This window comes from Novosphingobium aquae (assembly GCF_037572715.1).
In the GTDB taxonomy this organism is placed as follows: Bacteria; Pseudomonadota; Alphaproteobacteria; order Sphingomonadales; family Sphingomonadaceae; genus Novosphingobium; species Novosphingobium aquae.
The window spans coordinates 111206-168876 of sequence record NZ_JBBHJY010000006.1 but is presented as its reverse complement, the minus strand read 5'-3'; the positions used below and the strand labels follow the sequence as shown (position 1 = coordinate 168876).

The 57671-nt window shown below is 60.8% G+C and carries 52 protein-coding genes and 1 pseudogene (2 of these 53 running past the window's edge); 24 read left to right on the top strand and 29 right to left on the bottom strand.

Annotated elements, in window-relative coordinates:
* From WG900_RS12925 to WG900_RS12850, 16 genes are all read right to left on the bottom strand, one after another.
* Nucleotides 1-1333 carry the 5' portion of a sulfatase-like hydrolase/transferase gene (locus WG900_RS12925; protein ID WP_339967640.1) on the bottom strand. It extends 272 nt beyond the left edge of the window, so 1333 of the gene's 1605 nt are visible here — the first part of the coding sequence; the start codon lies at nucleotides 1331-1333; its stop codon lies off the left edge, out of view.
* Between the two features lie 119 nt (nucleotides 1334-1452).
* Nucleotides 1453-2535 carry a phosphotransferase family protein gene (locus WG900_RS12920; protein ID WP_339967639.1) on the bottom strand — a complete coding sequence of 361 codons (1083 nt, stop codon included), beginning with the start codon at nucleotides 2533-2535 and terminating at the stop codon, nucleotides 1453-1455.
* Nucleotides 2532-3692, bottom strand: a complete 1161-nt coding sequence (locus tag WG900_RS12915; RefSeq protein WP_339967638.1) for an acyl-CoA dehydrogenase family protein — start codon at nucleotides 3690-3692, stop codon at nucleotides 2532-2534. The genes WG900_RS12920 and WG900_RS12915 overlap by 4 nt, the downstream gene beginning before the upstream one ends.
* Entirely contained in the window at nucleotides 3689-4438 is a 750-nt protein-coding gene (locus tag WG900_RS12910; RefSeq protein WP_339967637.1) for an SDR family NAD(P)-dependent oxidoreductase, read from the bottom strand. Before WG900_RS12910 ends, WG900_RS12915 begins: the two co-directional genes overlap by 4 nt.
* A gap of 8 nt (nucleotides 4439-4446) precedes the next feature.
* Entirely contained in the window at nucleotides 4447-5214 is a 768-nt protein-coding gene (locus WG900_RS12905) for an SDR family NAD(P)-dependent oxidoreductase (RefSeq protein ID WP_339967635.1), read from the bottom strand.
* Nucleotides 5211-5966, bottom strand: coding sequence for an SDR family NAD(P)-dependent oxidoreductase (locus WG900_RS12900; protein ID WP_339967634.1), 756 nt, complete (start codon nucleotides 5964-5966; stop codon nucleotides 5211-5213). Before WG900_RS12900 ends, WG900_RS12905 begins: the two co-directional genes overlap by 4 nt.
* Nucleotides 5963-7366, bottom strand: coding sequence for an aldehyde dehydrogenase family protein (locus WG900_RS12895; protein WP_339967632.1), 1404 nt, complete (start codon nucleotides 7364-7366; stop codon nucleotides 5963-5965). The genes WG900_RS12900 and WG900_RS12895 overlap by 4 nt, the downstream gene beginning before the upstream one ends.
* A gap of 11 nt (nucleotides 7367-7377) precedes the next feature.
* On the bottom strand, nucleotides 7378-8598 hold the full coding sequence (locus WG900_RS12890) for an acyl-CoA dehydrogenase family protein (protein ID WP_339967630.1): 1221 nt from the start codon (nucleotides 8596-8598) through the stop codon (nucleotides 7378-7380).
* 12 nt (nucleotides 8599-8610) lie between these two features.
* The gene (locus WG900_RS12885) at nucleotides 8611-9717 is read right to left on the bottom strand and encodes an acyl-CoA dehydrogenase family protein (protein WP_339967628.1); all 1107 of its coding nucleotides are present in this window, start codon (nucleotides 9715-9717) and stop codon (nucleotides 8611-8613) included.
* 62 nt (nucleotides 9718-9779) lie between these two features.
* Nucleotides 9780-10091: an SCP2 sterol-binding domain-containing protein gene (locus WG900_RS12880; protein WP_339967626.1), complete on the bottom strand. Its 312-nt coding sequence runs from the start codon at nucleotides 10089-10091 to the stop codon at nucleotides 9780-9782.
* 76 nt (nucleotides 10092-10167) lie between these two features.
* Entirely contained in the window at nucleotides 10168-11721 is a 1554-nt protein-coding gene (locus tag WG900_RS12875) for a long-chain-fatty-acid--CoA ligase (protein WP_339967624.1), read from the bottom strand.
* Nucleotides 11722-11781: 60 nt separating this feature from the next.
* On the bottom strand, nucleotides 11782-12609 hold the full coding sequence (locus WG900_RS12870) for an SDR family NAD(P)-dependent oxidoreductase (protein ID WP_339967622.1): 828 nt from the start codon (nucleotides 12607-12609) through the stop codon (nucleotides 11782-11784).
* A gap of 35 nt (nucleotides 12610-12644) precedes the next feature.
* Complete coding sequence (locus WG900_RS12865) at nucleotides 12645-13067, bottom strand: MaoC/PaaZ C-terminal domain-containing protein (RefSeq protein WP_339967620.1); 423 nt, start codon at nucleotides 13065-13067, stop codon at nucleotides 12645-12647.
* A gap of 17 nt (nucleotides 13068-13084) precedes the next feature.
* On the bottom strand, nucleotides 13085-13528 hold the full coding sequence (locus tag WG900_RS12860; RefSeq protein ID WP_339967619.1) for a MaoC family dehydratase N-terminal domain-containing protein: 444 nt from the start codon (nucleotides 13526-13528) through the stop codon (nucleotides 13085-13087).
* A gap of 13 nt (nucleotides 13529-13541) precedes the next feature.
* Nucleotides 13542-14729 carry a lipid-transfer protein gene (locus tag WG900_RS12855; RefSeq protein WP_339967617.1) on the bottom strand — a complete coding sequence of 396 codons (1188 nt, stop codon included), beginning with the start codon at nucleotides 14727-14729 and terminating at the stop codon, nucleotides 13542-13544.
* Nucleotides 14730-14810: 81 nt separating this feature from the next.
* On the bottom strand, nucleotides 14811-16118 hold the full coding sequence (locus WG900_RS12850) for a GH1 family beta-glucosidase (RefSeq protein WP_339967615.1): 1308 nt from the start codon (nucleotides 16116-16118) through the stop codon (nucleotides 14811-14813).
* A 139-nt stretch (nucleotides 16119-16257) separates the two neighbouring features.
* Here WG900_RS12850 and WG900_RS12845 point away from each other — a divergent pair, with 139 nt between their 5' ends.
* The 4 genes from WG900_RS12845 (at nucleotide 16258) to WG900_RS12830 (ending at nucleotide 20587) form a co-directional block, all read left to right on the top strand.
* A complete protein-coding gene (locus WG900_RS12845; protein WP_339967613.1) occupies nucleotides 16258-17529 on the top strand; it encodes a cytochrome P450 in 1272 nt (423 codons plus the stop codon).
* A gap of 65 nt (nucleotides 17530-17594) precedes the next feature.
* Nucleotides 17595-18317: a DUF2889 domain-containing protein gene (locus WG900_RS12840; RefSeq protein ID WP_339967612.1), complete on the top strand. Its 723-nt coding sequence runs from the start codon at nucleotides 17595-17597 to the stop codon at nucleotides 18315-18317.
* Nucleotides 18293-19195, top strand: coding sequence for an enoyl-CoA hydratase (locus WG900_RS12835; RefSeq protein ID WP_339967610.1), 903 nt, complete (start codon nucleotides 18293-18295; stop codon nucleotides 19193-19195). Before WG900_RS12840 ends, WG900_RS12835 begins: the two co-directional genes overlap by 25 nt.
* A gap of 42 nt (nucleotides 19196-19237) precedes the next feature.
* On the top strand, nucleotides 19238-20587 hold the full coding sequence (locus tag WG900_RS12830) for an MFS transporter (protein WP_339967608.1): 1350 nt from the start codon (nucleotides 19238-19240) through the stop codon (nucleotides 20585-20587).
* A 3-nt stretch (nucleotides 20588-20590) separates the two neighbouring features.
* Here the strand turns inward: WG900_RS12830 and WG900_RS12825 are convergent, their stop codons facing one another.
* A complete protein-coding gene (locus WG900_RS12825) occupies nucleotides 20591-22165 on the bottom strand; it encodes a GMC family oxidoreductase (protein ID WP_339967606.1) in 1575 nt (524 codons plus the stop codon).
* 103 nt (nucleotides 22166-22268) lie between these two features.
* Here WG900_RS12825 and WG900_RS12820 point away from each other — a divergent pair, with 103 nt between their 5' ends.
* Entirely contained in the window at nucleotides 22269-22907 is a 639-nt protein-coding gene (locus WG900_RS12820) for a TetR/AcrR family transcriptional regulator (protein WP_339967604.1), read from the top strand.
* 37 nt (nucleotides 22908-22944) lie between these two features.
* On the opposite strand, the gene WG900_RS12815 is transcribed toward WG900_RS12820, so the two are convergent.
* Nucleotides 22945-23601 (bottom strand): TetR/AcrR family transcriptional regulator, encoded by a 657-nt coding sequence (locus tag WG900_RS12815; protein ID WP_339967603.1) that lies wholly within the window; start codon nucleotides 23599-23601, stop codon nucleotides 22945-22947.
* A gap of 192 nt (nucleotides 23602-23793) precedes the next feature.
* On the opposite strand from WG900_RS12815, the gene WG900_RS12810 reads away from it, so the two are divergent.
* The 4 genes from WG900_RS12810 to WG900_RS12795 all read left to right on the top strand — a co-directional run bounded on the left by WG900_RS12810 (nucleotide 23794) and on the right by WG900_RS12795 (nucleotide 28404).
* Nucleotides 23794-24219 carry a DUF2147 domain-containing protein gene (locus WG900_RS12810; RefSeq protein WP_339967601.1) on the top strand — a complete coding sequence of 142 codons (426 nt, stop codon included), beginning with the start codon at nucleotides 23794-23796 and terminating at the stop codon, nucleotides 24217-24219.
* A gap of 206 nt (nucleotides 24220-24425) precedes the next feature.
* Entirely contained in the window at nucleotides 24426-25565 is a 1140-nt protein-coding gene (locus WG900_RS12805) for an aldose epimerase family protein (protein WP_339967600.1), read from the top strand.
* 38 nt (nucleotides 25566-25603) lie between these two features.
* Nucleotides 25604-26881 carry an alpha-galactosidase gene (locus tag WG900_RS12800; RefSeq protein ID WP_339967598.1) on the top strand — a complete coding sequence of 426 codons (1278 nt, stop codon included), beginning with the start codon at nucleotides 25604-25606 and terminating at the stop codon, nucleotides 26879-26881.
* A 32-nt stretch (nucleotides 26882-26913) separates the two neighbouring features.
* On the top strand, nucleotides 26914-28404 hold the full coding sequence (locus tag WG900_RS12795) for an arylsulfatase (RefSeq protein WP_339967597.1): 1491 nt from the start codon (nucleotides 26914-26916) through the stop codon (nucleotides 28402-28404).
* Nucleotides 28405-28448: 44 nt separating this feature from the next.
* Here WG900_RS12795 and WG900_RS12790 read toward each other — a convergent pair whose 3' ends face one another.
* The 4 genes from WG900_RS12790 to WG900_RS12775 all read right to left on the bottom strand — a co-directional run bounded on the left by WG900_RS12790 (nucleotide 28449) and on the right by WG900_RS12775 (nucleotide 35206).
* Nucleotides 28449-30536, bottom strand: coding sequence for an alkaline phosphatase D family protein (locus WG900_RS12790; RefSeq protein WP_339967596.1), 2088 nt, complete (start codon nucleotides 30534-30536; stop codon nucleotides 28449-28451).
* Between the two features lie 284 nt (nucleotides 30537-30820).
* Nucleotides 30821-32281: a sulfatase family protein gene (locus tag WG900_RS12785; RefSeq protein WP_339967594.1), complete on the bottom strand. Its 1461-nt coding sequence runs from the start codon at nucleotides 32279-32281 to the stop codon at nucleotides 30821-30823.
* Nucleotides 32282-32309: 28 nt separating this feature from the next.
* Complete coding sequence (locus WG900_RS12780) at nucleotides 32310-33836, bottom strand: sulfatase-like hydrolase/transferase (RefSeq protein WP_339967768.1); 1527 nt, start codon at nucleotides 33834-33836, stop codon at nucleotides 32310-32312.
* Nucleotides 33837-34282: 446 nt separating this feature from the next.
* On the bottom strand, nucleotides 34283-35206 hold the full coding sequence (locus tag WG900_RS12775) for a Gfo/Idh/MocA family protein (protein WP_339967593.1): 924 nt from the start codon (nucleotides 35204-35206) through the stop codon (nucleotides 34283-34285).
* A 117-nt stretch (nucleotides 35207-35323) separates the two neighbouring features.
* Between WG900_RS12775 and WG900_RS12770 the strand changes: the two genes are divergently transcribed.
* Both WG900_RS12770 and WG900_RS12765 read left to right on the top strand, forming a co-directional pair.
* The gene (locus WG900_RS12770) at nucleotides 35324-37123 is read left to right on the top strand and encodes an IlvD/Edd family dehydratase (protein ID WP_339967592.1); all 1800 of its coding nucleotides are present in this window, start codon (nucleotides 35324-35326) and stop codon (nucleotides 37121-37123) included.
* Between the two features lie 38 nt (nucleotides 37124-37161).
* Entirely contained in the window at nucleotides 37162-37977 is an 816-nt protein-coding gene (locus WG900_RS12765) for an SMP-30/gluconolactonase/LRE family protein (protein WP_339967591.1), read from the top strand.
* Between the two features lie 13 nt (nucleotides 37978-37990).
* Here WG900_RS12765 and WG900_RS12760 read toward each other — a convergent pair whose 3' ends face one another.
* Nucleotides 37991-38725 carry a FadR/GntR family transcriptional regulator gene (locus tag WG900_RS12760; protein WP_339967590.1) on the bottom strand — a complete coding sequence of 245 codons (735 nt, stop codon included), beginning with the start codon at nucleotides 38723-38725 and terminating at the stop codon, nucleotides 37991-37993.
* A gap of 117 nt (nucleotides 38726-38842) precedes the next feature.
* Here WG900_RS12760 and WG900_RS12755 point away from each other — a divergent pair, with 117 nt between their 5' ends.
* The 11 genes from WG900_RS12755 to WG900_RS12705 all read left to right on the top strand — a co-directional run bounded on the left by WG900_RS12755 (nucleotide 38843) and on the right by WG900_RS12705 (nucleotide 51241).
* Entirely contained in the window at nucleotides 38843-40441 is a 1599-nt protein-coding gene (locus WG900_RS12755; RefSeq protein WP_339967589.1) for a sodium/sugar symporter, read from the top strand.
* 2 nt (nucleotides 40442-40443) lie between these two features.
* Nucleotides 40444-41310, top strand: coding sequence for a 2-dehydro-3-deoxygalactonokinase (locus WG900_RS12750; protein ID WP_339967587.1), 867 nt, complete (start codon nucleotides 40444-40446; stop codon nucleotides 41308-41310).
* Complete coding sequence (locus WG900_RS12745; protein WP_339967586.1) at nucleotides 41307-41948, top strand: 2-dehydro-3-deoxy-6-phosphogalactonate aldolase; 642 nt, start codon at nucleotides 41307-41309, stop codon at nucleotides 41946-41948. Before WG900_RS12750 ends, WG900_RS12745 begins: the two co-directional genes overlap by 4 nt.
* Nucleotides 41949-42002: 54 nt before the next feature.
* Nucleotides 42003-42449 (top strand): DNA -binding domain-containing protein, encoded by a 447-nt coding sequence (locus WG900_RS12740; protein ID WP_339967585.1) that lies wholly within the window; start codon nucleotides 42003-42005, stop codon nucleotides 42447-42449.
* A 373-nt stretch (nucleotides 42450-42822) separates the two neighbouring features.
* Entirely contained in the window at nucleotides 42823-43578 is a 756-nt protein-coding gene (locus tag WG900_RS12735; RefSeq protein WP_339967584.1) for a LuxR family transcriptional regulator, read from the top strand.
* A gap of 141 nt (nucleotides 43579-43719) precedes the next feature.
* Nucleotides 43720-44340 carry an acyl-homoserine-lactone synthase gene (locus WG900_RS12730; RefSeq protein WP_339967582.1) on the top strand — a complete coding sequence of 207 codons (621 nt, stop codon included), beginning with the start codon at nucleotides 43720-43722 and terminating at the stop codon, nucleotides 44338-44340.
* The gene (locus WG900_RS12725; RefSeq protein WP_339967580.1) at nucleotides 44337-45206 is read left to right on the top strand and encodes a phytanoyl-CoA dioxygenase family protein; all 870 of its coding nucleotides are present in this window, start codon (nucleotides 44337-44339) and stop codon (nucleotides 45204-45206) included. The genes WG900_RS12730 and WG900_RS12725 overlap by 4 nt, the downstream gene beginning before the upstream one ends.
* Nucleotides 45207-45217: 11 nt before the next feature.
* Complete coding sequence (locus tag WG900_RS12720; RefSeq protein ID WP_339967579.1) at nucleotides 45218-45805, top strand: GntR family transcriptional regulator; 588 nt, start codon at nucleotides 45218-45220, stop codon at nucleotides 45803-45805.
* Between the two features lie 298 nt (nucleotides 45806-46103).
* Nucleotides 46104-46661: an RNA polymerase sigma factor gene (locus tag WG900_RS12715; RefSeq protein WP_339967578.1), complete on the top strand. Its 558-nt coding sequence runs from the start codon at nucleotides 46104-46106 to the stop codon at nucleotides 46659-46661.
* A 165-nt stretch (nucleotides 46662-46826) separates the two neighbouring features.
* On the top strand, nucleotides 46827-49106 hold the full coding sequence (locus tag WG900_RS12710) for a TonB-dependent receptor domain-containing protein (protein ID WP_339967577.1): 2280 nt from the start codon (nucleotides 46827-46829) through the stop codon (nucleotides 49104-49106).
* Nucleotides 49106-51241: an Atxe2 family lasso peptide isopeptidase gene (locus WG900_RS12705; protein ID WP_339967575.1), complete on the top strand. Its 2136-nt coding sequence runs from the start codon at nucleotides 49106-49108 to the stop codon at nucleotides 51239-51241. The genes WG900_RS12710 and WG900_RS12705 overlap by 1 nt, the downstream gene beginning before the upstream one ends.
* Here WG900_RS12705 and WG900_RS12700 read toward each other — a convergent pair.
* From WG900_RS12700 to WG900_RS12690, 3 genes are all read right to left on the bottom strand, one after another.
* A complete protein-coding gene (locus WG900_RS12700; protein WP_339967573.1) occupies nucleotides 51227-52810 on the bottom strand; it encodes an asparagine synthase-related protein in 1584 nt (527 codons plus the stop codon). The genes WG900_RS12705 and WG900_RS12700 overlap by 15 nt on opposite strands.
* A 137-nt stretch (nucleotides 52811-52947) precedes the next feature.
* The gene (locus tag WG900_RS12695; RefSeq protein ID WP_339967572.1) at nucleotides 52948-53550 is read right to left on the bottom strand and encodes a lasso peptide biosynthesis B2 protein; all 603 of its coding nucleotides are present in this window, start codon (nucleotides 53548-53550) and stop codon (nucleotides 52948-52950) included.
* 62 nt (nucleotides 53551-53612) lie between these two features.
* Nucleotides 53613-53750: a benenodin family lasso peptide gene (locus WG900_RS12690; protein ID WP_339967571.1), complete on the bottom strand. Its 138-nt coding sequence runs from the start codon at nucleotides 53748-53750 to the stop codon at nucleotides 53613-53615.
* A 501-nt stretch (nucleotides 53751-54251) separates the two neighbouring features.
* Between WG900_RS12690 and WG900_RS12685 the strand changes: the two are divergent.
* Together WG900_RS12685 and WG900_RS12680 are read left to right on the top strand one after the other, a co-directional pair.
* Nucleotides 54252-54626, top strand: a pseudogene (locus WG900_RS12685) (nucleotidyltransferase domain-containing protein); the annotation flags it as partial.
* A 114-nt stretch (nucleotides 54627-54740) separates the two neighbouring features.
* Entirely contained in the window at nucleotides 54741-55574 is an 834-nt protein-coding gene (locus tag WG900_RS12680; RefSeq protein WP_339967766.1) for a 3-keto-disaccharide hydrolase, read from the top strand.
* Between the two features lie 126 nt (nucleotides 55575-55700).
* Here the strand turns inward: WG900_RS12680 and WG900_RS12675 are convergent, their stop codons facing one another.
* The 3 genes from WG900_RS12675 to WG900_RS12665 all read right to left on the bottom strand — a co-directional run.
* The gene (locus WG900_RS12675; protein ID WP_339967570.1) at nucleotides 55701-56078 is read right to left on the bottom strand and encodes a hypothetical protein; all 378 of its coding nucleotides are present in this window, start codon (nucleotides 56076-56078) and stop codon (nucleotides 55701-55703) included.
* Between the two features lie 613 nt (nucleotides 56079-56691).
* Nucleotides 56692-57261, bottom strand: coding sequence for an LptA/OstA family protein (locus tag WG900_RS12670; RefSeq protein WP_339967568.1), 570 nt, complete (start codon nucleotides 57259-57261; stop codon nucleotides 56692-56694).
* 68 nt (nucleotides 57262-57329) lie between these two features.
* Nucleotides 57330-57671: the 3' portion of an LPS export ABC transporter periplasmic protein LptC gene (locus WG900_RS12665; protein ID WP_339967567.1), read on the bottom strand. Its footprint extends 309 nt past the window's final position; only the last 342 of its 651 coding nucleotides appear in the window; its start codon lies off the right edge, out of view; the stop codon is at nucleotides 57330-57332.

Here is a 57671-nt window from a genome sequence, read left to right as displayed (position 1 = left end):
GGCGGATTCGGGCCAGGGGGTTGTCGCCGGAACTGTCCTTGGCCTTTGGGTCTGCCCGTTCGGCGATGTGCAATTTGTACTTGCCATGGAGCGATGCAACACTCTGTCCGCTGCGCCAGAACAGCCGGCGGTTAGCGGCTTCCGGGCGGAGCGACGCCTGAAGGTCAACCCCTTCGAGACTGGCAGGAACTGCAGCGCCTGCAAGACGAAGCACAGTGGGCGTGATATCGAGCGAGCTTACAGGATTGTTATTGACCGCCGTTGCGAAACCCGGCCCTGAAACGATCATGGGGACACGCAGCCCACCTTCAAAGAGCGATGCCTTTGTTCCGGCAAGCGGCGCGTTCGAACAGACAAGGCGTCCATCCTGGATTGGATAGTTGGGGCAGCCATTGTCACTCATGAAAATGACGAGAGTATTCCGGTCGAGACCGCGAGCTCGCAGCTCTGCCATGAGGGCCCCAACACCGTCGTCAAGGCCGGCCATCATACCCGCAAATGTCCGCTCGACACCTTTGAGTTTGGGGAACCGGTCAAGGTATTTCCTGGGCGCCTCGAAGGGAGAGTGCGGCGCGTTATAGGCCATGTAGAGGAAGAAAGGCCGGTTCGCCTGACGCCGGATGAAGGACCTGCCTTCATAGGTGAAGCGATCGGTAGCGTATTCATCGACCCGAACCTTGGCATTGCCACGCAGGAAGGGCGTAACACGGCGGTCGGGGCCGTTGATAAGACGGAATATTCCGCTCGCGTCCGCGCCCTCGGGTGCGACGCTGAAATAATTGAAGGCCCCTTCGAGCACCCCGAAAAACTCGTCGAAGCCCCGCTCCGTCGGGCGCATTCCGGGAGCTCCGCCGAGGTGCCATTTGCCGATGGCTGCCGTTGCATAGCCCTGCTGCCGCAAGCGTTCGGCTAGAGTTGGAACGTTGAGAGGAAGGCCCCAGGCCTTGCTGGCCTCATCCTGCTGGTCGCCCGGATTGAATTCGAAGCCGAAGGAGACACCATTCCGCCCTGTCAGGAGACCGGCGCGCGACGGCGAACAGACTGAAGCCGTGACATGGGCATTGGTATAGCGCACGCCGCTCGAGGCCAGGGCATCGATCTGCGGCGTCGTGAACCGGTTGCCGCCATAGGAAGAGACGCCGCCATAACCCAGATCATCGGCGACAATCAGGACAATGTTTGGCGGCCCTTCCGTCCGGCTAGGGGCGGCTGAGGGCAAGGGTCCTTGCCGGTCGACAGGAAGTGAGGACCAGTTTGCCGCCCACAGGGCCCAGCCACTGGCGGCCACCACCGACAGGGCAAGGGACAGCAAGGCTATTCGACTCTTCCGCATCCTCGACTCACAAATTTGATTGAATGATTATTAGATTTTTTTAATCCGTCAAGTGAGCAATCTCTGCAATGCATTTCGGCCAGTCGAACTGAAGCGATCATTGTTCTGCACCAAGACTATCACAGTTCGCAGCCTTCGATCACCCGCTTCGCCTGACTCCAGGCAAGACCCGACAGCTCCGGCACAAGCGCCGCACGGGCGCGCGCATGGGGCGATACAGCGGTCCCGCGAACAAGGCGCGCCTTGATCCCGTGATAAGCTGCGGCAAAACGAAAGAGGCAGAACGCCATGTAAAATTCATAGTGTTCGAGCCCGGACAGGCCCATCTTCCGGCAGTAGGCTCCAAGATATTCTTTCTCGCTTGGCAGACCCGAGGCGGACAGGTCTTCTCCTGCGAGACCGGCGGCAATATGGGGGGGCATCCGGTACATCATGGCGTGATTTGCAAAGTCGACGAGCGGATCGCCCAGTGTCGAAAGCTCCCAGTCGAGTACAGCGATGACGCGCGGCCTGCCCGGATGGAAGATCATGTTGTCACAGCGGAAATCGCCGTGAACCAGTGACGTTGCTCCAGGAGCGGGCAATGCCCCGGGAAGCCATTCCACCAGCCGGTCAAGATCGGGATCGCGTCCGGCCTCGGCACAATCGTCTTCATACTGCCGGATCCAGCGAAGGACCTGTCGTTCAAGATAGCGGTCAGGCCGGCCGAAATCGCCGAGCCCCACGCTAGGCGGATCAATCCGGTGAAGCTGCGTGAGAACATTGAGCATCGCGCTGAAACAGGCGGGCCGGTCTTCGCGCCGAACCCCGCGAAATGCCGCGTCCCAGAATATCCGGCCCTCCACTCGTTCCATGACAAAGAAAGGCGTACCGATGACCTGGGGATCATCGCACTGTGCAACGATGCGAGGTACGGGCACGGCAGTAGGAGCGAGCGCCTGCATGATGCGCGCCTCCCTTTCGACTGCGTGTGCGCCGGGCACGAGGCGGCCGGGTGGTTTTCGCCGCAGCACGAACGATCCCGCCGGACAGGCTAGCGCATAGGTTGGATTTGATTGCCCTCCGCGAAACTGCTCAACCTTGACCGGTCCGCGAAATCCTTCGATTTCGCCAGAAAGCCACTGCGTCAGCGCCTTTTCATCAAAGCGCAGTTCAGGCCGGACCGGGACAGTGCCGACATTGTCGCGAGGGTCCGCGCTCACCCGTCCGCGCCCAGATGCGAACGCCGAATGCGGCGCGCGAGCGCGAACTTGTGGACTTCGGTTGGTCCATCGTAAATTCGGAAGGCACGGATTTCCCGGAAGATACGGGCAACGACCGTGTCATCACTGATCCCTGTCGCGCCCATGACCTGAACACAGCGATCAGCAATCCTGAACAGCGCCTCCGATACGGCAACCTTGGTGACCGAACTTTCGGCGGACCCGCGTTTGCCGCTGTCCAGTTCGTCGGCACACCAGGCAATCATTTGTTCGCAGGTGCGCAGGTCAATCACATTGTCGGCGAGCTGGAAGCCAACACCTTCATGATCAATCAGCAACCGCCCGAAAGCCCTGCGGCGGCAGGCATAGTCGCTGGCAATCGCGTGGGCCCGCTTCGCGGCGCCCAGCCAGCGCATGCAATGCGAGAGACGTGCGGGCGCGAGGCGGACCTGCGCATATTCGAAGCCGCGACCGATTTCGCCAAGCACATCTGCATCGGTAAGGCGCAGGTCCTCAATCGTCACCACGGCATGGCCGCCGGGCATGGTGGAGTCGATGGTATCGATGATCCGCTCTATCCGGACTGCAGGGTTCGGCAGAGGCGCCAGGAACATGGTCGCCTCCTCTCCGGTGCGCGCCATGATAATCCCACAGGAGGCGCCATCGATGCCGGTCACGAAGGTCTTGCGCCCATCGATCACCCATTCGTCTCCCTGACGCCTCGCGGCCGTGCGCAGGAGCGAGGGGTCCGATCCCGCACCGTTCTCCGAGGCGGGCTCGGTCATGAGAAAGGATGAGCGGGTTTCTCCGGCGACAAGCGGAGCCAGGTAACGTGCGCGCTGCGCGATCGTTGCAACGCGGCCCAGCAGCAGCATGTTTCCTTCATCCGGTGCGGCCGTATTGACCGCAACCGGCCCGAGCGGCGACAAACCCGAGGCCTGCAGGACAAGCGCAGTCTCGCGCTGGCTCAGATGCTTGCCGCCAGGGAGGATATGCGGGGTCAGGACTCCGGCGGCCTTGGCAGCGGCGCGCATCTCGGCGACCAGTTCCGCGGAAGGACCATGCGTTTCCCATCGCGGGTCCTGCTCGTAGCCGAAGACAGTGCCGCGAACGAAAGCCTCGACACGCGAAGCGATATCCAGCGCAAGGTCCGTCATCGCGGAGTCATCCTGAGAGCGGCATCAAGGCGAATGGTCTCGCCGTTGAGCATTGGGTTTGAGATGATTGCGAGCACGAGCTCCGCGAATTCCTCCGGGCGGCCAAACCGCGAAGGGAACGGGACCTGCGCTTCAATGGCTGCCGTCTCTTCCTGCGCAAACCCCATGGCCATTGGCGTCTTGAACAGTCCGGGGGCTATTGATGTTACGCGGATCGCGTGACGGGCAAGGTCGCGGGCCATGGGGAGAGTCATGCCCGCGACCCCGGCCTTGGACGCTGCATAGGCGACCTGGCCGATTTGCCCTTCGAATGCCGCCACGCTGGCGGTATTGACGATCACGCCGCGCTCCTCCTCGACCAGGGGCTGGCTCGACAGCCGGCTGGCGAACACAGAGGAGACGAGAAAGGTCCCTGCCAGATTGACATCGAGCACCCGCCGAAACTGCTCGAAGTCATGCGCAGAGCCATCGCGGTTGATCATCCGCCCGGCAGGAAAGATCCCCGCGCAATTTACCAGGATGCGCACCGGTCCATCGCGCCATTCGACGCTGTCAAAGCCGGCAGTGACCGATTCGGTCGAAGTCACGTCGACCCGCTCGAGGGAAACCGAAGGATTGCTGGTCACACAGGCGCCGCAGTCAAATGCAGTGACCCTTGCACCATGATCGGCCAGCAGGGCAGCGGTCGCTGCGCCAAGTCCGGAAGCACCGCCGGTCACGACCGCAACGGCTCCTGATACGTTCATTTTTCCCCCTAAAGTGTCTGGCCGTCATCGACGACAAAGTTCCTGCCGGTAATTGTCCGGGCAGCATCCGAAAGGAGCAGCTGTGCGAGCGGCAATATGTCTGTGGGCTGCAGCAGGCGCTGGCGCGGAAAGCCGGCAACGAACCGTTCGCCTGCCCGGCTGTCCATGAAAGCCTGGTTGATGTCGGTCCGGATGTAACCAGGAGAAATGGCATTCACAGAGATACCCCGTGCCGCCCATTCGAGCGCCAGGGCACGCACCAGCTGGACAACGGCAGCCTTCGACGCCGCATATGGCGCAATGCCGGGTACGACCTTGTCTGCAAGGACCGAGGCAATGGCGATCATCCTGCCTTCTGCGCGGCGGCCCACCATACGGCGCGCGCCTTCACGCAGGGTCAGGAACACGCCGGTCAGATTGGTATCGATAACCGTCCTGAAACTGGCCGGTGACAAGTCCAGCGCGAGCCCGTCAATGGTAATTCCGGCATTGGCAATAACCCCGCTGACGGGCCCGAGCTCCCGTTCAGCAACGTCCCAGGCCGCTGCAACCGATTGTTCGTCTGTCACGTCCATCGGGCAGGCACATGCCTGTCCTCCCCGGGCATGGATGCGCGCGACCAGCTCTTCGACCTTGTCCGCCCGGCGCGCTCCGGCCGCAACCAGAGCGCCATTCGCCGCCAGCATCTCGCAGAGAGCCTCTCCCAGTCCACCTGAGGCGCCGGTGACCAGGACGGTGCTGCCTGCAATGCCGGAAATTTCCGCCGGGCGGTTCATGGCCCGACCAGCCCCAGCCCACCATCGACCACCAGCTCGGCCCCGGTTATGTAGCGCGCGGCATCGGAACACAGAAAGCCAACTGCCTCGGCAATGTCATGCGGATCACCGGGCCCGCCGAGCGGGACCCTGTCTCCCTCGAAGGCTTCACCGCGCTCCGCGAGCGCGGCCATGGTGGCTTCCAGTGCACGGGTCCGTATCATCCCGGGCGTCACAATGTTGACCCGGATCTTGCGATCAGAGAGGCCGAGTGCAACCGAGCGGCTGAGATTCACCACCGCTGCCTTCGCGGCTGAATAACCGATGTTCTGCGGCGATGCGGAGTGAGCTGCCACGCTCGCAATGTTGACGATCGAACCGCCGCACACCATTCGCGGCACCGCGACGTGCATGCCAAGAAAAACACCTGCAGCAGTCGCCCGGAAACAGGTTTCCCAGCCCTCCAGGGAAAGGTCTTCAACGCTTCCGGCAAATCCGGAAAAAAAGCTGGTCACCAGATAGTCGAGCTCACCGCCGATCGCATCGAGGGCCGAGCGCCAAGACGCCTCGGTTCCGGCATCGAGATGCGTCGCCGTGGCGTCCCCGCCGCATTCAGCGATGGACGCTGCAAGCAAATTTGCCCTGCGCTCACTGAGGTCGGCGATAATGACGCGGGCGCCGCGATCGGCAAAATGGCGACAGATTGCTCCGCCGATCCCGCCGGCACCGCCCGCGACAAGGGCAACGCGGCCTTCCATGTCCCGCAAGGTCATCTGCCGTGCACCAGGAATCGAGCGGCCCGTGATGCCAGTTTTCCGTAAGGCGGGCGAAGCAGCTTTCCAGCATCCAGCCATCCGCGGCGGAACACCGGCCTGAGATGCGAAAAGGTGTCAAAACCCCATTTCCCCCGGTAGACTCCCATGCCTGATTCCCCAATGCCGCCGAGTGGCAGCCCCTCAGATGAGGCATGGAGCAGGATATCGTTTATCGTGACGCCGCCGCTGACGGTGTTGTCGAGGATATGGCGTATCGTCCGATTGTCGTGACCGAATATGTACAGCGCGAGTGGATGCGGCTGGCACGAAATATCGGAAAGGACAGCGCCGAGGTCATCATAAGCGATGATCGGCAATAGGGGACCGAAAATCTCTTCCTGGAGTATGGCCATTCCGGGCCGCGCACCAACCACAAGGCAGGGCGAAATCTGGTTCTCTCCGTGGGCGAATCCCAGCTCAAAGATCCTGGCACCACGCGATTGTGCATCAGAAACAAGTCCGCGCAAGTGCCTCGCATTATCCGACGAAATTATGCTGTTAAGCGCATCCGCACCTGTCTTTCCCAACATCTCCCGGGAGGCCGCGAAGAGGCTCGCAACAAGCGCCTCGACCATGTCTTCGGGGACAAACACGTGATCGGGTGCAAGGCAGATCTGTCCGGCATTCAGCAACTTACCGGAAAGAATACTTCGGGCCGTGTGTCGAAGGTCCGCATCGGGCAAAATAATGACCGGCGACCGTCCGCCCAGTTCGAGCGTGACCGGCGTCAGGTTGGCAGAGGCTGCAGCCATCACCTTGCGTCCGACGGCAGCGCCTCCGGTAAACAGGATATGATCAAAAGGCAGTGACACAAATTTGGCGCCCACACCGCTATCGCCGTTGATCACGGCCACTTCATCGGGAGCAAAGTGTCTGTCGATGAGCTCGGCGATCAGTGCCGATGTCAGGGGTGTTGCTTCCGGCAACTTGATCATTACCCGGTTGCCTGCAGCAAGGGCCGCGGCAAGCGGAGAGAAAGTCAGCTGAACGGGAAAGTTCCAGGGAGCAACAATGCCGACGAGACCCTTGGGAACGGGTTCGAGTTGCGCACGCGCGCCGCCAAGCCACAATGCGAAGCCGGCCGACGCGCGCCTCGGCCGCGCCCACCGCCGCAAATGCGCCTTGGCATGACGCAGTGCTGCAATGGCGCCGCCGATCTCCACCAGCTGGGTTACGATTGCCGGTCTGGAACCATAATCCGCCGAGAGCGCAGCACAGATATCGTCCTCCGCCTTCCGCAGCAGAAAGATGCAGCGTTCGAGCCTGTCTCGCCGGATCGCCAGCGACGGGACAGGCTCTGCGGTGCAGGCTTGCCGCATCGCCGCGAATATCTCTTCAAGGGCAATGGCTCCAGCCATCAGCCAGGTCCCTAGCTGGTCAGCTGGTTGAAAGGCACACCCTTGTCGACACGGACATCACCGGGCAGGCCAAGCACACGTTCTGCAATAATGTTTCGCAGGACCTCGTCCGTACCGCCACCAAGTCTCATCCCCGGCGCCCATAGCCAGCTGCGATCGACGTGAACCCAGTCTTCATCAATCTCCTCGCCGTCCATGCTGCCCGCCTGTCCGCGAAGCTGCCTGGCAAAATAGGCAATTTCCTGTGCCTGCGGCGCTTCGATTGCCTTGTTTACTGACTGCTCCGGCCCGGGCAGCTCGCCTTTCGAAAGAGCCGTCTGGGCCCTGTAGGAGAGGAGCTTGAGGCCCTGCTCGTTGATCCACCAATCGGCGACGCGTTCGCGAACGCGCGCATCGCTTGAGGCGGGACGTCCGCCGATTTCCGTCTTCCGGGCCAGTTCAAGGACTTCGGTTGCTCCGAAGAATCCGAAACCCTGGCCTGCGGACATGCGTTCCATCATGAGCGTGCCGAGTGCTACGTTCCAGCCATCGCCTTCGGCGCCCAGGCGGTCGCTGTCAGGTATGCGAACATCGGCGAAAAATACTTCGTTGAATTCAGCGCCGCCTGACATTTGCTCGATGGGACGGACATCGACGCCCGGGGCCTTCATGTCGACGATGAACATCGTGAGACCCTTGTGTTTTGCAACGGTGGGATCGGTCCGGGCCAGAAGGATCCCGAAATCGGCAAAATGCGCGCCCGAGGTCCAGACCTTCTGACCGTTAATCACCCAGTCGTCACCGTCACGTACGGCGCGGGTCCGCAAGGCAGCAATGTCCGATCCGCCTGCCGGCTCTGAAAAGAGCTGGCACCAGATTTCGTCGCCACGGTAGGCAGGCACCAGAAAGCGATCGCGGTGAGCATCGCTGCCCTGCATCATGACCGTGGGCACGCACATGCCCAGTCCGATTTCATAGACCCCGGTGGGGACAGCAAACGCGCTTTCCTCCTGGCGATAGATCAGGGCCTGGATAGGCGTCCCACCCCTGCCACCATAAACTTCGGGCACGGTAATCGCTGCATAACCGGCCTCGTATTTGCTCGCCTGCCATGCCTTGGCAGCGCCAATGTCGTCCGTGCCGGTTCCGGTAAACCTGCCCGAGGTCCCGCGAGCGCGCTGTGCGTTGGCCTCCAGCCATTTGCGCACGCTTGCCCGGAATTCGGCCTCTTCCGGAGTATCACTGAAATCCATGAAATTGCCTCCTCAGGCAGCGTTGCTGAGCTCGATGCTCGTGACGATCCGCTCTTTCCAATCGAGCTCGGGGCCAAGCAGACCAGCGTAAAGCCGGGCGCGGCGGTAAAACAGCTGACAGTCGGATTCCCAGGTGAAGCCGATGCCGCCATGCGTCTGGATGTTTTCCTGCGCGGCCAAGGTGAACGCGCGGTTCGCTGAAACCCTTGCGCTTGCAGCTGCGAGCGGCAAATCCGAGGCGTCGGTAGAGGTCGCCCATGCCCCCCAGAGCGCGTGAACGCGGGCGATTTCGTTCGCCATATAAATGTTGGCCAGCTTGTGCTTGATTCCCTGGTAGCTGCCAATCGGCCGCCCGAAGGCGTGCCGTTCGAGGGCATAGTCCCGCGCCATCTCGAGGGCGCGATCGGCTGCACCGACCTGTTCAAAAGCGAGCAGGACCGAAGCCCGGTTCATCAACTGCGTGTAAGCAGTCCAGCCCTCGCCCGCCTTGCCGAGCAATTCGGCCGGGGCTCCGTCAAAGTGCAGCTCGGCTTGCGGCCGCGACTTGTCGAGGGTCTTTAGTGCCCGGCGCGAAACGCCCTTTTCGAGATCGACAAGGACCAGGGCCGGGCCATCGTCCGTCCGGGCCAGCACGACCGCGAGGCCGGCAATATTTCCGTCAAGAACGGGAAGCTTCTTTCCAGTCAGTCGGCCTGACTTGAATTCGACCTGGAGATTGTCTGCGCGGAGTTCACGAGGGCCTTCGGCGTCCGCCCAGGTGCCAATGATCTGGCCACCGGCAATGCGGGGCAACCACATGTTTTTCTGCGCGGCCGAACCGAAGGCAAGCAGCGCCTCCGCCAGCACAATCGTTGAAAGGTATGGCACAGGTGCCAGGGTCCGTCCGATTTCCTCGGAGGTTACGCACCATTCGAGCCGGCCAAGGCCAAGACCGCCGTACTCCTCGGGAATGCCTGCGCCAAGAATTCCGGCCTCGGCAATCGCATTCCAGGCGCGCTCTGAATATTCGAAGCCCCCTGTCAGGGCCGTGCGCGCCTCGGTCAGGGGCGCTGCCTCTGTTAACGCGCGCGAGACCTGCTCGCGCAGCATTTTCTGTTCATCTGAAAAATCGAAGTTCACTGTGCAGCGCTCCTGGCAGGCAGACGGGGGATCGGCCGGAAGGTCGATCCCCGACCGATCGGTTACTGAAGCTTCTTGAGGATCGGGGTCAGCTTCTGGGCGACGGTCATGTCACCCTGGACCCGCATCTTGCCCTGCATGAAGGCCATCATGGCATCGAGCTTGCCTTCCGACATGGCAATGAAGTCGCTGAACTTCACCGCGACCGTGCAGTCTGCGGGAAGATCTTCATTGCTGACGGTGTTGGGCACGGCCACGCCATCAATGTAGATCTTGCCATCGGCTCCGAAGTCGAATTTCAGCGTCTTCTTGAGACCGCTGTCTTCGCCAACGCCTTCACGGATCTTTCCAGTCAATTCTTCAAGGGTCGCCATAATGTAACTCCTGTTAGGGACCTCCGGGTCAAGGCAGCACGGTGGAGGTCGTTGTATCCGTGCCGCCGAGGGTAATTCAGCTGACGGACCGCTCGAGTCCGTCCCAGTAAAGCTTGCGCAGCTCGGTCTTCAGGACCTTGCCCGTCCCGGACAGAGGCAGCGGCTCGTTACTGAAATCGAAGCTACGCGGACATTTGTAGCCAGCAATAAGCCCCTGGCAGTGCGCTCGCAGTTCCTCACCGGAGGCAGACATGCCGTCGCGCAGGACGACGATGGCGTGTACGCGTTCCCCCCAGTGGCCGTCCGGCACACCGATAACGGCGCACTCCAGGACCGCACTGTGCGACGAAAGGGCATTCTCGACTTCCGCCGAGAACACGTTCTCCCCTCCGGAAATGATCATGTCCTTGACGCGGTCGACGACGAAGACGAATCCTTCGCCGTCCATGTAACCGGCATCGCCGGTCCGCAGCCAGCCATCGACGATGGTCTGGGCCGTGAGCTCGGGCTGGTTCCAGTAGCCGACCATGCAGCCTGGCGACTGCACCGCAATCTCACCCACCTGGCCTCGCGGCAGTTCGTTCAGGTCTGCATCGATGATTCGGACATCAATCCCTGGCGCGGCACGTCCCGCCGATCTTAAGCGGCCCGAATCCGGCCCGGTCAGTGCATGGAAACGAGGTTCCAATACAGTGGCGACAGGTGAGAGTTCGGTCTGGCCATAAGCCTGCGAGAACTGTGCATTCGGGAAGATCTCAATGGCCCGGCGAAGCAGGGACTCCGAGATGGGAGATGCGCCGTAGGTAATGTGCGTAACGCCTGACAGGTCCGCCGGCTCCTCGCGCAGATGCTGATCGATCATGGAGAACATCGTCGGCACCAGCACCAGTGAGTTGGCCCCCAGGCGGGTCACTGCATCGATCACGCCAGCCGTGCTAAAGAGGGGCAGGATGACGTGGGAGCCTCCGGTCATGGTTACGCCAAAAACACAGCTGGCATCGGCGAGATGGAACATCGGTGCCGAGTGAAGGAAGACCGGGGCTTCACCCCGGTAGGTAAGCGCAGCCGAACACAGGAAGCTCGAGATGATCGAGCGGTGACTCAGCATGACGCCTTTGGGGAAACCCGTCGTGCCTCCGGTATAGAAAATGCCAACCAGGTCATCGTCGCGGGTACACTGGTCAGGTGCCGGGTCGAACGCCGCGATCAGCTCCTCATAGCCAATTGCCCCTGCCGGCGGCTCGCCGTCGTCCATGTAGATGACCGCATCGAACTTCAGGTCTTCGAACGCAGGGAGCAGCGAGGAGAAGAGACGATCAACCAGCAGGACTTTGACGCCGGCATCCCGGAACGCGAAATGGTGTTCCGCTTCGCTCCAGCGGATGTTGCCCGGCACAATGACCGCGCCAGACCAGGCGACCGCGTAGTAGGCTTCCAGATACCGGTCGCTGTTGACCGCAAGAATGCCAACGCGGTCGCCCGTGGCCACACCCAGAGATGCCAGTCCGGCGGCAAGCCGCCCGACGCGATCTGCAGTCTCGTTCCAGGTGCGGCGACGGTCGCCGAACTGGGTCGAGAGCATGTTGCCGCTGATCTGAACCGATCTATGCAGGCCCTGGGTGATGTACATCGTCTCTCTCTCCTTCGCTTCCCGTGTCATCCGGGGTTCGCGATTTCGCGACTGGGCAGATCAGGTGTTGATGCCGCCTCCGCAGAGAAGGACCTGGCCCGACACGTAATCGGACTCGGGAATGCAGAAGAGGTAGATAGCACCAGCTGCTTCTTCGGGCGTGCCTGCACGGCCAAGCGGTACCATCATCGGCAGCATGTTGATTGCCATGTCGGGCACACCGGCCTGGATCTCCTGGTCACCGATCTTCAGCTTCGACGCAGGATCGTCCATCGACTTGGTGAGGCGGGTCTCGATGAAACCAAAGGCAACGCAATTGACTGCGACCTTGTAGCGGCCCCACTCCTTGGACATCGTCTTGGTCATGCCGACCAGCGCCGACTTGGCCGACGAATAGTTGATCTGTCCGGCATTCCCGTTGGTGCCCGACATCGACGAGATATTGACGACCTTGCGCACGATCTCGCGCCCGGCAGCCTGATCGCCCTTGTAGAGTTCCTTGATGGTGTCGGCAGCGGCACGGAAGATCCGGAACGGTGCCTTGACGTGCACTTCCATCATCGCGTCGAATTGCTCGTCGCTCATCTTCTGCACCACACCGTCCCAGGTGTAGCCGGCGTTGTTGACGATGATTTCGATGCCACCGAAGTTATCGACGGCGGTCTTGACGAACCGGTCGGCAAACGCGGGATCGGTAACGCTGCCGACGCATGCGACGGCCTTGCCGCCGGCAGCAAGGATCGCATTGACCGTTTCTGCAGCAGGTTCCTCATCAAGGTCATTGACGACGACGCTCGCGCCTTCGCTTGCCAGTTTGAGTGCCAAAGCGCGGCCTATGCCGCGGCCGGAACCCGTGATAATTGCGGTCTTGCCTTCAAGCTTCTTCATGGAAATCCCCATTCTTCTATTCTTTTGCGGAGTGATCAGGCGCAGGCCACGACGGCTTCGCCGGTCAGGGTGACTGCGCCGTCATCGACGGTCGCAACCAGTTCGAGGCGGAGACGCTGCTCGCCGTCTTCCTCGAATTTTTCGATGATCTTGCCCTTGCACCTCACCGATGTGTTGACCGGTGTGATCGAGGCAAAGCGGACGCTGAAGCTGCGGATCCGGTCCTGCGGGACCCAGTTCGTCAGCAGCTGCGCGAGATAGGCCATCGACAGCATACCGTGAGCAAAGACGTCTTCTCGCCCAACCATTCGGGCGAAGTCGGAATCGATGTGCATCGGATTGGGATCGCCCGATCCGCCAGCAAACATGGCGAGCACCCAGCGCGTGATCGGACCGGCGTCGTGTTCCGGAATTTCGTCACCGACTGCCAGAGTGTTGAGTTCGGCTACCTGACTCATGATGAAAGCCCCTCTATTCAGTTTCGAACGACGATCACGGTCCGCGCGGTGACGCAGAGTTCGTCGTTCTGATTGTGGGCAGTCGTGTCCTGGACGATGAAGTCGAGCGCGCCGCCCTTCTTGTCGTAAATGTCGACGACCTTGGATTTCAGGCGAACGCGGTCGCCTGCATATATCGGCTTGTGGTAAGTGAAGGTCTGCTCACCGTGCAGGACGGCAGGCAAATTGATCCCCATTTCGGCGATCGAAAATTCCTTCGACTCTGCAAGATTGCCCAGCGAGAAGACGAAGGTGGGAGGAAGCGGAATGCCTGGCAGGCCCGCGGCCTTGGCAGCGTCGTTGTCGCAATAGATCGGATCGGTTTGCCCGGTTGCCATTGCGAACAGCTTGAGCTGTCCCGCTTCGACGTCGATGTACCGATCCTCGGTCTCGACGCCGATATATTTCTTGTCGATTGCCATCTCTGTCCTCCGTTCAGGCGCGGCCGTAAAGGGTGACGACGCAGGCGCCGCCAAGGCCAAGATTGTGTTGCAGGGCGTTTTCGAGGCCTTCGACCTGCCGCTTGTCGGCAGTGCCGCGCAGCTGGTGAGTCAGCTCGTAGCACTGGGCAAGGCCAGTCGCGCCAAGCGGGTGCCCCTTGGACAGGAGGCCGCCCGACGGATTTGTCACGTGCTTGCCGCCATAGGTGTTCTGCTCATCGCGAATGTACTGTTCGGCACCGCCTTCAGGGCAGAGCCCAAGCGCCTCGTAGGTCAGCAGCTCGTTGGCAGTGAAGCAGTCGTGAAGTTCGACAGCCTGGCAATCCTCGGGTCCGATGCCGCTCTGTTCGTAAACCTGGCGGGCTGCTTCACGGGCCATGTCATAGCCGATCAGCTTCATCATGCTCGGCTCGCCTTCAAACGTCGAAGCAAAGTCGGTGGTCATGGCCTGAGCCTTGATCGCCACGCCGGCATCAAGGCCGTGCTTTGCGGCAAAGGCAGGTGATACGAGAACCGCCGCTGCGGCGCCGCAGGTCGGCGGGCACGCCTGGAGGCGGGTGATCGGTCCATACAGGTGCTTGGACTCGAGCACTTCCTCGACGGTGACCGGGTCACGGAAGATCGCCAGCGGATTGTTCGCAGCATGTTTGCGCGCCTTCACCGAAATCATGGCAAAGACCTCGTCCGCCGTACCGTACCGCTTCTGGTACTCCGCGCCGCCGCCGCCGAACTGCTGGGCGGCCGGCGGAGCAGCGGGGTCGAAGCCCTGGGCCTCGAACTGCTTCGTCATGATCTGCTCCATCGGCGGCTTGCGGTCCTTGAAGACAAGGCCAAGCGCGCCCGGAACCATCTGTTCGAAGCCAAGGGCGAGGACGCAGTCCGCGGCGCCGCTCGCAACCATCTGACGCGCCAGATAGAGCGCGGTCGAGCCGGTCGAACAGTTGTTGTTCACATTGACGATCGGGATACCGGTGATGCCGACACGATAGAGCGCCGACTGTCCCGCAGTGCTGTCGCCATAGACGTACCCGACATAGGCCTGCTGAATTTTCCCGTAGTCGATCCCGGCATCCTGCAGCGCCATGCGCGCCGCCTTCTCTGCCATCACGTCCCAGTCTTCGCTCGCACCAGGCTTGGTGAAGGGGATCATCCCCACACCAGCAACGCGTACCTCGTTCGCCATGAATCAAACTCCTCTCTGAATGATTCGTTTTTTATTAAACGTTCATTCAAAATCAAGCCGTTTTTTGAATGGCGTTGATTCTTAGGTATTTCTTTTCGGGATTCCGCCCTTGATCAGGTCGCGGTAGGCGAAAAAGGACTGCTTCGGGCGCCTTGCGAGGTTGTCCGGCTCGACCCGAACAAGGCCGAATCGCTTCGCGAATCCCTCGGCCCATTCGAAGTTGTCGAGCAGGGACCAAGCGAAATAGCCTTGCACTCCGACGCCGGCAGCGCGGGCGTCGGCAAGGGCGGCAAGGTAGTCATGCAGATATTGCACCCGGGCAATGTCATTCAGCGCGTCCGGTTCGTCACCCTCATCGAGCCCAATGCCGTTTTCGGTCACGTAGAGCGGGACATCCGGGTATCGCTCGGCCACGGTTTGCAGCATGGCCGTGAAGGCCGGCGGGTCGATGTGCCAACCCATTCCGGTCAGGGGGACATCGGCAGGCGGAGCCCCTATTTCCTGTTCGCCTGCCTCGTTGGTGCGGATGTACATAGGCGCGTAATGGTTGACTCCGATAAAGTCGGTCCATGTGCCGACAGACGGCAAGTCGCCGGCCTGGATGACATCACCCAGCAGCATTTCCATCGGCGGCGGATAGGAGCCCGCAACCATGGCATCCGGGCAAGCCCAGTTGAACATCATGTCCATCATCATCGCACCACCCTCATCCTCGGGACGCTCAGGCCGCATCGGCCAGAAGGCGCCAACGATGCCGGTGGGAACGCCGGTGCTGCGAAGGGCCGGCAGGGCAGCGTGATGAGCGCGGCAGACATTGTGAATCGCCGCGAGCATGGCTGACGATTCCTTGACTCCGGGTGCATGGAGCCCGCCCCCGTAGCCGGACAGGGTGAATACACTTGGCTCGTTGAACGTGATGAACGCCTTGGCGCGGTCACCGAAACGGTCGGCCACGAATCGGGCGTAGTCTGCATACCAGTTGGCGACGTCCCGGTTGGCCCAGCCGCCGCGATCCTGCAGAGCCTGGGGAAGATCCCAGTGGTAAAGGCAGATCCAGGGATCGATTCCGCGTTCAAGCAATGCGTCGATCAAGCGGTCGTAGAACTCGGCTCCGCGCTCATTGGGCTGGCCAACGCCTTCCGGAAACAATCGCGGCCACGAAAGCGAGAACCGGTAAGCGCCAATTCCCAACTGCTCCATCAAGCCGATATCTTCAGGCCACCGGTTGTAGTGGTCGCAGGCCACCGCGCCGGTATCCCCGTTCGCGACTACGCCGGGCAACGCCGTGAACTCGTCCCAGATCGACTGGCCCCGCCCGTCTGCCTCGCTTGCACCCTCGATTTGATATGCCGAGGTCGAGACACCCCAGAGAAAATTGCTTCCAGTCATCCGATCATCCCTCACGTTTGTGTGAGCAAATTGACCACTTGGAAATTTATTGTCAACAACGACACCTCTCGAAAGTGGTTGCAGTTTTCTAATGAACGTTTAATCAAACACCGAGCATGCTTGATAGAGGAGCAAGATCGTGAGTATCTCGAAGGGACCGGCGCATGCGCCCATTTTCCAGCGTCCCGAATGTCTGGATCTGACGCGGCCGATCAGCTACCAGAACGGGCATCAGTGGGACGCCTATGCGCGCATGCGCACGGATGCTCCGATCTTCTGGCACGAACAGCCCGAACCCTATGAACCTGGCTTCTGGGTGATTTCACGTCATGCCGAGATATCTGCGGTTTCGAAGAACCCCGGCCTGTGGTCGTCAGCCAATGGCAGCCATCTGATGAGCCTTGGCGATCCAGAAACCATGGACACGGCGATTATCTCGGCCGTTGTCGGGAACATGGTCTCGATGGATCCGCCAGAGCACACGGCCTACCGCCGTATTGCAACATCCGAGTTCACTCCGCGAAAGATCAGTGAGTACGAACAGCGCATTCGCACCCATTGCCGCGAGACGATCGACCGGATTGCCGCCAAGGGCAGCTGCGATTTCGTTCTCGACGTTGCGCAGCAACTGCCGCTCTATACCCTGTCCGAGATCATGGGTGTGCCGGAAGAAGACCGCGCCCAGCTGATTGACTGGGCGAACATGCTTACCGGCTATGAGGATCCCGAATTCAAGCTGCCCGACGAGGAATTCATCGGGGCCATGATGCAAATCTTCGATTATGGCCGCTGGGCCATGCGTGGCCGGCGCGACAATCCGAAGAATGACCTGCTGTCGGTGATTGCCAATTCCCGCATCGAAGACGTCGAACTGCCCGATTACGTGCTCGATGGCTTTTTCCTGATCATGATCGTCGGCGGTAACGAGACAACACGAAACACGATTTCGGGCGGCCTGCTGGCTCTCGACCAGTATCCGGAGCAGCGCGAGGCGCTGATCATGGATCCATCGCTGATCCCCAACGCCGCCGAAGAGATGCTGCGATGGGTTTCCCCGGTTGTCTATTTCGCGCGCCGGGCAAAGGAAGACACCGTGCTTTCTGGTCAAAAAATCGCCGCCGGCGAAAAGGTCGTCATGCTTTACGGCTCGGCCAATCGTGATGAGTCGGTCTTTGACGATGCTGAGCGTTTCGACGTGCGCAGGCGTAACGCAAAAGAGCATCTGTCTTTCGGTGTCGGCCAGCACTTTTGTCTCGGTTCGGGCTTTGCCCGCCTCCAGATAAGGGTGATGTACGAGGAATTGCTTCGCCGCCTGCCCGATATCCGGGCTGCCGAAGCGCCCAGGCGCATGCAGTCGAACTTCATCATGGGCATCAAGAACCTGCCCGCAGTCTTTACTCCGGAGCGGTGATGCGGGTCAGTCGCAGCTCCCTTCCGATTACCGAGCCGGACTTTCCTCCGGTGCGGCGTCGCATCATGATTACAGCTGATGAACGCAGTGCGCGGACGGAGCTGGAGGATGACTACCACCGGATGGGAGTGAGGATCGAACATGACGGTTCGGTCGTGACGGCGATCCTGGGCGATTCCTCACGCCATCCCTGGCAGCTGTGCGCACGCGCCGTCGAAGAGTTGCCGGCCCTCGTGGGTGCCCCGCTGACGCCGGACTTTGTGATTGCCTCGCGCATGGCAAATGCACGCGACCACTGCACGCACCTGTTCGATCTGGCCGCGCTCGCAATCACGGCCGTCGCCCGGCAGACGCATCGCAGGATCTATGACAGCGTATGCAGTTATGACGGGGCCATCGCTCATCTTCGTCTTTACCGCGACGAAGTATTGTTGCTCGACTGGCGGGTCGATGGGAGCATTGTCCATAGCACCGACGAGGCCAATGAACGCGACTTGCGGCAGGGATTTGCCGAGTTCTGCAGGATCAGAATGGACCGGGAAAAAGCTGAGGCCTCACTGGCCCTTCGCCGCACGGCCATGATTGCGCAGGGCCGGGGCGTCGATCTTGACCAGCTCGAGGACGCGACCATTGTCGCCGATGCACTCGACGGGGCCTGTTACGCCCTACGCAAGGAGAAGGGTCCGCAGGCTCTGCGACTCAAGGGCGCAACCCGCAGCTTTGACGGCCCTCCCCCGCTCACTCCTCATTCGGAGACACGCAAATGGTTTTCGACCCCAAAAACCTGACCCAGGTTCGCTACGAATTGCCCGCGCCCGGCGTCGCGCGGATTGTTATGGCCCGGCCAGAACGGAAGAACGCCCAGGGCGTCACCATGACCTACGAGATCGACAGCGCCCTCGCCGAAGCCTGCCGCGATCCCGAGATCAAGGTCATCATCCTTGCGGGCGACGGGGATCATTTCAGTGCCGGGCATGATCTTTCCGGAACAGAGAGCACCATGCCGGACAGCGATCAGGCCACCGGCTTGTGGAACCATTTCGAGGGTCCCGGATGGGAAGGCTTCTACGCCCGTGAGCACGAGCTCTATCTCGATATTACCGAGCGCTGGCGCAATGCATCCAAGCCCACCATTGCCGAGGTCCAGGGCGCAGTCGTGTCAGGCGGCAACATGCTCGTCTGGGCCTGTGACCTGATCATTGCGGCCGACGATGCCCGTTTTCGCGACAACACGCCGGACATGGCCATGCCGGGTGCCGAATTCTTTGCCCACCCGTGGGAACTGGGCGTGCGCAAGGCGAAGGAGTGGCTGTTCACCTCCGACTGGCTGACCGCGCAGGAGGCGGAACGGCACGGGATGGTCAACCATGTCGTCGCGCGCGATGATCTGGCCGACTTCACCCTCGCGCTGGCGGGCCGGATCGCGGAGAAGGACCGCTTCACGCTGAAGCTGATCAAGGAAAGCGTGAATGCCGCGCAGGACGCGATGGGACGGCGGCAGGCGATGGCCGTGGCTTTCGCCAACCATCAGATCGGGCATCTTCAGAACCTGCTGGTGCGCGGCTTTCCGATCGACGCGTCCCGCCTTGCGCCATCGGTGCGCACGATGCTGGACCGGATGAAGGCGGAAGGAACCGGGTTCGGGCGCGACCCGCAGGACAGATAACAGACAGGGCCGGTCACGGCCCGCGAGCGAGAGGAGAGGCGAATGAGCACGCGGCGCATGCGGGCGGGATATGGCGTGGGCGATTTCGCCCTGAACCTCCACTGGAATGCGATCGGGATGTTCCTGATCTTCTTCTACACCGATCATCTGGGCCTCGCCCCGGCGGCGGCAGGGGCGACTTTTCTGGTGGCGAGCGTGTGGGACGCACTGCTCGATCCGCTGGCCGGGACGCTGGCGGACCGCACGCGGTCGCGGTGGGGGCGATTCCGCCCTTATATCCTGGTCGGTGGGCCGGTGCTGGCGCTCGCCCTGCCCCTCGCCTTCACCGACCCGGGCCTTACCGGCGCGGCGCTGACCGCATTCGTGCTGGCGAGCCACATGCTGCTGCGCACCGCCTATGCCTTTGTCTCCATCCCCTATGCGGCGCTGTCCGCGCGGATCGCCCGCGATCCCGACGAGCGCAGCCGCCTGGCGGGCGTGCGGATGCTGTTCGGCACGGCGGCAACGATCGTGTCGGCGGTTGCCATCCCGACCATCGCGGCGCAGACGCCGGGGGCCGACGGGTGGACGATCGCGGCAGGGATGATGGGGATGCTGTCGATCCTGGGGTTCGCCGCCTGCGTTGTCTGGACCCGCGAGCCGGTGGAGGTGGATACGCCACCGGTCAGCCGTGGCTGGCGGACGGAACTCGTCCGTGAGCTGTCCGCCTATGCCGCGATGGTACGAGCCAGCCCCTCACTGCGGCGGGTGATCGCGATCATCATGCTCACCTCCGTCGCGCTGACGATGTTCAGCAAGATGATCCTCTATTTCTTCAAATATGTGTTGATGGCGGAGGCGTCCGCCCCGCTCGCCCTGTTCCTGCTGACCGGCGGCGCGGCGCTGGCCATTCCTTTATGGGTGTGGCTGTCGATCCGGCGAGGGAAGCGGAAGGCATGGATGATCGCATCCTGGGCGGCGGCGGCGAACTTTGCCGGTTTCTATCTGCTCGGCAGCGCGTCGTTTACGCTAGCCTGCATCTTCCTGTTCCTGGTTGGGGCGACGACCAGCGCCTTTGCCGTGCTGTTCTGGTCGATGCTGCCCGACACGGTGGAGGAAAGCGAATTGGCGAGCGGCAGCCGGGGGGAGGCCAAGACATTCGGCCTCGCCATCTTTGCGCAAAAGACGGCGCTGGGCATCAACGGCCTGCTCGTCGGCCTGTTGCTGCCCGCGATCGGTTTCGTCGCCAACCGGCCGCAATCGGCGGAGAGCGTTCACGGCATCGTCGCGATTATGACGCTGATACCGCTGGCGGGTGTCGTGCTGGGGATGGCGGTGATGCGCGGCTACGGCCTGTCGGCGGACGCCCATGCGGCGATCCGGGCGCGGATCGGGGGAACCACCGCACCCTGATCCCTACCCCCGTGCGTCCTCCAGGATCATCGCCGCCGCCTTTTCCCCGATCATGATCGCGGGCGCGTTGGTGTTTCCGGAGATAAGGCGCGGCATGATCGACGCGTCGGCGACGCGCAGGCCGGCCACGCCGCGCACGCGCAGGCGCGGATCAACCACCGATGCGGGATCACCGCCCATCCGGCAGGTGCCTACCGGGTGATAGACCGACTCGGACAGCATCGCCGCGCTGGCCAGCAGGCTGGCGCTCGCTTCGACGTCCGCGCCGGGCATCACCTCCCGCTCCACGATGTCTGCCAGCGCTGGCTGGGCGAGAATGCGGCGGCTGATGCGGATGCCCGCGACCAGCGCCTCCTGATCGGCGGGGGCGGAGAGGTAGTTGGGGCGGATCACCGGCGGCGCGGCGGGATCGGCGGAGCGGAGCGTGACCTCTCCCCGGCTTTCCGGCCGCAACTGGCAGGGCGCGCAGGTCAGGCCCGGAAACCGGTCGAGATCGCCGCCCGCATAATCGCTTGTCGAAGCAGGCAGCATGTGAAGCTGGATGTCCGGCGAGGCGAGGCGCGTGTCGGATCGGCAGAAGACGACGACATGCGCCGCCGCCGAGGCGAACATGCCGCCGCGCGCCGTGGCATAGCGCCACATCTGGCCGAGGATCGCGGGACTGCGCACCACTTCGTTGAAGGTGGCCGAGGGGGTCAGGCTGGCGATCACCATGCTGGCGAGGTGATCCTGGAGATTGCGGCCGACATCGGGGGACTGCACCCGCGCCTCCACGCCCACCGCCGCCAATGCATCGCCATCGCCGATCCCCGACAGCATCAGGAGCTGGGGCGACCCGATCGCGCCCGCCGACAATATGATCTCCTCCAGCGCGACCGCGCGATGCGCTACGCCGCCGACCCGGTATCGCACCGCCGTCGCCCGCCCGTCCGCGATGTCCACTCCCTCGACCAGCGCGCCGGTGACGATGTGGAGATTGCCGCGCGTGCGCACCGGATCGAGGAACGCGGTCGCTGCCGAACAGCGCACGCCCCGGCGCATCGTCACCGGGGCATAGGCGACCCCTTCCTGCACCGCGCCGTTGGGGTCGTCATTATAGGGAATGCCCGCCTGGACACAGGCATCGACGAAGCGGCTCGAGACCGGATGCTGGCCCTGGGGATGCTCTACCCGCAGCGGGCCGCCGGAGCCGTGAAGCGGATCGTCGGCCCGGTCGCTGTCCTGCGATCGGCGGTAATAGGGGAGCACATCGTCATAGCTCCATCCGGTGCAGCCAAGCTGACGCCAGCCGTCGTAATCCTCCCTCTGGCCGCGGATGTAGAGCAGACCGTTGATCGTGCTCGATCCGCCCAGCACCTTGCCGCGCGGCCATTTGCGCCGCCGTCCGCCCAGATCCGGTTCGGTCTCGAAATTCCAGGAATAATGCGGGCTGTGCATCGTCTTGCCGAACCCGATCGGGATATGGAGCAGCGGATTGCGTGCCTTGCCTCCCGCCTCCAGCAGCAGCACGCGGTGACGTGGGTCGGCGCTCAGGCGATTGGCCAGCACGCAGCCCGCACTCCCCGCTCCCACTATCACGAAATCGAATTCCATCGGCCGCTCCCGCCATTTTATTTTCCAATTGGATGTTTAATCTCTTGCGCGAGCGGAATCCAGAGTGGCCATGCAATAATTTTGTCTTATGATCATTAGAATCTTAAAACAGGCGGGGCTGAATAACATGGCAAAGGCTGATATTGGCCCGAAACTGACAAAGCAGGAGCGCTTTGATAAGCGCCGGGTTGAGATCCTGAGGGGTGCGGCACGCGTCTTTGGCCGATTGGGCTACCACGGGACGTCCCTCAACAATCTCGGCACCGAGACAGAGATGACGCCCGCCGCGCTATATTATTATGTAAAATCCAAAGACGAGATGCTGCATGAATGTGGCAAGTTCGCTCTCGACCTGATCCAGACTGCGCTCGATGAGAGCAAGAACGGAGAGCGCAATGGTGCAACGCGCCTTCGCACCTTTTTTCGCAGTTATGCGCAGATCATGGGTGATGACTTCGGCCGCTGTTTTGTTCTGACGACACCGGAAGACCTGCCTTCGGACATGGAAGCGCTCAACCGCGAAGGCCGGCGCAATCTCGACCGGGCCATCCGCGAGATGATTGAAGAGGGGCGTGCCGACGGTTCGATAAAGGATGTTTCCGGCAGGCTTCTGGCCGACATCCTCTTTGCAACATTCAATGCAATCGCCCGGCGACCTCTCGGCTATCGCGGCATGGTGCCGGACGATCTTGCCGACAGCTATCTGGACATCATCCTGGGCGCTTGAACATCTCTCCGGCAGTCACTCCATTTGGCGACACATATTACTGCTCCGGAATGAACATTGCGATCATGGCCTCGATGTGTGCCTCTACCCGTTCCTGCGACGATGGGTCATCATTCCAGATCAGCTTGAGCTCAGGCGAGAGCGCGTAGGGGAGCTGCGCGGCACCGATCGCCATGTAGATCAGCGAAAGCGTATCGACCGGCGGCAGAACGCCCTTGTCCTGAAGCATCTTGATCGCGGCGAACCCTGCCATGTGCTGTTTGCGGGTAAATTTCTCGGTCACCCAGGCAAGACGTTTGCTTCCCCGGGCGGCTTCCTGGATCATCAGTCGATGATGTTCCGGGTGCTGCGCGGAGTATCGCACATATTTGCGCAGACCTACCCGGGCGTATTCGATCAATTGCGCATCGGTGATCTCTGCCGGAACCGCCGGCATGGCAAGCTCGCGTTCCATACGCTCAAACAGGAATTCGACCGCTGCTGCCCACAAGTCTTCCTTCGTGGAATAATAGTAGGTCACCATGGTATGCGTGACGCCTGCCCGCCCGGCGATTGTCCGGACAGATGCGGCATCGAAACCGCGTTCGGCGAAAACGATCAGCGAACTGGCCAGAATACGGTCGCGCACATCGACGGCTTCCAGTTCATCGAGCCGCGGCCTGCCCCGGCGCCGCTTCGGCAATTTTTCGCTCAATTCAGCCCCCTTTGCAGTCCCGTCTGTCGCACAGCCATATAAATTAACTTTCCGAACGGAAAATAATATGTAAGCAAGCATAAGCGCTTTCTGTGGAGTCGCCTACGAGCGATGACGCCCGGTAGTCAAATGGCTGCATTTCTGCCTGCTGCCTCACGGGATGCGAGTGAAGTCTGATTGTGGAGAGTTACTATGAAATCACTGGTGATTGCAGGCATTGCCGCAGCGCTGCTGGGATCGTCTGCCTCAGCGCAGGACAAGAATCCTGTTTATGGCGTATGGTCGGCAAAGGCCATGGGCGGCGTTGAAATCGAAATCTCGCCATGCGGCGAAGCGCTGTGCGGAACATTCACGAAGTTCTTCCGTGAAAAGCCCGACGCGCCAATGCTGGACGAGCAGAACGAAGACGCTGCGCTCCGCAGCCGGCCGCTGATTGGTGTGAAATTCATCGAAGGCATGCGCGGCGGGCCGTCGGAGTGGACCGGCGGGAAGATCTATTATCCCAACACCGGTTCGTCCTATGACGCGTCACTGGCCCTCGTTTCGCAAGACCAACTCAAGCTCAAGGTCTGTCTGGGTACGACCTGCCGCGAGCAAGTCTGGACCCGGAAAAGCTAGACGCGCTTCGCCCTCTTCTCCCAGGGACGGTCGGATGCGCTTCGCGTCCGGCCGTTTTTTGCGTGCTTGCTATGGACAGCTCCTGACAAGAGCCACACGAAAAATATCCTTGGGCTCTCGTTTCTCATATAAATCTGTTTTATATGATCACAGATCGGATTCAGATTCGGCTAAGCTGAGAGGAACTTTCGTGAACCAGTCGCGCGATGCATTTCTTTGTCGAAGGAAAAGCTGACGTGGCTATTGACGGATCGTCCCTATCTGCCCCGGCAAGTTTCGGCAATTTGCCTGACGGCAGGACCGTAAAGGTTGTCCGGATCGCAAACTGCAATGGCGTCGAGGCCCGCATTCTGACCTGGGGCGCGACACTTCAATCCTTGATAGTGCCAGAGGCGTTCACCAGGCCCGTCGATGTCGTGCTGGGATATCCTGACATGGGCGGTTACCTGAAGGATTCCGCCTACCTCGGTTCGACGATAGGCCGGGTTTCCAACCGGATTGCGAACGGCCGAATTTACCTCGATGGCGTATGGTACGAACTGATCCGCAACTGCGGGAACTACACTCTGCATGGAGGGGCATCGGGCTTCAATTCTGAAATATGGGATATCGTTTCGATCGATTCCCGTTCGGTCCGCCTGGCGATGGTAAGTCCGGATGGAGACCAGGGGTTTCCGGGAACCCTGCGAGTTGAGGCAGAGTTCAGAATTGACGATCGCAATCGGCTGCACATATCCTATTTCGCGAGGACGGACCGACCCACTGTCGTCAATTTGACCAATCACACCTATTGGAATGTGTTCGGCGTCGACCAGCCCGGCAGGGCCATTGACCAGACCCTTCAGGTCAACGCTGACCATTTTCTGCCGACAGGGACGGACGCGATCCCGACCGGTGAAGTGCGCGCCGTTGACGCAAGTCCATTCGATCTGCGCGAGCCGGTGCCCATATCGGATGCCATTTCATCACAGGACCCGCAGATTAATGCCTCGAATGGGCTGGACCACAGTTGGGTCCTGAACGGGGGAGACTTGGGCAGGATTTCCGATGAGCTACCGTTTGCTGCAGCCTTGCGTGACCCGGCATCGGGGCGTGGTCTGGAATTTCACACCAATCAGCCAGCCATGCAGATCTACTCGGGAAATCACCTTAATTCGGCACGAAAGGGCAAGTACGGCCAGCACTATCGAGCTCGGCACGGCATAGCTCTGGAACCTCACGGATATCCGGACAGCCCAAACCAGCCTGGCTTCCCATCTATCCGGCTGAACCCAGGCGAAGTTTACAAGAACCTGACCTGCGTCGCTTTGACTGGCGTCTCAGGCGCTATTGCCGCGCGGAGATAGGCGACGTTGGGCAACCCAATTCGAATGGGAGAGTACGTATGAAAAAGATTGCTACAATCCTGGCCTGCGTGGCGTTTGCCGGCATGGCCCAGGCGCAGCAGACCTTGCCTGATCCCGCACGTGACTATGGCTCCAATACGGCAGGCTATATGTTTGCTGACGTGCTTGCGGCGCGGGACAATCCGGCGTTCAACCGGGCCATCGCTGCGACTCCGCCAATGGGCTGGAACAGCTGGAACGCTTTTCGCTGCGACGTGGATGAGACCAAGATCCGGGCCATGGCCGACAGTATGGTTTCATCGGGTCTAGCCAAGGCGGGCTACCGCTATCTTGTCATCGATGACTGCTGGCAATCCAGTCGCAACAAGGACGGCGTGCTGGTGCCGGATGCAAAGCGCTTCCCGTCAGGGATGAAAGCCTTGTCCGACTATGTTCATGGCAAGGGGCTCAAGTTCGGCCTCTATTCGGCCGCGGGCTACAAGACATGCCAGGGCCGGCCAGGCAGCCGGGGCTACGAATGGACGGACGCACGCACATTCGCCGATTGGGGCGTTGATTATCTCAAGTACGACTGGTGCTACATGCCCGCCTGGCAGGAGCCATTCGATGCCTATGCCCGAATGCGTGACGCGCTTGTTGCGACCGGTCGACCAATTTACTTCAGTGCCTCGGCAGGTCTGCGACCCGATGTCCTTGAATGGGCACCCCAAGCCGCGCACAGCTGGAGATTCAACAAGGACATACGCCCCTGTTGGGATTGCACGGGAGACAGAGCGGCAAATGGCATCATGTCCGTGCTCGACCGGGCATCCCAGCTTCAGGTAGCCCTTCGCGTCCGCCCCGGAAGCTGGTCGGACGCCGACATGCTGGAAGTCGGCAATCACGGCCTGAGCATGGCTGAGCAGCGCGCGCATTTTGCCTTGTGGGTGCTGCTGGCCTCGCCGCTGATGATCGGCACAGATCTTCGCACTCTGGATCCTGAGGCACTCGACCTTCTGCGAAATCCCGCTCTCGTCTCCGCCCACCAGGATCCGCTCGGCATGGCCGGATTCCGGTATCGCGATTTCGGCGATACCGAGATCTGGCGCCGCTGGCTCAAGGATGGAGCCGACGGGAAGCGCCGCGACATGTTTGTCCTCCTGAACAGGGGCAACCAGGCCCGGGAAATTGAACTCGAAGTCGATCCGGACACCGTCGTCAGCGACATGATGGCCAGCATGGTCGCCGTGCCGGTGATCGGCCAAAGCGTCAAACTGACCGTCCAGCCACATTCGGCGACTGTGCTGCATGTTGCCGGAATGCGTTTCAAGAATTGAGGGGGAAAACCGTGAAACGACTCTCTACCCCCGTGCTGATCGTGGCAGGCCTTTCGACCCTGTCCGGGCCCGCCTTGGCCAAGCCTGCAGAAAGCCTTGCCGGCTCCAGGCCAAATGTCCTGTTCATCCTGGCCGATGACCTGGGCTATGGAGATATTGGGGCATTCGGGCAGCGGATAGTGCCCACACCCAATCTCGACCGCCTTGCCAAACAGGGCCTTCTGCTGACTCAGCATTATGCAGGGTCAACAGTCTGCGCACCGTCGCGCGCTTCACTGATGCTTGGGAGGGACACGGGCCACACACCGGTCCGGGGCAATATGGAAATACGCGGTGATGATGAGGCATCAAGCGGTCAGGCACCACTTCCTGCCGGCAGCTTCACTCTTGGCACACTGTTCAAGAACGCGGGCTACCAGACAGCAGCGATCGGCAAGTGGGGCCTCGGCGCAACAGCGAGCAGTGGCGCACCGAACCGGCAGGGCTTTGACTTCTTTTTCGGATATACCGACCAACGTGCGGCGCACAGCTATTTCCCGCAGATCTTGTGGCGCAACGACCAGATCGTCAAACTGGCCAATCCCAAAATTCCGAGGGCGGACAAATTGCAGGGCGATCCTGCCGATCCGGCAAGCTATGCACGGTACGTCGGCCCCGACTATGCCCAGGAACGAATGACAAAGGAAGCAGAGGCCTATCTGGCGTCAAGGAAGGGCGGGCAACCCTTCTTCCTGTACATGGCCTACACCTTGCCGCATGCGGCGATGCAAGTGCCCTTTGCCGAACGCGACCGCTTTCGTTCAATCCCGGAAACCGGCCCATACCTGGGCCGGCCCTATACACCCCAACAATATCCTCGCGCAGCCCGGGCGGCGATGGTTGCACGACTGGATGCCGACGTCGGGCGGCTGATGGCTTCGCTGCGCTCGAATGGACTGGATCGCAATACGCTGGTTGTTTTCACCAGCGATAACGGACCCACGGTCGAGGGCGGACAGGACCTCGATTTCTTCAAATCATCAGGTCCGCTACGCGGCCGCAAGCGCGATCTCTACGAAGGAGGCGTCAGGGTACCGACAATAGCCTGGTGGCCCAGACACATTGCGGCAGGCGCACGTAGTGAGGCCGTCACAGCATTCTGGGATTACATGCCTACCTTCGCGGCTTTGACGGGGACACGTGCACCCCGTTATCCGGAAGGCACATCATTCCTCTCTGTTCTGGCTGGCCGCGGCCTGACAAATCGTCCTCCACTCTATTGGGAGTTCCACGGAACGGGCGCGGTACCGCACCTGCAGGCTGTGCGCTTCGGAGACTGGAAGGCCGTTCGCAAATGGCCATCCAGTACGCCCGGGAAAGCTGCGCCCATTGAACTGTACAACCTGAAAGCCGATCCGGCCGAGGAACGCGATGTTGCGCCGCGCAATCCGGCACGGGTCGCACAGGCGGCGCGCCTGCTGAACAAGCGGACGCAGTCACCGGAAGGAGGCTGGAACTTCGACAAGGCCGCCGAAGACGAATAACGGGAAAAGGGCCGGGAAATCCATTTTCCCGGCCCCCTACCTAATCAGAGTTCGGACAGGGAAACTTTGTAAGGCCAGCCGGGATACTGGCTGCCAGCTTCTGTATCCGCGCTGTTCCATGGCCAGCACTCGAGTTGCACCGTGCCTTCGTTCGTGTCCACGATCGCCATACCGAAGCCTTCGCGCTTTAGGGCCCGGTCCATGATCCGCTGTGTGCGTCCCTGCTTGTACTTACGGTATTCGGCAAGACTGATGCGGGGCTGAGCAACTGCGAGCATACGCAGCTTGTTGCCAAAGCCATCGACGAAGTCGCCAGTATTGGGAACGCCCGGACGTGCATTGGGGAGGGCTTGGGCGGGTTCGAACCAGCGTTGCCATCCTACGCCTCCAGCTGGCCCGGTGAACTGCAGGGGGCCATCGTCGTAGGTATCTATCCCGTGGCGGACCAAAGATGCCATGTGCTGATCGCCGGAAAGCATCAGGGCCTTGCATTCCTTCACGAGCTGGACGGCGACCCGGCGTGCATATGTCGGAAAACCATTGGAGTCGAAGTCAATCAGCGGATGACCTTCCGGCGTGGTCTGCGAGCAGGCCCAGACCGTCTGGGTCAGCACCACCTTGGGCAGGCCTGGTGCCATCGATTTCCATTCCCTCAGGAAGCGCTCCTGTCGCTCTCCGAGCAGCTGACCCTCATAGACGTCGAAGTCGTCGCCTTGCATCACGCCGGTTTTGAACTTGCGATCCTCGAGGATGGCAAAGCTGACGCCGCCATAGACGAATGCTCCGTAGTAGACCGATATGCCCTGATCTACCGGACTTGGGTCGAAGGGATCCGGATTGTGTCCGGTCTCAACCCGCTCCAGAGTACGAATATACTCAACCGGCTTGGTATAGCCGCCCCGGTTGCGATCGCGCTCAGGAGCGGCACGACCGCCATTACCCCAGTAGTTGGGCTGATAATAATCGTGATCATCCATGAGTACGATCGTAGGCCGCCCTGCAGTCAGGTCACGAAACGCCCAGCACCACAGCAGCCATTTATAAAGGCCGTCGAGGCAGACCTCCTCTGCCGCAGAAGCACTCTCATCGTCACTCAGCCCGCGAGTGGGGAACTGTTCGTAGAACTGGTCTCCACAGATGACCAGGAGATCTGGCTTCTGACGCGCGGCTCCGCGCGTCAATGGACTGTGCGGAAAGATGATGGAGTTAGGGTCAAACCGGCCCGTAGCTGTGGCGGTGGGGAGCTCCAGCGGCTCGGGCGGGCCGTCCAGGGCTCGCAGCGTTGCAGCAACGCAACTAAAGAGACCAATGCGTAACGGACGGCCCCTAGGCTCCGCTGCAATGTTGCCCTCGCGCAGGAATGTGTTGCCTGCAACTTCCAGACGCACGCGAAAATCAGCAGCCCGGGACATGTCCCACTGCTCGACCCTGAACTGGGCGCAGGCACCCTGACCCACAGGCGCTTTCGCAACAGTCTGCCATGCGCCTTTGCCCCGACGCACCTGCAGCTCCGCGAGAGCCTGATCGCCCTCGCCCAGCGGAATGCATTGGGCGCTCATTTTCAGGATCCTGTCCGAAAGCGAGTAGAGCGTCGAAACGACCGGCCCCAAGCCTCGCTCTGGCCGGACTGAGAGCATGTCCCCGCCTGCAAGGGGGATGCCGAAGCGCCATCCGCCTGCATCGCTGCACTGGACAGCGGCAAGCATAAGGCCGCCAGCAATCCTCTCGGCCGAGAGCCCGTTAAGCAGTTCTTCTGCCAGCAGCGTGCCGTCTTTGCCGCGCAGAAAGAGGCGGGCTTCAAACGCATCGCCTGCAACCTTATTCACTGAGAGGTGAAGAGTCACATCCTCGGGTAATGTGCGTCCGGAGAATGCGAGGTTGGTGCGAGAAAGCAGGGGCGCGAATCGTGCCGATCCTTTCTCATCGGAATGTTCACGAAATGACAGTTTGCCGGCACGATCCACGACGGCGAGGAAGCCTCCACCCCGTCCGGAATAGGCCTGGACGAGAGCAGCGCCGCGATAGTCAAGCTTGCCGCCCCCCGCTCCGACCAGAAATCCGGCTCCGGAATCTGCCGGACCCTTCGCGTCAGCGCTGATCGGTACCGCGAGATGAGCCACGCTTCCCGTCATTGAGAGCTCAAGTGTGAGCAGGGACGCTGTAGACAAAGGCCTGACACCTCGCATTGGCCGGCAGACGAGGGAGCCGTCTGACGTTGCCCAATCCTGGAGCCTGTTTCCCCATAACGCTGGACCGAGCCACCGCCGCCGACCGGGCATCCGGTTAGCGATTGGCTTGAGCGGTGGCTCTGCCGCAACGGCTGTTCCTGCCCCCGCTGGCAAGGTTGCGGCAGCGATGCAGCCTGCAAGGACAGCGCGCCTGCTGACGCCGGCTTCTGGTTCACTTTCCACGTTGCTCATTCTCCGCGTCCCATCCAGTTGGGAGACCAGGGATCGCCGGTTTCATCGAGAAACTTCACGAGTTTCGCCTTCATTTCCTCGAGGCGCTTTCGCATGGCGGGGTCCTTCGCGAGATTCCGCGTTTCGTTGGGATCGTTCTGGAGATCATACAGTTCATATTCCGGCCGCTTGAGCAGCGAGGCCACGGGTCGCTCACCATACCGGGCGTTCGGCTTGTCACCGATTGCAAGCCATGTTGCGGAGTTCTTGAGGTCCACCGCCTGACGGACGGGAAGCGGGGAAGCAATGTTCCAGATCAGCTTGTAGCGCTGTTCGTGCAGAACGCGCATGGGATAGTACATCTGGATCTCGTGAAACGTCTGCGAAGCGTAGATAGCCTGACGGGGCTTATAGGCAGTCATGTCCAGCAGACCGCGGAACGAACGACCTTCTGTGTCCTTGTCCGAAACGGAACCGGGAACACGCACACCGGCATAATCAAGCACGGTCGGCATCAGGTCGACCCAGGAGACCATGGCCTTTTCCGTGTCGCCAGCGCGCCCGCCTCCGGGCAGCTTCACAATAAGCGGCAGGCGCATGCCAGGCTCGTAAAGAGTGGTTTTGGCGCCAGGGAAAGCAACACCGTTGTCCGACAGATAGAGAATCAAGGTATTGTCGTATTTTCCGGCTGCCTTGAGATGAGCGATCAGCCGTGCAACGCCGGCGTCTACCCGCGAAACGGACTGGTAATACTGTGCAAGTTCAGCACGGACCGCAGGGATATCGGGAAGGAAGGCCGGCACTACGACGTCTTCCGGCCTATAGGTCACGGTCGGTGTGTCGGCAAAGCCGTCATCCCGGTTTCCGAAACGGTTCACCTTACCGTGCGGTGCCGAACGGTGCGGATCCATCGTTGCAAAATAGAGGAAGAAAGGCCCGTCGGCGGAGATGAATCCGTTCGACAGGTCAGCCATCTCGACAGGACTGCGCCCGAGTTCACCTCGCTGTGCCTTCTTGCCGGCTCCAAGATTCTTCCCGAAACGGAAGACTGAATCCGGGGCAACGTGATACTTGCCGATCCGCGCAGTACGGTAGCCTGCATTCTCAAGCGCGACGGGAAGCGACAGCTCGTCGTCGAACGACTGGAAGTGGTGAACAACCTGCTGAAGTCCATACATTCCGTTCGTGTGCGTCTGACGACCGGTTAGGATCGTGGCACGACTGGGGCTGCAGCTCGAAACGGTGCTGAATGCCCGGTCGAACCGCACACCGTCCCTAGCCAGTGCATCGATGGCCGGCGTCCGGACGATGCGGTTGCCGTATGCGCCGATGGCATCCGTGCCGTGATCGTCAGCTACGATCACCACGACATTGGGGCGCCCAGAAGCTTCAGGCTTTGCCGGAACATTGGCGCCGGCTGCTACCGAGCAAATGCAGGTGACGAGCCCAACGATAAGCGACACGAACTTGCGTTGCATTGTGATGTTCCTCAGCCTCTTGATCGTTTCAGTACATGTCTACGGTGACACCATCGTAGGTGCGCCGTTTGGGATTGGGCGGAACCCAGCGAGGAGCAGAAAGTCCGCTTTCCCATTTGCGCATGGCGGCACGCATCCGCGCTACCCGGGCCGGGTCCTCGTCCGCCTTGTTCATTTTCTCGCCCTGGTCGGCAGAGAGATTGAACAGAAACGGAACCCGGCGGCCTTCGACGCTCGCATAATCGATCAGCTTCCAGGGCCCTTCGATCATCGCGCTATGGACCTGGTGTCGCCAGAACAATGCCCGGGCAGGATCTGCTGACCTGGCTTGAGGAAGGAAGATTCCGTCCAGGTTCCGATCAGGCCCAGCCTTGGCAGCTTTGAGGAACGTCGGTGCGAGATCGAGCAGGCTTACCCGGCCATCTTCAATGCTGTTGTCAGCGAGGCGTCCGGGCCAGCTGGCGATGAGCGGAACGCGAAGACCACCTTCGTAAAGGGACTGCTTGCCCTCACGCAATGCGCCGTTTGAGCAGAAGATGCCCGGCCTCGGGCAGCCATTGTCACTTGTAAAAATCACAATGGTGTTGCGATCCAGACCCTTTTCACGAAGCGCAGCACGTACGGCCCCGACACTCTCATCGAGTGACAGGATCATCGCATAGTAGATGCGCTTTCGCCGGTCGGTAATCTGGGGAAGGCGGTCAAAGTTGCGCTGCAGAGCAGTCAGCGGCTGATGCGGCGCAAGGTGCGCGAGGTATAGGAAAAAAGGGTTCCGAGCGTCCTGCCGCTTAATGAAGGAAACCGCACGATCAGAGAGCACATCCGTGAGGTAGCCCCCCTGGTCTGCAGCGATACCGTCACCATCGCGCAACGCATAATAGGGACTGCGCTGATCGGGCAGGGAGGATCCCATACCTTCGTCATCTTCGCCTTCGCGATTGCCTACGCGGCTCTGGGAGACGATGTCGGGGGTATTCGAAAGGGCGTAGGACGTTGATCCCGCCAGGAAGCCAAAGAATTCGTCGAAGCCGCGATCTCGAGGGCGCATTCCCGGATCAAATCCGAGGTGCCACTTGCCGAACATAGCAGTGTGGTAGCCCGCTTCCTTCAAACGCTCGGACACCATTGGCACCCCGCGCGGCGTGCCCATCCCCGTCGGCCCCAGCGCTCCCTCCTCGAATGCCTTCATGCCCGCCGCAAGACCGATCCCCCCGACCCCGTCGCCAGGCCCGCGGAAATTGGATTCGTGTCCGAACCGTTCCTGGTATCTGCCCGTCATCAGTCCCGCACGCGACGGACTGCATTGATATGCACTCGCGTATGCCTGTGTGTAACGGACGCCGTCCCGAGCCAGTTGGTCGAGGTTCGGGGTGGTTACAGGACCACCATAGCTAGATAGGTCACCCCAGCCCAAATCATCGGCTACAATGAGCACAATGTTCGGACGTGCATCAGAGACAGTTGCATTCGACTGTGCCGGAGGTGCCGGGGCTGGCGCGCAGGCAGCCACAGACAGAAGGGCGCTGGACACAATACTGTAGACCAAGGCACGCATCATGGAATCCTTGACATTGGCCCGGACGCGCGGACCCTGCGAACGCCGGACATTGAACAGGATTTGTCCTTGGATTCGGATATCTTGGCAGCAAGCTTCGATTCGGGATTGCCAACCGACGCAGTCGGCGTGAGCGATACGAATGCTGCTATCAAAAGCGGCACTGTCCGCCATGCCCAAGCCATATTCTGCTCCTCTACCCAAGGTATGCCACTATCCGGGTCACCTATCAGGTGCCCACAGCAACTTACTCAAATCCGCCCTTAAATCAAACAACCGGAAAATAAATCACTTCGGGCGCCTGCCGCGAGATCGTTCCACTCTAGGCAGGCGCCCACCAGACAAATTGCGCCTGTGCTCTGCCGAGACTGGCGAACATCGGAGCCCTAACAAACTCAAAGCAGAAGTTGCAACATATTAATCGTATAAATGTGTCGCAAGCACCTTCAGAAATCGAACGGGGGCGCAGGAACGCGTTCGGCGATAAGGCTGATCTCAGAAACCAGTTTCAACGGATGCAGGTCCATATCGCTCTTGCCAGAGCGAACGAGATCAGCAAATCTGCCATATAGCCGAGCATATTCTTCGTTCGTGTTACGGACGACATTCTCACCCGGAAGTTGAAGGCAATTGCCGCCATCGGTCAGGTGCAAGGTGCCTTCTCTCGTATCAACCTCAATGCTCCAGACGGGGTCGCCCGCGTGCAGGAAGTCCATCTCGGCGTCCACACGAGCCGAACCGGACTTCATGGCGATGGTCGCGTGGATCGGACTGTCCCGATTGATCGGGATCGAGAGTTTCGCGCTACTGACATGCAGCGGCAAGTCCAGAAGCCGTGTTATGATTGACAGCGCATTGATACCCGGATCGAACACGCCGAAGCCGCCGGCATCAAGAATCCATTCCTGACCGGGATGCCATTGGCGGATGTCCTCTTTCCAAAGGATCCGTGCTGACAATATGTCCTTGCCGGCAAGCCATTCACACGCCCGGTCGACTGCGACAGATTCGCGTGAATGCCAGGTTGCGAAGAGCGAGCGACCGGATTCCTCCGCCGCCGCAGCCAGCGTGGTGGCTTCGCCGACCGTCGCTGCAGGAGGCTTCTCGAGCATGACATGTTTGCCAAGTTTCAATGCTGCAAGCGCGATTTCGTATCGCCCCTGCGGCGGTGTGCAGATAGTAACCGCCTCGATGTCAGGGCGAGCTTCCATCATTTCTTCGAACGAACCGTAAGCCTCGATACCCGCAACAGAGCCTGCCAGGCTTGCTGTCGCAACCAGCCTGAATGACGCACTCTCCTCCAGCGCGGGAACATGCTGATCCCGGGCGATCTTGCCTACTCCCACCAGCCCAATCGCAATCCGATTCATAACAAGGCATCCATTTATCGTATAAATATGCTTCCTATCGCCCAAGCGCCGCGATATCAAGCTGCCGCCGGCCGAGCCCATCAGGGTCTGGTTGCGACAGAAAACGAGGAAATGGAATTGAGCGACGGAAACGACAAGCACCCGCAACTGAGATCCCGCTCGTGGTTCGACGATCCGGCGAACCCAGACATGACGGCGCTCTATGTCGAACGCTATCTCAACTATGGTCTCAGCCTTGAGGAGCTTCAGTCCGGCAGGCCAATCATTGGCATAGCCCAGACGGGCAGCGACCTCGTGCCATGCAACCGTCATCATATCGAACTCGCAAAGCGCGTACGTGAGGGCATTCGCGATGCTGGCGGGATTGCTATCGAGTTTCCGGTCCATCCTATCCAGGAGACCGGAAAGCGCCCGACTGCGGGACTCGATCGTAACCTGTCTTATCTCAGCCTTGTTGAATCGCTTTATGGTTATCCGATGGACGGCGTCGTCCTGACGATCGGCTGCGACAAGACGACGCCTGCCTGCCTTATGGCGGCAGCGACCGTGAACATCCCTGCTATCGCGCTCTCGGTCGGACCGATGCTCAATGGCTGGTTCAAGGGAGAAAGGACGGGTTCCGGGACAATCGTCTGGAAAGCACGCGAGATGCTTGCGGCAGGCGAAATCGACTACAAGGGGTTCGTCGAACTCGTAGCCTCTTCTGCGCCGTCAACTGGCTGGTGCAACACTATGGGGACGGCAACTACCATGAACTCGCTATGCGAGGCTCTTGGCATGTCCTTGCCTGGTTCTGCTGCCATCCCTGCGCCCTATCGTGACCGCGGAGAAAATGCCTACCGGACCGGCCTGCAGATCGTCGAAATGGTGAAGGCCGATCGCAAGCCATCGGACATTCTTACGCGCGAGGCCTTTCTCAATGCCATTCGCGTCAACTCGGCCATTGGTGGTTCAACCAATGCCCCGATCCACCTAAATGCCATTGCGAGGCACGCCGGCGTCGAACTGTGCCTCGAAGACTGGCAGGCTCATGGCTGCGAAGTACCACTAATTGTAAATCTTCAGCCGGCCGGATCCTATCTGGGCGAAGACTTTTATAGGGCCGGCGGCGTGCCGGCCGTCATGGGAATGCTGCTCAATGCAGGTCTGCTTGAGGGAGATGTGCTTACCGCCAACGGGAAAACGGTGCGCGAAAACGTCGCCGGGGCAGAGTGTCTTGATGCAGACGTAATCCGTCCACTCGACAATCCGCTCAAGCAAGCGGCAGGATTGACGGTCCTATCGGGCAATCTTTTCGATACCGCGGTCATGAAACTGAGCGTCATATCCGACGAGTTCAGGTCAAGATACCTGTCCGATGCCAGTGACCCCGACGCCTTTGAAGGCACTGCAATCGTCTTTGATGGACCTGAGGACTACCACACCCGGATCGATGATCCGGCACTGGGTGCCAATGAAAAATCGATCCTGATCATGCGAGGCGCGGGACCGATCGGCTATCCCGGAGGAGCGGAGGTCGTCAACATGCGCCCTCCGGCCACACTGATACAGGCCGGCATTCACGCCCTTCCCTGCCTCGGGGACGGTCGGCAATCGGGAACAAGCGGAAGCCCGTCGATCCTCAATGCTGCGCCCGAGGCAGCGATTGGCGGCGGTCTCGCACTTGTTCGGACCGGCGACCCTGTTCGGATCGATCTGGGCAAACGCACAGCCAACATGCTGGTATCCCGCGAAGAACTCGAGCGCCGCCGCGAGGAGCTCGAGCTCACGCCCGATTACGTACCGGCCTCGCAAACGCCATGGCAGGAAATTCACCGCAACATCACTGGCCAGTTCGATGGCGGAGCGGTCATCGAGCTTGCCGTGAAATACCAGCGCATCGCGCAGACGCGCGGCCTTCCCCGGGACAGTCATTGATGGGGTCCGTACGCGTCCTGACCGGGGACCACCTCGACATGCTCGGGGAAGGCGTAATGTGGTCTGCACGGGATAACGCCGTTTACTGGGTGGATATCCTTGGATGTTCAATCAACCGTATTTTCCTCGACAATGGAGGGATCGAGCGTTTCGCACAGCCAGATTATGCTGCCTGGGTCATCGAGCGCGCTGCAGGGGGATTGGTGGCAGGCATCGGGCGAAGCATCTATCGCCTCGACCTGCCTGCGAACGCCCGCGAGCTGATCGGCAATGTAGAACCCGACAAGCACAGCAACCGCCTGAATGATGCCAAGGCAGACTGGCAGGGACGGATTTGGGCGGGGACAGTGCCTGTCTCCTGCGACAAGCCTACGGGGTCGTTTTATCGTATCGCGCCCGATGGCGCGGTTACTCTTGCCGACACGCCTTATACGATTGCCAATGGCCCCGCGATTGATCCGCTGGGCAGGTTCCTACTGCTTACCGACAGTGCCCTTCGAACGATATTCCGATTCGAAATCGGCGATGACGGCACTCTGGGCATGCGGCGGCCATTTATCTGCTTCGAGGCGGACTGGGGCGTGCCGGATGGCATGACGCTCGATGAGGAAGGAGGAATTTGGGTAGCGTGCTGGGGTGCGGGATGCGTGACCCGCTTCACATCTGCCGGGCGCCGGGACCGTTCGATTCCCTTACCTGCAAGCCAGGTTACCAGTTGCGCTTTCGCAGGCACCGAACTCAATAGGATGTTCGTCACATCGGCCAGAGATGATGCGGGCGGCAAGCTTGGCGGCGCCTTGTTCGAGGTCGACCCCGGTTGCCGCGGCCTGGCGCCATCAGCCTATCGGGGCTGACCAGGCCCGCGCATCATTTTTCCCCAGCGAGAGATTCGTCGATCAGTTCAAGAACGTCTCCGATCAGGTGACGCATTCCTTCCCGTGCGCCTTCGGCATCACGCGCCAGGATTGCGTCGCGCACAGCAGCGTGATCAGCAACGCTTGCTGTCCGCCCTTTGATGCGGTTGGTGAAGTTGATCGATGTCCGCAGCGCAGTGCTCACCACGGCACGGAACTGCGCGAAAAACGGATTATTGGAGGCCCTGAGCACCGCCACATGAAATGCGATGTCGGCCTCGAGCGCCTCGTCCCGGCCTCGCTCGGCTGCTCGCATTCGGGCAAGACCTGAGTCAATGCGCTCAAAGTCCTCGTCGGTGGCAAACCGGGCCGCAAGAAAAGCAGCCTCCGGCTCAATTGCAATGCGCAACTGGTTGAACTGGCGCAGCAAATCGATCGAAAAGCGGCGCTCAAGCAACCAGCTCAGAACGTCGGTATCGAACAGATTCCATGACGATGATGGCTGGACGACGGTACCCTGACGCGGCCGGGCGCTAAGCAGACCCTTGGCCGTGAGCATCTTCACCGCCTCTCGGGTAACCGAGCGGCTCACCCCGTGAATTTTGGCCAGCTCCGCCTCGGTCGGGAAGGGCACGGTCCGGTACTGCCCCGTGACAATGTCCCTCCCGAGACTGTCAAGCAGCCCATAAGTGAGATTTCGGCCAAGGCCGGGTCCGCCCGCAGTCATCAGTTTCTGTTCGTCTGCCATTCCTCGCCCCACCTGGTTCGAGCCCTATGCATAATGTGCCGCCCAGACGCTAGACAATATCTATTAATCTTATTAATCGGCTTATTCTGAGAGTACATTCAAGGGAGAGAACCAGCCGTGACGAGCCTGTCGCAGATCGATCTCATCGTAGTGGCTGCATATGCCCTGGGCATTTTCGGGCTAGCGCAGTGGGTAAGCCGGGAACGCGCCGGTCACACCAAGGACACGTCCGACTATTTCCTCGCCTCAAAGGCACTGCCCTGGTGGGCAATTGGCGCCTCTTTGATCGCAGCCAATATTTCGGCCGAACAGATCGTCGGCATGGCTGGATCCGGCTACGCCGTTGGCCTGGCCATTGCATCGTATGAATGGATGGCTGCGCTTACGCTCCTGATCGTGGGCAGGTACTTCGTTCCGATTTTCCTGCGCAACGAAATCTATACGATGCCCCAGTTCCTCGAGCAGCGTTATGGCCGTGTACTTCCGGTCCTGATGGCCCTGTTCTGGCTGGCACTCTATATCTTCGTGAACCTGACCTCGATCATCTGGCTCGGCTCAATCGCGATTAACAAGGTGGCCGGTGTCGACCAGGACGTCGCCCTCATCGGCCTCGGCGCTTTCGCTCTGCTCTATCAACTTTATGGGGGGCTTAAGGCTGTCGCGCTTACCGACATCGTCCAGGTGACCCTGCTGGTCCTGGGCGGCCTCGTCATTTCCTATCTGACCCTAAACGAGATCGGAAACGGGCAGGGCGTCCTTGCTGGCTTTGACGTGCTGGTCAGCCGTGCGCCCGAACACTTCGATATGATCCTGAGCTCAGATCATCCTTTCTACAAGGATCTGCCCGGCATATCCGTTCTCGTCGGCGGGATGTGGATTGCGAACCTCTCCTACTGGGGATTCAACCAGTACATCATCCAGCGTGCCCTGGCTGCCGAAAGCCTTCATGCAGCGCAGAAGGGCATTGTCTTTGCAGCCTTCCTCAAACTGCTGATGCCCGTGATCATTGTCCTGCCAGGCATTGCCGCCGTCGTTCTGGCCCCTGACCTTGCAAAGCCCGACGAAGCCTATCCGACAATGATGCGGCTGCTCCCTCCTGGCCTGCTCGGCCTGGTTTTTGCCGCCCTGATCGCCGCCATCATCGCTTCGACCGCTTCAAAAATCAATTCGATCGCAACAATCTTTACGCTCGACCTATATGCAAAGGCCCGCGGGATGAGCACGCGGGCGGAGAAAGGTGAAGGCACCGTCGGCAACGAAAAGCATCTGGTGCTCGTGGGGCGAACCGTAGCTGCCATTGCAGTCATCATCGCTTTGCTTACGGCCCGGCCACTGCTCGGCAACTCGGACCAGGCGTTCCAGTTCATCCAGGAGTTTTCAGGCTTCTTCACTCCGGGAATCACCGTGATTTTTCTTCTCGGCCTCTTCTGGCGGCGAGCAAACGAGATCGGTGCCATTGCGGCAGCAGTGGGTTCGGTCGTGCTGTCTTACGTTTTCAAGTTCCTGGCACCGCAGATCCCTTTCATGGATAGAATGGGGATCGTTTTCCTCGCCTGCCTGGCCCTTTGCATTGGCCTGAGCCTGCTGGTGAAGGCAGAGAGTAACGCCAACCGGGTTACCATGGAGGGGGTTACATTCAGGACGTCTGGCAGCTTCAACGTTGCCGGAGTGGGCGTAATTCTCATTCTGATCGCACTCTACGCGACCTGGTGGTGACGATGGCCGAGCCATTTCTTGCTGTTGACTGGGGTACCACGAACCGCAGGGTCTACCGGATTGAAGACGGCCAGGTCGTAAACGCCGAAAGTGACAGTTGCGGGATTTCTGCGGTCAGCGACTTCCCCGCAGAAGTTGCCAATATCCGCGGAAGAATGGGCGATCTCCCGATGCTGCTGGCGGGTATGGTGGGCTCGAAGAATGGCTGGCGCGAGACACAATACGTATCTGTTCCAGCGGGTATCCCAGAGCTTTCCGCAAACCTACTGCGGATCGATGACCGCACTTCGATCGTTCCTGGCCTGTCGTGCCTTGCTGGTCAAAGGCCGGATGTCATGCGCGGCGAAGAGGTGCAGTTACTGGGCGCAGCCGTGGCCGGCCTCATTCCGCAGGACGCTCTTCTCGCGCAGCCCGGAACGCACTGCAAATGGGCCAGGATTGCAAATAGCGCGGTCGTTGCCTTTACGACGAGCATGACCGGCGAGCTGTTCGCGCTGCTGGGCAAGCAAAGCCTCCTTGCGGAGCAATTGACGGGTCCGGTGACCCAATCCGAGGCCTTTCTAGAAGGTGTTCGTGAAGGTCAGCGGCGCGATCTCGCCGCATCGCTTTTCGGCATACGCGCTGCAAAAATGCTCGGCGTGCGGGACGACTCCGAGTCCGCATCCTATGCCAGCGGCCTGTTGATCGGCAGCGATGTTTGCGTTCGGATGGAAGGGAATCGGGCTTCGCCGGTCTACGTCCTGGCGAACCCCGACCTGGGCGCGCTCTATCTCGCCGCGATCGCGGAAAACGGCGGCGAGGCGCAACTCCTCGACAGTCACACCGCATTTGCCGCCGGCATCATCGCTATCTGGGAGGCTTGTTCGTGAATACCACTGCCTTTGACGACGCATTCGCCAGGTGCCCGCTGATAGCAATCCTGCGGGGACTGACGCCTGACGAGGCCGTGCCTGTCGGCATGACATTGGTACAGGCCGGATTTTCCATCATCGAAGTTCCGCTGAATTCACCTCAGCCTTTCGAAAGCATCCGCCTCCTGGCCGAGGAATTAGAGGGCCAGGCCATAATCGGGGCCGGAACTGTGCTTAGCCCCAGCGATGTCGATGCCGTGGCAGAGGCAGGTGGAACAGTCATCATAGCACCCAACACCGATGCCAGCGTGATCGAAAGAAGCGTTAAGCAAGGCCTTGTCGCCATTCCCGGAGTGGCCACCCCAACCGAGGCATTTGCAGCTCTGCGTGCCGGAGCTTCCGCTCTGAAGCTTTTCCCGGCTGAAGGATCATCGCCAGCAATGTTGAAGGCCATGCGGACAGTCCTGCCCCAGGATCTTCGTCTCCTGCCGGTCGGCGGAATCACTCCTGAGACCATGGGGCCATGGCTTGCAGCTGGCGCAGCGGGCTTCGGGCTGGGGTCTGCGCTGTACTGTCCAGGCAGTAGCCCGATCAAGGTCGGCAATCTCGCATCCAAATTCGTTGCCACCCTGTCCTTGTGGAGATCGCGCTTCTAGCTACCGATCTCAAAGCCAATCAAAGGCGGGCATGAGCAGGCCCGTCGCCCGAAGATGCATTTGCTGAAGGTCGCAATTGGCTGCGAGGTATTTGGCAACGTTGAAGCTCTTTTCCGAATAAACCGCCCCTTTGCCGCGAGGCGCATGTGGGCTTTCCATCAGGCGGAACAGGGAGTGCAGCGGCTCTGGCTGAACGATCACGTAGATGGCCAAGGCCTGGCCTGCTCAATCCTGACTGACGGTGCATTCGGCATCCGTCTTGCTGCCGCCAAGCGGTTCCAGCAGCGTCTGGCGGGATGCTGCACTTCGAGTCAGGCGGGATGCCTGTTTCTAACGTCTTTCCAGCATAGCCGGCTCGCTCTCATGCTGCGGATAATCGATTTTCTTGCCGAAGCGTCCGACATATCCAATCCGGTGCGAGAGACCGCGCGTCATATCGCCTTCCCGCACTCAGTCTTCGCCAATGCCAACGAATGGAAAACGTCCTCCGAACGGAGGTGAACGCAGCGCCTCATGGATGAGGCAGCCTATCTGGCGAGCGAAGGCTACCGCGACCTTCTCCATGGACGGCTTTAGATAATTTTCCAGTTGTAATTTAATTATAAACGACTGATGATCCAATGCGTTAGGCGATATGAAAATTCGCCGACTCGGCCAGGGAGTAAGGGGAGACATGACCGCATAGCCACCCAGACTTATGACAATCTTGCCCAGACCCTTGAGCCTCGGCAACAGCTACATGGTCCCGAAGACCTTCCGGGACTGAACAGGGATCGCGTCCGGGGCTGGGAATGGAAGCCGCTGCGCCGGACCGGACTGGACGATCGCCGAGGCCCGGTGTTGGGAACCTGGCCAGGGGTCGCATGGTCACTCAATGAGTTTGAACATTGCTGAGGAAATTGCATCCGAGCTCGTAGAATCAGATACCGAGTATGCGCTTGGCGCAGTCCTCGCCCGGGCCTCCCGGCGCCTCGGCTTCGATCACTATGCGCTTAGCCTCGAGATGGGATCACCGAGACATGACGATCCCGGCGTGCTCATCCACGATTATCCCGAAGAGTGGGCCAAGATCTATGTGGCCTTTGACCTTGCCGGGCGTGATCCGGTACGCCGCGCCTGCGACAAGTCGTTCACGGGCTTCGAGTGGGGGGCACTTGACAGACTGATACCCATGACTCGCGGCGACCGGCAGATGCTAGCTGTAGGTCTGGAATGCGGCATTGGTGACGGATACACGGTGCCCAGGCACCTGCCCGGCGAGGGACGGGGAACCTGCACATTCGTGGTTCGCACCGGCGGCAACCTTCCCCGCCCCGTATTTTTTGCTGCCGAAATCATCGGGGCGCTTGCCATGGCTTCGGCGCAGCGGATTTCCGGAAATTTCCGCAGCCCGGGCAAGCCCGCTCTCAGCGACCGCCAGCGCGAATGCCTGCTCTGGACTGCCCGCGGCAAGACCGCTGTCGAGACGGCCATCATACTCGGGATCAGTCCCGAGACGGTGGTCCAGCATCTCAAGCTCGCGCGCGAAAGATACGACGTCCATTGCCGCCAGTCACTGGTCCTTTATGCCCTCTTTGACGGCCTGATCGGGTTCGACGACATATTCCGCTGGCGAGGCAAGGGCCATTGAAGCCGCAAGACCGGGCGCGCGCGAGCCCCGCCAGGTTTACGCCATTCCTGCGATACGGGCCCCTCCCCAGTTCTTGGTATGTCGTGGCCGGGCGTCGCCTGCTGAATATCCCGTCAGTTCACATTGACGGAGTAAATCAACATGCATCCAGAGTTGCTTCCAGCAATCTCCTCTCAGGAATACCCGGCCATTCGGGCGATGTTCGAGGCACGCAAGCGGGTATTCGTCGATCTCCTTAAATGGGATGTCCCGGTGCTTGCCGGGCGATACGAGATTGACCAGTTCGATACCGAAGAGGCGGAATATCTGGTCCTTGTCGACGAGGAGGGAGCACACCGTGCATCGGCACGCCTGTTGCCAACTGATGGGCCGCACATCCTTGCCGATCTCTACCCATTCCTCTGCCAATCGCATTTGCCGAAAGGACCCCGGACCCGGGAAATCACACGGTTCTGTCTTGAGCCCAGCTTGCGTGCGCCTGACAGGCGCCGCGCCCGCAACCAGCTGGTCACGGCACTGGTCGAACATGCGCTGCGCGCCGGCATCTCGGACTTTACAGGTGTCGCGACTGTCTCTTGGTTTCGGCAGATCGAAGGCTTTGGATGGGACTGCCGCGCTCTCGGGGAGCCGGTTGAAATTGGCGGCAGTTCGCTCGTAGGGCTACATATCCGGATCGACGCCGAGACCCCCGTTGCCTTGTCGCGGACAGGAATAAACAGCTTGCTGACCTGCCGCCTCCCGATACCCGGTGGCATGCAATGACCGCCCCGCAGTGCAGCGCCGCATGGACCCGCGATCTTCTCGAGCACGGTTACTGCATCATCCCTGACCTGCTGCCTCCAGAGGCGTTGTCGAGCATCGAGTCCGATCTGGATCCCGTGTTCGATCAAACGCCCTGCAGCCATGGATATTTCTATGGGTACAGAACCAAGCGTTTCGGCAGTCTGTTGCGCCGTTCGCCGCATGCCGCACAGCTGGTTCTCGAGCCCACCATACTCGCAATCGTTCGCCAGGTTCTCTCGCCAGCATGCGACAGGATCCAGCTCAACGTCGCGCAGGCAATCGAGATCCATCCCGGTGAGATCGAACAATTTCCGCACTGCGATCATGATATGTGGCCGGGCATCAAAGGTCATCACGAGTATCTGGTCAATGTCATGTGGCCGCTGACGGAGTTCACGCCCGACAATGGTGCGACGCGCATTTATCCCGGCACACATCGGCGGAAAATCGAGACCCTCGACGATCTCCCGCAGCCAGTTGTGGCTCAGTGCCAGCCAGGATCGGCCATCTGCTTTCTGGGATCGACCGTTCACGGAGCCGGTGCCAACCGGTCACAAGGGATACGCCGCGGCATCGTGGTTGGGTACAGTCTCGGCTGGCTGAAACCCTACGAAAACCAATGGTTGGCATATCCGCCGGAGATTGCACGGACCTTTCCCGACGAACTTGCGGAACTGGCTGGGTATGCACTGCACCGGCCCAATCTCGGTAACTACGAAGGTCAATGCCCATCAAACCTGCTCAAAGGAAATCCGGTGGGCCATCCACAAGCCACGGACGCCCTTCGTCCGGATCAGGAGGAAGCTGTCGAGCAATTTGCGCAACGGCACTGGTGCGCAAAATGAGCCCGTCAAACGTGCTGAAACCCACCTACAGAAAGCTGAAGCACGACTTGATGAGCGGGATCTGGCCAATCGGTGCGAGGCTTGAGGCCCTGCGGCTCGCAGATGAATTCGGTGTCAGCATGACCCCGGTGCGTGACAGCCTGAACCGACTGACTGGCGAGCGGCTGGTCGATCTGCGTCCCGGAGAAGGGTTCAGCGTCGCGCGCCTGGGCGAACGCGCGCTGCGCGACATGCTGGAGTTCACTGCGGCGCTGCTCATCTTTGCAATTCATGCCCGAACTGCCGCGGCATCAGCCGAGCCGATCGGACAGGACGGGGACATTGCTGAGAGGACTGCGACCCTCTTCCTGGCAATCGCAGACGGTTCGGAAAACTCGCTGCTATGCGAGACCATCTCTTCGCTCAATGATCGGCTTCATGCCGTCCGCCGCCTTGACCAGGTACTGTTCGGCGACTGTGAAGCGGAACTTGGCCGTATATACGCGGCGCATTTGGCAGGCGGTGACACAGCCCAGCTTTGCAGCTTGCTGCTCTCCTATCACGAACGGCGCAGACACGCCGTCCCGCTGTACATCGAACAGCTTTGTCGCGGCACTTGATTGAACCGTTACGGCTGCAATTCAACTCTTTAATCACAAACCGGTCTTGCGCAGATTCGATCGCGCTGACATAATTTTGTTGCGCGGGCGACAAGCTGGCAGACCCCGCGTGGACAATTCCGCCAGGCATCAAGCACGCCGGTCCTTAAGGTCAGGCGGCCGTTTCGGACAAGGGAAACGCTCCGGCTTTTCCTTACGGCGGCATAGCACTGGAAGCTGAACCGCTTTTCCCCATTCGCGGAGACCGATCGGCTGTGCCTTTACAGGTGCCTCAGTGCCTTCGTTTACCGGATTTGCAGTGCGCCTCAGCGCAGTGCAACCCTCGATCAGTCCCGTGGCGATGTCCCCGGCACTGCGTCGTGCCCAGCCCAAAGACCTTGAAAGGGTCTACCTCCAGGAGCGAAGCGGGCTCCTTCGCTACCTTGCGCGCTCCGCCGGACATGATGCAGCGCTTGACCTTGTCCAGGAAGTCTACCTGCGTGCCGCAGCAAGCGAGCAGGCGAGCCGTCTCATCAATCCGGCCGGTTTTCTTTACCGGATTGCGCGAAACATCCTGATTGACCGTGCACGCGCAATGCGCAGCCGGCATGAGCCCCTGCCGCTAATCGAAGCGCTCGACGCGCCGTTCCCCGCCGAACAGGAACTGGGAATTGCGGCCGAAGATCTTCAGGCAGCCTGCGACCGGGCACTGGCATCGCTGTCGCCCAAGACCCAGAAGGTCTTCATCATGAACCGCTTCGATGGGAAGGGTTACCGCGAGATCCACTGCGAACTCGGCATTTCAATGGCGACGGTCGAGTACCACATGATGAAGGCGCTGGCGCGTTTCCGGGTCGCTGTCGACGAGATCGAATGACCGCCGCGAAAAATAATTTCACCTGCAACTAAGGTCGCCGACGTTTCACTCGTCAATCTCTCTACTGGTCGCGCTGGAAAGGCGGACCGGGCCAACAGGGAGATCGACCCAATGCCACGTCTACACACTGCTTCCCTCCTGCTCGCCGGAGCAGCCTTTGCGTTTATGATGACGCCTGCCGATGCCGCAGAGAAGGGGAGCAAGCCCGCGCCTCATTCCGGAGACGCAGAAACCGACGGCGAAATTATCGTCACCGGCTCGCACATTCGCGGCGCAGTGTCTGCCAGCGACGTGCTGAAAATCAACAGCGAGGAAATCATCGCTGCCGGCCAGACCGATCTCGGCGAGGCCATTCGCTCGCTGCCGCAGAACTTCGCCGGCGGCCAGAACCCCGGGGTCGGCACCGGAGCGGGCCTGACGAACAGCAACGTCAATTCCGCATCGAGCGTCAATCTGCGCGGGCTGGGGGCCGATGCCAGCCTGACCCTGCTCAACGGCCACCGCCTGCCCTATGATTCAGCATTCGGCGGCGTCGACATTTCGGCAATTCCGCTCGCCGCCCTCGACCGTATCGAGGTGCTCCCGGACGGAGCCTCAGCGCTTTACGGATCGGATGCCGTTGCGGGCGTGGTCAATGTCTTGCTGCGGCGCGATTACGAGGGCATCACGACTTCCGGCCAGCTCCGCGCCAGCACGGATGGCGGCAACTTTCAGCAGCAGGCCGATGTGGTGGCCGGCAGCAAATGGGCAGGCGGCGGCTTTATCGTTGCTTACGACTATTCCCGCAACACGGGGATCACGGCGGCGCAGCGCCCCTACGCCTCCACCCTTGATCCCGAAACGTCGCTCTATCCTTCACAGCGCCGTCACGCCGCCGTGCTCTCGGCGCACCAGGATCTGGGCAGCGGGATCAGGGCCAGCGTGGATATCCTCTATTCGCATCGTGATTCCGATACTGTCGGCGGGACGGCAGCTGCGCGCTACCGGTTCAGGCCGGACGTAGAATCCCTGACACTTGCCCCCTCGTTCGAATTCGCGCTTGGCAATGACTGGACGGTCAAGGCCCAGGGCGTCCTTGGCCGCGATCGTACGCATTACAACACGACGTTCACATCGGCCGGAGGCAGCGCCGTCGTCACCAGCGGCTGCTTCTGCAACCGGGCAGCCTCGGCGGAACTCGGAGCGGAAGGACCGCTGTTCGCGCTGGCCGGCGGCGATGCACGCATTGCCTTCGGGACCGGCTATCGCAGCAACGGAATGGACTATTCCCGCTTCGTCGGCACCGCAGCAAACGGGGCTTTCAATGTCAGTCGCAGCAGCCGCTTTGCCTACGGCGAGATCAACCTGCCCTTTGTTGCGCCGGAGAATGACCTGCGCGGAATTGCACGGCTGAGCCTGTCGGCAGCCCTGCGCTATGAGGACTATCCCGGCATGGCCCGGTTGGCGACGCCGCGTATCGGCCTCGTCTATGCGCCGATCCCTGAACTCACCTTGCGCGGGACCTGGTCGCGCTCCTTCAAGGCGCCGACACTCTATCAGCAATATGTTGGTTACCAGACCTACCTGCTCCCTGCGATTGCTTTTGGTGTGACGGACCCAGGCCGCACCGTGCTCTATGCCAGCGGCGGCAACCCGGATCTCAAGCCCGAGCGAGCGCGCAGCTGGACGGCGGGTTTCGAACTGCGGCCACTCGGCTCGCCCGCACTGACACTTGGTGCAACCTGGTTCGACATCCGCTACAAGGACCGCGTGGTCCAGCCCATCGCTGGTTCCATTGCCGCTGCCTTCCGCGATCCGGGCTACGCGACCCTGATCGATTTCTCGCCGTCAGCCAGTGATCTTGCCGGGTTGATTTCAGGCGCAGAACTCGGCCTGCAGAACTTCAGCGGATCGGCCTATGACGCCGCGCTGGTTGCCGCCCTGGTCGACAACCGCAACGTCAATGTCGCCCTGCAGTCCGTTCATGGCATCGACGCACGCCTCGGCTGGAGCAATGACCTTGACGCGGGACGCAGGCTCAACATCGATATCGCAGGTACCTGGCTGTCCAGCAGCCAGCAACTTACCGCAGCCCTGCCCGAGGTCCAGCTGGCCGGAACCGTGTTCAACCCGCCCAGCCTGCGACTGCGCGGTGCCATTGCCTACCAGGATCGCAGGCTGCGGCTCGGCACGACCCTCAATTATACCGGAGCCTTGACTGACCGGCGTTTTGCGACGCCGGCTCGTCTCAGCCCCCAGGCAACTGTCGATTTGGCTGTTCGCTATGACTTCATACCGCGGGAGGATGGCGAGCCCGGCCTTGCCGTGTCGCTTAACGCCAGCAACGTGTTCAACGCCAGGCCGAGGTTGATCAGGACCACCGGCCCCACCGACACGAACTATGATTCGACGAACTACTCGCCGATCGGGCGCTTTATCGCGCTTGGCGTGACGAGGCGCTGGTAATGAGTCTGGTGCTTGCCGCCCTTCTCGCGCAGTCGATATTGCCGGCAGAGGTCGCGCTGCCGGCAGAAGGGGATCCTTGTGCAAGGCTTAGAGGCCACGGGGAGACGGCTCGCCCGGCAAGCAGCCGGGACCTTGCGGAACTGACGGACATGGGACGGTCGGATCCCAACGATGCTCCCAGTCCTTTCGGCGTTTCCCCCGACGGAGAATGGATTGCCGTTGCGACCCGGCGCGGTAATCCTGACACGAACAGCTATTGCCAGAAGCTGGTGGCCATCTCGCTCCGGCATCCCGGCGAAGCGCGCGAGCTCGACCGGGGCGGCGAGTTTATCCGGGACTTATTCGTCCTACGCAATCTGTCGGCAGTCGGTGCAGGCTATGCCAAGGTCATTACCCCGCGCTGGTCGCACGATGGCAAACGCGTTGCCTACCTGAAACGGGTGGCGGGATCGAACCAGGTCTGGATCGCAGATGCGCAGGGTCAGTCGGCCGCCGACCAGGCAACACGGCTGCCAGACGATGTCACCGATTTCGCCTGGAGCAGTGATAGTTCAGCGCTGATCCTTGCCACGCGTCCAGCCCTGCGGCGCCATGCGAAAGCTGTCGCCGAAGAAGCGCGTGTCGGCTTTCTCTTCGATGAGCGCTTTTCACCTCAACTGGCCGACCTGCCGTTTCCCACCGGCGCCTTGCCAACCGAATATGTCCACTGGAACCTGGCCGATGGCAGCCGGCGCGCGGCCAGTACGGACGAGGTGGCCATCCTGAATCCGGCCCGGCCCGACAGCGTTCCGCGAACCGCGCGGACCTTTGCCAGCGGACCAGCGAACAGGCACGCCTGGACCGAGGCCAGGTATCCCGAACGCTTGCTCAGCCCGTCACAGCTCGTCGTCGCTGACGGGATCGGTCGGCGCCAAACTTGCGCGCAGCGGCGCTGCGAGGGGGTTTCCCGCTTGTGGTGGTCACCCGATGCCCGCACGCTTTATGCGCTGCAGCGAACAGGCTGGGCAAAGAGCCAGGCAGGACTCCTCGCCTGGCGCCGGGGCGAGAAGTCGCCGCGGCAGGTCATGGTCACAGACGATGCCCTGATCGGCTGCGCCAAGCCGGCGCGCGAAATCATCTGCGCTCGTGAAGGGGCAACGCAGACACGCCGTCTGGTCGCGATCGATCCAGAGACAGGACGGGAGCGGCTGATCTTCGATCCGAACCCCGAGTTCGGCCAATTGCATCTGGGACGTGCTCAGCGCTTTCGGTTCCGGAACGATTTCGGCGTGGAGAGCTATGCTGACCTTGTCCTTCCTCCCGGGCACAGGAATGGCGAACGACACCCGCTGGTGGTCGTCCAGTATATCAGTGACGGCTTCCTGCGCGGCGGGACTGACGATGAGTTTCCGATCCAGGCGCTCGCGGCCAAGGGTTTTGCAGTCCTGAGCTTCTCCCGTCCCGACTTTGTCGCTGCCGCCCTCAACGCTGCGAGCGATGTGGCAATGCGCCAGGCCAACCGGGAAAACTGGACCGATCGCCGCTCGGTTCAATCGTCCCTTGAAATTGCCTTGCGCCATGCAGTCGCAACCGGCGCTGTCGATCCTGCTCGCATGGGAATAAGCGGTTTCAGTGACGGCACCTCGACCGTGCAATGGGCGCTCATCAACTCTTCGCTGTTCAAGGTCGCCGCCCTGGGTGCCTGCTGCGAAGACCTGAACGCCTATCCGCTCATGGCCGGGCCCGCCTTCGAGCAGTTCGGGCGCGAGATGGGTTACCGCTTCTTCGAAGAGGATGCGGCCGCGTTCTGGAAACCGATGTCGCTGGTGCTCAATGCCGACCGGATCGCAACCCCGCTCCTCATCCAGACCGGAGACAGCGAATATACGATCGGACTCGACGTGGTCGCGGCCTGGCGGCGCCACAACAACCCGGTCGAACTCTATGTCCTGAACGATGAACCTCACTTCAAATGGCAGCCCTCGCATCGCCTTGCGATGTACGAACGCTCTGTGGAGTGGTTCCAGTTCTGGCTAATGGGACGGATGAACTGCGCCCCGTCGAAGGCCGCGCAATATGCTCGCTGGAAAATCATGAAGGGCGCCCCTGACCCTGCCGAACTCACCTGCGAGACCAGTGCGTCAAGGCTCCCATGACCTGGCCCAGGCCTCGGCTTCCGCGAGATCGAGGAGACGGTAGATCATTGAATCGGCTGCATCCACGCTGGCATGAAGCGCCGCCTCGGTCGCGACCCGGTCAAGGATGCCGTGGTGCGCGAGAAGCCCGCCGAGGAGCATGTCCCGGATTTCGGCGCGCCCGCGCGTAAACACGGCGCGTATGAAGCTGTCCGGACCTGACTTGGAAGTCCGGGTTGCGATCTCGCGGGGAATGTCATTGGCAAAGGCAGCGCGCGCCACGGCCCGGTTGAGGCCGCCATGACACCAAAGCCAGGTCGGGAACGAGAGGCAGAGTTCGACAAGGGGCTGCGACATCAGCGGCGAAAGGCGGTTCAGGGATCCTGGCGATATCAGGCCATGCAGGTGATTCTGGCACCGCATCAGCATGGCAAGGTGATCGCGCTTGCCCTCGTGACGGCCAACTGGAGCCGACAGCCTGGGCACCAGGGGTTGCGGAGCACGAGAAACGTCGCCTGCAAGCAGCCTGGTATCGCCTTTCCCCAGGCTGGCCGCTGACGATGAACACATGCGGCGGATCACCGCACGGGCCATTGTTGCAGCATCTGCGCCCGTCAGCCGGCACATGTCGAGAAAGGTCGCGACGGTGGCGCGGCCGGGTCCGCGCAAGCGAAGGCTGTCGATGACGGGCGCTGCGGAATGCAGGTAGCAGAAAAGGTTGTCGCCGCCATTCCCGTCGATCACGGCACCGGTGCCTATGCGATGCGCTGCTGCTTCAAGTGCCTGGTCGAGCGCCTGCATGAAGGTCTTGCGCTGAGGGCGCGGCAGTCCCTGCGATGCGGCTCGCGACAGGTCTATGGCCTGGATGTCATAAGTACAGGTTTCGACCCTGACCCCGAGATGGTCTCCGAGTTGCAGCACGAACCGCCGCTCATCACCGCTCGGATCGGCAGTAGCCACGGTAATGCAGGAAAAATCCTGGCCCGCAGAGGCGAGGGCCGCGCAGATGAACGTGGAATCGACGCCGCCTGATGCCGCGACCGCAGGCGCGCCCAACATGCCCGCCCAGGCACCCAGAACGCTCGAAGCCAGTTCTCGCAGCTCGGCCAAGGCATCATCGAAGCGAACCGGCCGACTGGGAAGAAACCGTTCCACTTGCCAGAGCAGCCTGGTTCCTGCGGAAGGATCCGACAGACAATGGAGTTCACCGGGTACCAGTTCTTCTATGCCAGCAAGGCATGTTCGGCGCGCACGAAGTTCCGGCCATTGCAGATGGCCGGCAAGATCGCTCCACGACACCCTGGACGCGCTGCCCATCGCAAAAATCAGCCCAAGGTCGTTCGTGACGATGCAATGGCCCGGCAGCCGAAGCCTATAGACAGGCATAAGGCCGGAAGGATCGCAGACCAGATACAGGTGCCGGGAACCGGGTCTGGACAGGACCGCGCAATAGGCCCCCCAGCACTCGGAGACCAGCCAGCGTGCCAAGGTTTCGATGCCGACGAGCAGGGGCAATGCCGGCGCCTGTGCTCCCGTCCCGCGCGCAAAGATCTGTCCGATGATCCAGCCGCCGTGGCCGGGAAGATCCATGCCGCCATCGATCCAGATCCGAGGATGGTTGGCTATGACCTCATTTGGCCTGGAGACACACTGCAGTCCCGAACCCCGCGCGACGTCCGGACATGGACTTGATGGCGTGGGAACCGCGAGCAGGAAGCGAGGCACCCTCACAGGACGAGGATCGGCGAGTATCGCTGTACCTCTTCAAGGCTGTCATTGAGCACGTGTTCGCCCGACTGAACCCAGCAATGGGCGGAAAATGGCGAGAGCTTGACTCCCAGAACGACCTGTACTGCGCAGCGCCGGCGCATCAGGCACAAGGCCAGGGCAATCGATCGAGCCAGGCAGCGATCTGCGGCGGAACGCAGCAAGCGGGCCAGCTCAAAGGCGCGTACCATGCGGGCGGCCATGGCATCCGAAGATGGATCGGCAAGTGGCTTGCTGGCTGACAGGCCAGCCAGATCGCTCATGACTGTCATGAACGGGCGGCTATTGAGCCGTCTTTCGACACGCTTCTGCATCCAGATGGCCCGCGCGACATCGCCCAGATTGAAGGGTCCGCTATCGATCAGCGGCGAACGCGATGCCGGCGGAGCCCAGGTGCCGGGTCGTTCGAAGCCGGGAGGCTGGACGGGCCAGCCTCCCGCCGGAATCTCCAGCGCCGAGACGAACTGCGCATTGCCAGCCGGCGGCAGACGGAAATAGCGATCGTGCCTGATATCAAGAAAAATGGCGGTGTCTCCGATCAGCGTCCATGCCGTATGTTCCAAGCCTGACATAGCCTGCAGCTGGAAGAGAACGCGCGCCGCAGGGCGCGCGTTCTCCCACCAGTTCAGTCTTCGATCGAGCCGACGATGTAGCGCAGCAGGCCGCCGCTCACATCGACGTCGAAGATGGCCTGGCCCTTCGTTTCGACCGAGGCCTGACCGAGATCGATCACGGGCTCGTCGTGGGATTCATGCTTGGTCATGGTATCTGCTCCTTCACACTTTGACGCGACTCGTTCAGCCGCAGTCCAAGAGTGACCTCCAGGAGAACAACCTTCCATTTTATAATTATATTATAAAATGGATGCCGCCTTCGCTGGCATTCAGGCACATAACGAGGCGCACCGTTGCGCCATCCAATCTTTGCTGATCCTGTCATGGAAGCGGCTTGACCAAGTCATGAAAATGACCGGGGATTGGAAGGCACGTGTTGGGCGTGCACCTGGCCTTTAGCTCGGCGCCTGGACATTCGCACAGGTCCCCGGTCATACGCCCGCAAGGGTACGATGCCCCTATCACTGCATGTTCGTCCAGATTTTGCAATGCCAAGTTTTGGGCATGGTCCAGCTAACGGGCAGAAATCCCGGCATGCTGCCCCACCTTCAGACGCAACCCGAAGAATGCCCTCATATTCGCTGCAATTGACATCGATCTACAGCCTTAGGGCTGCGCATTTCCCGACAAGTTCTGCTAGCCTTCAAGCCATGCGGACCGACCTCGATCATCTGCCGTCAGCCAAGAAGCGCGAGCTCGAACGGGTCATGCAATTGCTCTTCGAAGAGTTCGACGATGCCTTTGCCCTGTCCAAGCACGAGTGGAAGAAGCAGGGACGCATTCTGAAGTGCGTTCTCTACGGCTCCTTTGCCCGAGGCGGCTGGGTCGACGAGCCGCACACGGCCAAGGGCTACAAGTCTGACTATGACCTGCTTGTCATCGTCAATGACAAGCGGCTGACCGATCGCGTCAAATACTGGTAGAAACTCGACGACCGCCCGATGCGCGAGTACGGCATCACCGGCTCGTTCAAGACCCCTGTCAATTTCATCGTCCATACCCTCCAGGAAGTGAACGATGGCCTCCCTCCTGCATTGAAGCGCCATGGCGACTTCGTACCATCCAGGAGGGTCGCTAAATCAATTACGCGGTGTCCAACCAAAATACAGAGCGTTAGCTCTGTTGTCCTTGAGGACTCAATGAGGCGCCGCAATTCATTCAGCCAAGTCAAAGCCCGACAGAAAACAGATTGGACCGAGCCCAGGTTGCCGACGTGCGCTTTCCAGTACAACATCTCGACAAGCGAGGAGCAATGGATGAAGTTTCGGTACGGGATCACGCTTTGCGCGATTGCGCTCAGTCTTTCGCCTGCGGCGGCCGGCGCGCGTTCACCTGCCCGCCCCCAGCCAAACCTTCTCACCGCTGCTGAACTGGCGAAGGGATGGCGCCTGCTCTTTGACGGCAGCACCCTGCAGGGCTGGCGTAACTATCGCAGCAAGGCAATCCTGCCAGGGTGGCGCGTGGAAGGAAACTGCTTGACGCTAGACGGCTATGGCGGGGACATCATCACCAACGAAACTTTCGAAAATTTCGAACTGTCCTATGAATGGCGGATCTCTCCGGGCGGAAATAGCGGGGTTTTTTATAACGTTGTCGAGGGTTCGAACCCCAAAATTTGGCAAACTGGCCCGGAAATGCAGGTCCTTGACAACGACCTGTCTCCAGATGCGCGCAACCCGACCCATCAGGCCGGAGCGGCTTATGACCTTTTTGCGCCGCGTGTTCGGGCAGTGCTTCCGGTCGGCCGGTTCAACAAAGCGCGGATCATCGTCAATCGCGGGCATGTTCAGCATTGGCTGAACGGCAAATTGGTCGTCGAATATGATCTTTGGTCTCCGGCTTGGCGAGCCGCGGTCGCGGCCAGCAAGTTCGCAGACTTGCCTGGGTACGGGCTCGCACGTTCGGGACATATCGCTCTTCAGGATCACGGAGATCGCGTCTGGTTCAGAAACATCAAGGTCAGGCGGCTCTAGCTGTTCAGGGGAGCCCCGCATTGGAAACACAGATTGGCATGTGATTTAGGATTTCCAATTAGCAGCGATGGACGCAACGCGGGCATTGGTTGCCAACCTCCTGGAGTAGTCAATCGAGGCATACTCTCAGCAGCCCCAGTGATCTTTGTCATGACAACTTGTCAAAGCCATGGGCGCACCAGCCAATCCTGTTTTACGCTTCAGCATTAGACTTGCCAGAGTGTACGACAAATCAGTCCTACAAATCAGTCTCAGGCCGCAGCACGGCGTCCGCCAGCTTTGGTCCAAAATCCATTTGCGTGCCAATGCCTCGACAAAGCCCTCGAAGCGCTCCTTGCCTTGTGCTTGCGCGGAGGCCCGAGCCGCATCAGGCAGCGGTGGATTGGCCGTCAGCCAAAAGCGCACGAACAGTGCTAGTGCTTCGGAATTCAGCTCCGCGCGGTATTCCAGCTTGTCCAATTGTCGCACCGCCTCCTGCTTGAACTCTTCTGAACGCTTCATCATCTCGTCGGTCTCCTGTTGCGAGCTTAAAACGCTCACGTGACCCGCACAAAACCGTTACAAGTCCAATCCTCTGACTCTAACCTGCGCATGCGCATCGTTGCGCGAGCGACCAGCGAGACTGCACAAACCGAGTAGACGCACCCTGAAAGGAGGCGGCGATTGAATGGTTGCCTCAAGCAGGCGGAAAGGCGGGGCCTGTCGCCTTTCCTCGCCTGCGCCCATGGCCGCCGGTTCAGAGTGCGCGCGGGGCCCTCTTCCTTAAGACTCCGCGCCCTCAGGAGCGGACCAGCAGGGCCAGTGGGACAGAGCGCGTCGACAGCCCCGCTCCGAATCTCGGGGCGTTGCGGGGTGTCCCCGCAAATGGGGAGGCCGAGACGGGACAGCGGCTCGGACTCAGGGGAAAGCTCTCCCCTGCAAGACTGGTAAACAGTCGGAACAATCGAGGAATAAGCCCTAATTACGATTTTGAAATGGTGTTTGCTCGGTGATTGCTAGGACGGCTTTTAGCTCTTCAGATCATCCCGAAAATACAATCGAATCAATATTATGACTTGCAATACGTCATAAAATCTGGTATTTCCGCTAACGTCGCAAGGCCGACTGACGCGTTTGATCAGTTCTTCTTGGGCACCGTGAACGAGCCGGTAACCCGCCCGCCGCGAGAGCCGGAATTGCCCAATCCAGAACCGGCGCCCCCGGCACTGCCATTGATGCTGGCGACGCTCTTGTCGAGGTCTATCACCAGCCGGCCGCCATTGAGCTTGTCGCTGCCGCGGTTGAGCTGGACGTTGCCGGCCAGTGTAATGATCCGGGCGTTGATATCATAGATCGCGACATCGCCGCGGGCAATCTCTCCGGCGCGCGCCACGGTGACGCCGCCAGTCGCATCAATCCGTTGAATCTGCAGCGGACCGGCATCGGTATAAGCGATGGTGGTCCGCGCCGCGCGCAGCCGCAGGTCCCCCTGCGAGATATCGACGTTGCCTGAGAGCACCACGCGGTCCTGCCGGTCCTGGATCTCGATCCTGTCGGCAGCGAAATTGACCGGCGAATTGCTGTTGAAGCCGCTGATCGCCTGACCCTGTGCGACGAACCCGCCGAACGCCACAGTGGCGACCGCCCCGGCAATCAGGCCGGCGGCAAGCGAACGGATGGCGGTGCGCGAAAGCGAAGTCTGCTTCATGGGTGTTGCTCTATGCCATTGATGGCGGAAGGTGAAGTGTTTCTGCCGTGGGCCATCTGCGCGCGGGCTCAATTGCGCGGCACGGTCAGACGGCCGGGCTGCATTCTGAGCCGGGCGCGCCCGGTCAGGGAGATGACCCGCTCGTCAAGGTCGGCATCAAAACGGTCGGCGCTGAATGTGCCTGCGGGGATTGCGCCGGATACGCCGCCAGCCCCGGTAACGTGCTGTTGCTTGAGGTCGATGGTGACGGCGCTGGTCGTCAGGCGGTAGCCGCCCGCGGCGCTGAAATCGACCGGCCCGCGCACGCTGACTGTTTCGGCTGTGTAATCGAACGAACCGTCCGGCGCCTTGATCTCGGCGGGTCCGTCGCTCAGCAAGATACTGGCAGCCAGTTCGTGCATGGCGATGAT

What these genes read in the sequence shown, in the direction of transcription:
- WG900_RS12915 (WP_339967638.1), bottom strand. Translation starts at nt 3,692, where the DNA reads ATGACGGACCTTGCGCTGGATATCGCTTCGCGTGTCGAGGCTTTCGTT.
- WG900_RS12910 (WP_339967637.1), bottom strand. Translation starts at nt 4,438, where the DNA reads ATGAACGTATCAGGAGCCGTTGCGGTCGTGACCGGCGGTGCTTCCGGA.
- WG900_RS12905 (WP_339967635.1), bottom strand. Translation starts at nt 5,214, where the DNA reads ATGAACCGCCCGGCGGAAATTTCCGGCATTGCAGGCAGCACCGTCCTG.
- WG900_RS12900 (WP_339967634.1), bottom strand. Translation starts at nt 5,966, where the DNA reads ATGACCTTGCGGGACATGGAAGGCCGCGTTGCCCTTGTCGCGGGCGGT.
- WG900_RS12895 (WP_339967632.1), bottom strand. Translation starts at nt 7,366, where the DNA reads ATGGCTGGAGCCATTGCCCTTGAAGAGATATTCGCGGCGATGCGGCAA.
- WG900_RS12890 (WP_339967630.1), bottom strand. Translation starts at nt 8,598, where the DNA reads ATGGATTTCAGTGATACTCCGGAAGAGGCCGAATTCCGGGCAAGCGTG.
- WG900_RS12880 (WP_339967626.1), bottom strand. Translation starts at nt 10,091, where the DNA reads ATGGCGACCCTTGAAGAATTGACTGGAAAGATCCGTGAAGGCGTTGGC.
- WG900_RS12875 (WP_339967624.1), bottom strand. Translation starts at nt 11,721, where the DNA reads ATGTACATCACCCAGGGCCTGCATAGATCGGTTCAGATCAGCGGCAAC.
- WG900_RS12870 (WP_339967622.1), bottom strand. Translation starts at nt 12,609, where the DNA reads ATGAAGAAGCTTGAAGGCAAGACCGCAATTATCACGGGTTCCGGCCGC.
- WG900_RS12865 (WP_339967620.1), bottom strand. Translation starts at nt 13,067, where the DNA reads ATGAGTCAGGTAGCCGAACTCAACACTCTGGCAGTCGGTGACGAAATT.
- WG900_RS12860 (WP_339967619.1), bottom strand. Translation starts at nt 13,528, where the DNA reads ATGGCAATCGACAAGAAATATATCGGCGTCGAGACCGAGGATCGGTAC.
- WG900_RS12855 (WP_339967617.1), bottom strand. Translation starts at nt 14,729, where the DNA reads ATGGCGAACGAGGTACGCGTTGCTGGTGTGGGGATGATCCCCTTCACC.
- WG900_RS12850 (WP_339967615.1), bottom strand. Translation starts at nt 16,118, where the DNA reads ATGACTGGAAGCAATTTTCTCTGGGGTGTCTCGACCTCGGCATATCAA.
- WG900_RS12840 (WP_339967612.1), top strand. Translation starts at nt 17,595, where the DNA reads ATGATTACAGCTGATGAACGCAGTGCGCGGACGGAGCTGGAGGATGAC.
- WG900_RS12835 (WP_339967610.1), top strand. Translation starts at nt 18,293, where the DNA reads ATGGTTTTCGACCCCAAAAACCTGACCCAGGTTCGCTACGAATTGCCC.
- WG900_RS12830 (WP_339967608.1), top strand. Translation starts at nt 19,238, where the DNA reads ATGAGCACGCGGCGCATGCGGGCGGGATATGGCGTGGGCGATTTCGCC.
- WG900_RS12820 (WP_339967604.1), top strand. Translation starts at nt 22,269, where the DNA reads ATGATCATTAGAATCTTAAAACAGGCGGGGCTGAATAACATGGCAAAG.
- WG900_RS12810 (WP_339967601.1), top strand. Translation starts at nt 23,794, where the DNA reads ATGAAATCACTGGTGATTGCAGGCATTGCCGCAGCGCTGCTGGGATCG.
- WG900_RS12805 (WP_339967600.1), top strand. Translation starts at nt 24,426, where the DNA reads ATGCATTTCTTTGTCGAAGGAAAAGCTGACGTGGCTATTGACGGATCG.
- WG900_RS12800 (WP_339967598.1), top strand. Translation starts at nt 25,604, where the DNA reads ATGAAAAAGATTGCTACAATCCTGGCCTGCGTGGCGTTTGCCGGCATG.
- WG900_RS12790 (WP_339967596.1), bottom strand. Translation starts at nt 30,536, where the DNA reads ATGACGGGAAGCGTGGCTCATCTCGCGGTACCGATCAGCGCTGACGCG.
- WG900_RS12785 (WP_339967594.1), bottom strand. Translation starts at nt 32,281, where the DNA reads ATGCAACGCAAGTTCGTGTCGCTTATCGTTGGGCTCGTCACCTGCATT.
- WG900_RS12780 (WP_339967768.1), bottom strand. Translation starts at nt 33,836, where the DNA reads ATGCGTGCCTTGGTCTACAGTATTGTGTCCAGCGCCCTTCTGTCTGTG.
- WG900_RS12775 (WP_339967593.1), bottom strand. Translation starts at nt 35,206, where the DNA reads ATGAATCGGATTGCGATTGGGCTGGTGGGAGTAGGCAAGATCGCCCGG.
- WG900_RS12765 (WP_339967591.1), top strand. Translation starts at nt 37,162, where the DNA reads ATGCTCGGGGAAGGCGTAATGTGGTCTGCACGGGATAACGCCGTTTAC.
- WG900_RS12760 (WP_339967590.1), bottom strand. Translation starts at nt 38,725, where the DNA reads ATGGCAGACGAACAGAAACTGATGACTGCGGGCGGACCCGGCCTTGGC.
- WG900_RS12750 (WP_339967587.1), top strand. Translation starts at nt 40,444, where the DNA reads ATGGCCGAGCCATTTCTTGCTGTTGACTGGGGTACCACGAACCGCAGG.
- WG900_RS12740 (WP_339967585.1), top strand. Translation starts at nt 42,003, where the DNA reads ATGCATTTGCTGAAGGTCGCAATTGGCTGCGAGGTATTTGGCAACGTT.
- WG900_RS12735 (WP_339967584.1), top strand. Translation starts at nt 42,823, where the DNA reads ATGAGTTTGAACATTGCTGAGGAAATTGCATCCGAGCTCGTAGAATCA.
- WG900_RS12730 (WP_339967582.1), top strand. Translation starts at nt 43,720, where the DNA reads ATGCATCCAGAGTTGCTTCCAGCAATCTCCTCTCAGGAATACCCGGCC.
- WG900_RS12725 (WP_339967580.1), top strand. Translation starts at nt 44,337, where the DNA reads ATGACCGCCCCGCAGTGCAGCGCCGCATGGACCCGCGATCTTCTCGAG.
- WG900_RS12710 (WP_339967577.1), top strand. Translation starts at nt 46,827, where the DNA reads ATGATGACGCCTGCCGATGCCGCAGAGAAGGGGAGCAAGCCCGCGCCT.
- WG900_RS12705 (WP_339967575.1), top strand. Translation starts at nt 49,106, where the DNA reads ATGAGTCTGGTGCTTGCCGCCCTTCTCGCGCAGTCGATATTGCCGGCA.
- WG900_RS12700 (WP_339967573.1), bottom strand. Translation starts at nt 52,810, where the DNA reads ATGGATCTTCCCGGCCACGGCGGCTGGATCATCGGACAGATCTTTGCG.
- WG900_RS12690 (WP_339967571.1), bottom strand. Translation starts at nt 53,750, where the DNA reads ATGACCAAGCATGAATCCCACGACGAGCCCGTGATCGATCTCGGTCAG.
- WG900_RS12680 (WP_339967766.1), top strand. Translation starts at nt 54,741, where the DNA reads ATGAGGCGCCGCAATTCATTCAGCCAAGTCAAAGCCCGACAGAAAACA.
- WG900_RS12675 (WP_339967570.1), bottom strand. Translation starts at nt 56,078, where the DNA reads ATGATGAAGCGTTCAGAAGAGTTCAAGCAGGAGGCGGTGCGACAATTG.
- WG900_RS12670 (WP_339967568.1), bottom strand. Translation starts at nt 57,261, where the DNA reads ATGAAGCAGACTTCGCTTTCGCGCACCGCCATCCGTTCGCTTGCCGCC.